Origin of the sequence: Duganella levis (genome assembly GCF_009857605.1) — a bacterium.
Lineage (GTDB): Bacteria > Pseudomonadota > Gammaproteobacteria > Burkholderiales > Burkholderiaceae_D > Rugamonas > Rugamonas levis.
The window spans coordinates 1-55,047 of sequence record NZ_WWCT01000027.1; the positions used below are offsets into that span (position 1 = coordinate 1).

The 55,047-nt window shown below is 62.5% G+C and carries 58 protein-coding genes (1 of these 58 only partly in view); 20 read left to right on the plus strand and 38 right to left on the minus strand.

The features are described from left to right. On the plus strand, positions 1-641 hold a 641-nt coding region (locus GTP69_RS25700), incomplete at its 5' end, for a GGDEF domain-containing protein (protein WP_161057550.1). Here GTP69_RS25700 and GTP69_RS25705 read toward each other — a convergent pair. Continuing rightward, positions 631-1,332 carry a hypothetical protein gene (locus tag GTP69_RS25705; RefSeq protein WP_161057551.1) on the minus strand — a complete coding sequence of 234 codons (702 nt, stop codon included), beginning with the start codon at positions 1,330-1,332 and terminating at the stop codon, positions 631-633. The two genes, GTP69_RS25700 and GTP69_RS25705, sit on opposite strands and share 11 nt — an antisense overlap. A 3-nt stretch (positions 1,333-1,335) precedes the next feature. Continuing rightward, positions 1,336-2,154 (minus strand): crotonase/enoyl-CoA hydratase family protein, encoded by an 819-nt coding sequence (locus tag GTP69_RS25710; RefSeq protein WP_202424572.1) that lies wholly within the window; start codon positions 2,152-2,154, stop codon positions 1,336-1,338. 81 nt (positions 2,155-2,235) lie between these two features. On the opposite strand from GTP69_RS25710, the gene GTP69_RS25715 reads away from it, so the two are divergent. Both GTP69_RS25715 and GTP69_RS25720 read left to right on the plus strand, forming a co-directional pair. Continuing rightward, positions 2,236-2,700: a (2Fe-2S)-binding protein gene (locus tag GTP69_RS25715; RefSeq protein ID WP_161057552.1), complete on the plus strand. Its 465-nt coding sequence runs from the start codon at positions 2,236-2,238 to the stop codon at positions 2,698-2,700. A gap of 10 nt (positions 2,701-2,710) precedes the next feature. Next, complete coding sequence (locus GTP69_RS25720) at positions 2,711-4,834, plus strand: xanthine dehydrogenase family protein molybdopterin-binding subunit (protein ID WP_161057553.1); 2,124 nt, start codon at positions 2,711-2,713, stop codon at positions 4,832-4,834. Positions 4,835-4,877: 43 nt separating this feature from the next. Here GTP69_RS25720 and GTP69_RS25725 read toward each other — a convergent pair whose 3' ends face one another. Continuing rightward, a complete protein-coding gene (locus GTP69_RS25725; RefSeq protein WP_161057554.1) occupies positions 4,878-5,153 on the minus strand; it encodes a type II toxin-antitoxin system RelE/ParE family toxin in 276 nt (91 codons plus the stop codon). After that, positions 5,153-5,389 carry a hypothetical protein gene (locus GTP69_RS25730; protein ID WP_161057555.1) on the minus strand — a complete coding sequence of 79 codons (237 nt, stop codon included), beginning with the start codon at positions 5,387-5,389 and terminating at the stop codon, positions 5,153-5,155. The genes GTP69_RS25725 and GTP69_RS25730 overlap by 1 nt, the downstream gene beginning before the upstream one ends. Positions 5,390-5,548: 159 nt before the next feature. Between GTP69_RS25730 and GTP69_RS25735 the strand changes: the two genes are divergently transcribed. Continuing rightward, positions 5,549-8,344 carry a valine--tRNA ligase gene (locus GTP69_RS25735; RefSeq protein WP_161057556.1) on the plus strand — a complete coding sequence of 932 codons (2,796 nt, stop codon included), beginning with the start codon at positions 5,549-5,551 and terminating at the stop codon, positions 8,342-8,344. Between the two features lie 34 nt (positions 8,345-8,378). On the opposite strand, the gene GTP69_RS25740 is transcribed toward GTP69_RS25735, so the two are convergent. Further along, complete coding sequence (locus GTP69_RS25740) at positions 8,379-9,347, minus strand: threo-3-hydroxy-L-aspartate ammonia-lyase (protein ID WP_161057557.1); 969 nt, start codon at positions 9,345-9,347, stop codon at positions 8,379-8,381. An 18-nt stretch (positions 9,348-9,365) separates the two neighbouring features. Continuing rightward, a complete protein-coding gene (locus tag GTP69_RS25745) occupies positions 9,366-9,992 on the minus strand; it encodes a helix-turn-helix transcriptional regulator (protein ID WP_161057558.1) in 627 nt (208 codons plus the stop codon). 125 nt (positions 9,993-10,117) lie between these two features. Here GTP69_RS25745 and GTP69_RS25750 point away from each other — a divergent pair, with 125 nt between their 5' ends. Further along, complete coding sequence (locus GTP69_RS25750) at positions 10,118-10,558, plus strand: DUF2147 domain-containing protein (protein ID WP_161057559.1); 441 nt, start codon at positions 10,118-10,120, stop codon at positions 10,556-10,558. On the opposite strand, the gene GTP69_RS25755 is transcribed toward GTP69_RS25750, so the two are convergent. Next, the gene (locus tag GTP69_RS25755) at positions 10,559-11,326 is read right to left on the minus strand and encodes a ThuA domain-containing protein (protein ID WP_161057560.1); all 768 of its coding nucleotides are present in this window, start codon (positions 11,324-11,326) and stop codon (positions 10,559-10,561) included. A gap of 67 nt (positions 11,327-11,393) precedes the next feature. Between GTP69_RS25755 and GTP69_RS25760 the strand changes: the two genes are divergently transcribed. After that, the gene (locus tag GTP69_RS25760) at positions 11,394-11,765 is read left to right on the plus strand and encodes a YbaN family protein (protein ID WP_161057561.1); all 372 of its coding nucleotides are present in this window, start codon (positions 11,394-11,396) and stop codon (positions 11,763-11,765) included. Here GTP69_RS25760 and GTP69_RS25765 read toward each other — a convergent pair whose 3' ends face one another. The 13 genes from GTP69_RS25765 to tyrS all read right to left on the minus strand — a co-directional run bounded on the left by GTP69_RS25765 (position 11,766) and on the right by tyrS (position 22,277). Beyond that, positions 11,766-12,515 (minus strand): SDR family oxidoreductase, encoded by a 750-nt coding sequence (locus GTP69_RS25765; protein WP_161057562.1) that lies wholly within the window; start codon positions 12,513-12,515, stop codon positions 11,766-11,768. Between the two features lie 76 nt (positions 12,516-12,591). After that, positions 12,592-13,518: a LysR family transcriptional regulator gene (locus GTP69_RS25770; RefSeq protein WP_161057563.1), complete on the minus strand. Its 927-nt coding sequence runs from the start codon at positions 13,516-13,518 to the stop codon at positions 12,592-12,594. Next, positions 13,511-13,972 carry a YaiI/YqxD family protein gene (locus GTP69_RS25775; protein ID WP_110847393.1) on the minus strand — a complete coding sequence of 154 codons (462 nt, stop codon included), beginning with the start codon at positions 13,970-13,972 and terminating at the stop codon, positions 13,511-13,513. The genes GTP69_RS25770 and GTP69_RS25775 overlap by 8 nt, the downstream gene beginning before the upstream one ends. Next, on the minus strand, positions 13,972-15,030 hold the full coding sequence (gene ruvB / locus GTP69_RS25780) for a Holliday junction branch migration DNA helicase RuvB (RefSeq protein WP_161043439.1): 1,059 nt from the start codon (positions 15,028-15,030) through the stop codon (positions 13,972-13,974). Before ruvB ends, GTP69_RS25775 begins: the two co-directional genes overlap by 1 nt. Positions 15,031-15,057: 27 nt before the next feature. After that, positions 15,058-15,636, minus strand: a complete 579-nt coding sequence (ruvA, locus tag GTP69_RS25785) for a Holliday junction branch migration protein RuvA (RefSeq protein ID WP_110847395.1) — start codon at positions 15,634-15,636, stop codon at positions 15,058-15,060. Positions 15,637-15,656: 20 nt separating this feature from the next. Further along, complete coding sequence (ruvC, locus tag GTP69_RS25790) at positions 15,657-16,208, minus strand: crossover junction endodeoxyribonuclease RuvC (protein WP_161057564.1); 552 nt, start codon at positions 16,206-16,208, stop codon at positions 15,657-15,659. Between the two features lie 71 nt (positions 16,209-16,279). Then, positions 16,280-17,866, minus strand: a complete 1,587-nt coding sequence (gene purH, locus GTP69_RS25795) for a bifunctional phosphoribosylaminoimidazolecarboxamide formyltransferase/IMP cyclohydrolase (RefSeq protein WP_161057565.1) — start codon at positions 17,864-17,866, stop codon at positions 16,280-16,282. 97 nt (positions 17,867-17,963) lie between these two features. Beyond that, positions 17,964-18,197, minus strand: coding sequence for a helix-turn-helix domain-containing protein (locus GTP69_RS25800; RefSeq protein ID WP_072788986.1), 234 nt, complete (start codon positions 18,195-18,197; stop codon positions 17,964-17,966). Positions 18,198-18,307: 110 nt separating this feature from the next. Beyond that, the gene (dusB, locus tag GTP69_RS25805) at positions 18,308-19,324 is read right to left on the minus strand and encodes a tRNA dihydrouridine synthase DusB (RefSeq protein WP_161057566.1); all 1,017 of its coding nucleotides are present in this window, start codon (positions 19,322-19,324) and stop codon (positions 18,308-18,310) included. Positions 19,325-19,444: 120 nt separating this feature from the next. Further along, on the minus strand, positions 19,445-20,095 hold the full coding sequence (locus GTP69_RS25810) for a histidine phosphatase family protein (RefSeq protein WP_161057567.1): 651 nt from the start codon (positions 20,093-20,095) through the stop codon (positions 19,445-19,447). An 8-nt stretch (positions 20,096-20,103) separates the two neighbouring features. After that, entirely contained in the window at positions 20,104-20,577 is a 474-nt protein-coding gene (locus GTP69_RS25815; protein ID WP_161057568.1) for a YbhB/YbcL family Raf kinase inhibitor-like protein, read from the minus strand. A gap of 3 nt (positions 20,578-20,580) precedes the next feature. After that, positions 20,581-21,027 carry a D-aminoacyl-tRNA deacylase gene (dtd, locus tag GTP69_RS25820; protein ID WP_161057569.1) on the minus strand — a complete coding sequence of 149 codons (447 nt, stop codon included), beginning with the start codon at positions 21,025-21,027 and terminating at the stop codon, positions 20,581-20,583. After that, positions 21,024-22,277 carry a tyrosine--tRNA ligase gene (gene tyrS, locus GTP69_RS25825; protein ID WP_161057570.1) on the minus strand — a complete coding sequence of 418 codons (1,254 nt, stop codon included), beginning with the start codon at positions 22,275-22,277 and terminating at the stop codon, positions 21,024-21,026. The genes dtd and tyrS overlap by 4 nt, the downstream gene beginning before the upstream one ends. 157 nt (positions 22,278-22,434) lie before the next feature. Here tyrS and GTP69_RS25830 point away from each other — a divergent pair, with 157 nt between their 5' ends. Both GTP69_RS25830 and GTP69_RS25835 read left to right on the plus strand, forming a co-directional pair. Then, positions 22,435-23,829: a M23 family metallopeptidase gene (locus GTP69_RS25830; RefSeq protein WP_161057571.1), complete on the plus strand. Its 1,395-nt coding sequence runs from the start codon at positions 22,435-22,437 to the stop codon at positions 23,827-23,829. 102 nt (positions 23,830-23,931) lie between these two features. Then, complete coding sequence (locus GTP69_RS25835; RefSeq protein ID WP_161057572.1) at positions 23,932-25,029, plus strand: anhydro-N-acetylmuramic acid kinase; 1,098 nt, start codon at positions 23,932-23,934, stop codon at positions 25,027-25,029. A gap of 3 nt (positions 25,030-25,032) precedes the next feature. Here GTP69_RS25835 and GTP69_RS25840 read toward each other — a convergent pair whose 3' ends face one another. Further along, positions 25,033-25,698, minus strand: a complete 666-nt coding sequence (locus tag GTP69_RS25840; protein WP_161057573.1) for a TetR/AcrR family transcriptional regulator — start codon at positions 25,696-25,698, stop codon at positions 25,033-25,035. Between the two features lie 72 nt (positions 25,699-25,770). Here GTP69_RS25840 and GTP69_RS25845 point away from each other — a divergent pair, with 72 nt between their 5' ends. Further along, entirely contained in the window at positions 25,771-26,889 is a 1,119-nt protein-coding gene (locus GTP69_RS25845) for an FAD-dependent oxidoreductase (protein ID WP_161057574.1), read from the plus strand. Between the two features lie 44 nt (positions 26,890-26,933). Here GTP69_RS25845 and erpA read toward each other — a convergent pair whose 3' ends face one another. From erpA to rplM, 4 genes are all read right to left on the minus strand, one after another. Beyond that, complete coding sequence (erpA, locus tag GTP69_RS25850; protein WP_110847420.1) at positions 26,934-27,284, minus strand: iron-sulfur cluster insertion protein ErpA; 351 nt, start codon at positions 27,282-27,284, stop codon at positions 26,934-26,936. Positions 27,285-27,369: 85 nt separating this feature from the next. Further along, a complete protein-coding gene (gene argC / locus GTP69_RS25855) occupies positions 27,370-28,407 on the minus strand; it encodes an N-acetyl-gamma-glutamyl-phosphate reductase (protein ID WP_161057575.1) in 1,038 nt (345 codons plus the stop codon). A gap of 150 nt (positions 28,408-28,557) precedes the next feature. Beyond that, positions 28,558-28,950: a 30S ribosomal protein S9 gene (rpsI, locus tag GTP69_RS25860; RefSeq protein ID WP_110847422.1), complete on the minus strand. Its 393-nt coding sequence runs from the start codon at positions 28,948-28,950 to the stop codon at positions 28,558-28,560. 9 nt (positions 28,951-28,959) lie between these two features. Next, on the minus strand, positions 28,960-29,388 hold the full coding sequence (rplM, locus tag GTP69_RS25865; protein WP_056157909.1) for a 50S ribosomal protein L13: 429 nt from the start codon (positions 29,386-29,388) through the stop codon (positions 28,960-28,962). Between the two features lie 222 nt (positions 29,389-29,610). Between rplM and GTP69_RS25870 the strand changes: the two genes are divergently transcribed. Further along, complete coding sequence (locus GTP69_RS25870) at positions 29,611-30,036, plus strand: OsmC family protein (protein WP_161057576.1); 426 nt, start codon at positions 29,611-29,613, stop codon at positions 30,034-30,036. Here the strand turns inward: GTP69_RS25870 and cysS are convergent. The 3 genes from cysS to GTP69_RS25885 form a co-directional block, all read right to left on the minus strand. Next, entirely contained in the window at positions 30,033-31,403 is a 1,371-nt protein-coding gene (gene cysS / locus GTP69_RS25875; RefSeq protein ID WP_161057577.1) for a cysteine--tRNA ligase, read from the minus strand. The genes GTP69_RS25870 and cysS overlap by 4 nt on opposite strands. A 151-nt stretch (positions 31,404-31,554) precedes the next feature. Beyond that, entirely contained in the window at positions 31,555-32,196 is a 642-nt protein-coding gene (gene coq7, locus GTP69_RS25880; protein ID WP_161057578.1) for a 2-polyprenyl-3-methyl-6-methoxy-1,4-benzoquinone monooxygenase, read from the minus strand. A 50-nt stretch (positions 32,197-32,246) separates the two neighbouring features. After that, positions 32,247-32,681, minus strand: coding sequence for a hypothetical protein (locus GTP69_RS25885; protein ID WP_161057579.1), 435 nt, complete (start codon positions 32,679-32,681; stop codon positions 32,247-32,249). A gap of 113 nt (positions 32,682-32,794) precedes the next feature. Between GTP69_RS25885 and GTP69_RS25890 the strand changes: the two genes are divergently transcribed. The 4 genes from GTP69_RS25890 to GTP69_RS25905 all read left to right on the plus strand — a co-directional run bounded on the left by GTP69_RS25890 (position 32,795) and on the right by GTP69_RS25905 (position 39,431). After that, positions 32,795-33,574: an ABC transporter ATP-binding protein gene (locus GTP69_RS25890; protein ID WP_161057580.1), complete on the plus strand. Its 780-nt coding sequence runs from the start codon at positions 32,795-32,797 to the stop codon at positions 33,572-33,574. A gap of 3 nt (positions 33,575-33,577) precedes the next feature. Then, complete coding sequence (locus tag GTP69_RS25895) at positions 33,578-34,774, plus strand: ABC transporter permease (RefSeq protein WP_161057581.1); 1,197 nt, start codon at positions 33,578-33,580, stop codon at positions 34,772-34,774. A gap of 168 nt (positions 34,775-34,942) precedes the next feature. Next, positions 34,943-35,836 carry an ABC transporter ATP-binding protein gene (locus GTP69_RS25900; protein ID WP_110847429.1) on the plus strand — a complete coding sequence of 298 codons (894 nt, stop codon included), beginning with the start codon at positions 34,943-34,945 and terminating at the stop codon, positions 35,834-35,836. A gap of 10 nt (positions 35,837-35,846) precedes the next feature. Then, complete coding sequence (locus GTP69_RS25905; protein WP_161057582.1) at positions 35,847-39,431, plus strand: ABC transporter permease/M1 family aminopeptidase; 3,585 nt, start codon at positions 35,847-35,849, stop codon at positions 39,429-39,431. 94 nt (positions 39,432-39,525) lie between these two features. On the opposite strand, the gene GTP69_RS25910 is transcribed toward GTP69_RS25905, so the two are convergent. From GTP69_RS25910 to GTP69_RS25940, 7 genes are all read right to left on the minus strand, one after another. Beyond that, the gene (locus tag GTP69_RS25910; RefSeq protein WP_161057583.1) at positions 39,526-41,064 is read right to left on the minus strand and encodes a methyl-accepting chemotaxis protein; all 1,539 of its coding nucleotides are present in this window, start codon (positions 41,062-41,064) and stop codon (positions 39,526-39,528) included. Positions 41,065-41,201: 137 nt separating this feature from the next. Continuing rightward, complete coding sequence (locus tag GTP69_RS25915) at positions 41,202-41,690, minus strand: hypothetical protein (protein ID WP_161057584.1); 489 nt, start codon at positions 41,688-41,690, stop codon at positions 41,202-41,204. Positions 41,691-41,780: 90 nt separating this feature from the next. Further along, complete coding sequence (locus GTP69_RS25920) at positions 41,781-42,263, minus strand: hypothetical protein (protein WP_161057585.1); 483 nt, start codon at positions 42,261-42,263, stop codon at positions 41,781-41,783. A 167-nt stretch (positions 42,264-42,430) separates the two neighbouring features. Continuing rightward, a complete protein-coding gene (locus tag GTP69_RS25925) occupies positions 42,431-45,085 on the minus strand; it encodes a DNA topoisomerase III (protein WP_161057586.1) in 2,655 nt (884 codons plus the stop codon). A 187-nt stretch (positions 45,086-45,272) separates the two neighbouring features. Continuing rightward, positions 45,273-45,737: a Smg family protein gene (locus tag GTP69_RS25930; RefSeq protein WP_161057587.1), complete on the minus strand. Its 465-nt coding sequence runs from the start codon at positions 45,735-45,737 to the stop codon at positions 45,273-45,275. Positions 45,738-45,780: 43 nt separating this feature from the next. Beyond that, on the minus strand, positions 45,781-46,899 hold the full coding sequence (gene dprA / locus GTP69_RS25935; protein WP_161057588.1) for a DNA-processing protein DprA: 1,119 nt from the start codon (positions 46,897-46,899) through the stop codon (positions 45,781-45,783). An 8-nt stretch (positions 46,900-46,907) separates the two neighbouring features. Next, complete coding sequence (locus GTP69_RS25940) at positions 46,908-48,011, minus strand: LysM peptidoglycan-binding domain-containing protein (protein ID WP_161057589.1); 1,104 nt, start codon at positions 48,009-48,011, stop codon at positions 46,908-46,910. Positions 48,012-48,184: 173 nt separating this feature from the next. Here GTP69_RS25940 and def point away from each other — a divergent pair, with 173 nt between their 5' ends. Continuing rightward, positions 48,185-48,727, plus strand: coding sequence for a peptide deformylase (gene def, locus GTP69_RS25945; RefSeq protein ID WP_161057590.1), 543 nt, complete (start codon positions 48,185-48,187; stop codon positions 48,725-48,727). Positions 48,728-48,730: 3 nt separating this feature from the next. Continuing rightward, positions 48,731-49,681, plus strand: coding sequence for a methionyl-tRNA formyltransferase (gene fmt, locus GTP69_RS25950; protein WP_161057591.1), 951 nt, complete (start codon positions 48,731-48,733; stop codon positions 49,679-49,681). Here fmt and GTP69_RS25955 read toward each other — a convergent pair whose 3' ends face one another. Then, positions 49,682-50,062, minus strand: coding sequence for a MerR family transcriptional regulator (locus GTP69_RS25955; RefSeq protein ID WP_161047823.1), 381 nt, complete (start codon positions 50,060-50,062; stop codon positions 49,682-49,684). 94 nt (positions 50,063-50,156) lie between these two features. Between GTP69_RS25955 and GTP69_RS25960 the strand changes: the two genes are divergently transcribed. The 4 genes from GTP69_RS25960 (at position 50,157) to GTP69_RS25975 (ending at position 53,863) form a co-directional block, all read left to right on the plus strand. Then, complete coding sequence (locus GTP69_RS25960) at positions 50,157-50,795, plus strand: NAD(P)H-dependent oxidoreductase (protein WP_161057592.1); 639 nt, start codon at positions 50,157-50,159, stop codon at positions 50,793-50,795. A gap of 131 nt (positions 50,796-50,926) precedes the next feature. Then, a complete protein-coding gene (locus GTP69_RS25965; protein WP_161057593.1) occupies positions 50,927-51,883 on the plus strand; it encodes a hypothetical protein in 957 nt (318 codons plus the stop codon). Beyond that, a complete protein-coding gene (locus GTP69_RS25970) occupies positions 51,880-53,178 on the plus strand; it encodes a hypothetical protein (RefSeq protein WP_202424573.1) in 1,299 nt (432 codons plus the stop codon). Before GTP69_RS25965 ends, GTP69_RS25970 begins: the two co-directional genes overlap by 4 nt. A 10-nt stretch (positions 53,179-53,188) precedes the next feature. Further along, on the plus strand, positions 53,189-53,863 hold the full coding sequence (locus tag GTP69_RS25975) for an FkbM family methyltransferase (RefSeq protein ID WP_161057594.1): 675 nt from the start codon (positions 53,189-53,191) through the stop codon (positions 53,861-53,863). On the opposite strand, the gene GTP69_RS25980 is transcribed toward GTP69_RS25975, so the two are convergent. Together GTP69_RS25980 and GTP69_RS25985 are read right to left on the minus strand one after the other, a co-directional pair. Then, positions 53,860-54,765, minus strand: a complete 906-nt coding sequence (locus tag GTP69_RS25980; protein WP_371868124.1) for a DUF2145 domain-containing protein — start codon at positions 54,763-54,765, stop codon at positions 53,860-53,862. The two genes, GTP69_RS25975 and GTP69_RS25980, sit on opposite strands and share 4 nt — an antisense overlap. Next, positions 54,762-55,047 carry the 3' portion of a hypothetical protein gene (locus GTP69_RS25985; RefSeq protein ID WP_161057595.1) on the minus strand. It continues 173 nt past the right edge of the window, so the window shows 286 of its 459 coding nt (coding positions 174-459); the start codon falls outside the window, past its right edge; it ends in the stop codon at positions 54,762-54,764. Before GTP69_RS25985 ends, GTP69_RS25980 begins: the two co-directional genes overlap by 4 nt.

Below are 55,047 nucleotides of genomic sequence, written 5' to 3' on the forward strand. Positions count from 1 at the left end.
ATGGCTTCCAGCTCGCGCTGGCGCTGCTGGCGGGGGCCGGCCTGGTGCAGACCCGCACCGCCTACCTGCGGCGTCGCCAGCGCGAGCTGGAAGCCATGGTCGAGACGCGCACCGCCGAACTGCGCGCCACCCAGGCGCAGCTGGAAACGCTGGCCTACGGCGATCCGCTGACCGGCCTGGCCAACCGCCGCCTGTTCAATGACGAATTGCGGCACCTGGTGGCGCAGGCCGAACGCGGCGGCGGCGCCTTCACACTGCTGCTGGTCGACCTCGACCGCTTCAAGCCGGTCAACGACACCCACGGCCACGACGCCGGCGACGCCTTGCTGGCCGCCGCCGCCGACCGCCTGTGCGCGGCCGTGCGCGAAGCCGACCGGCCGTTCCGCCTGGGCGGCGACGAATTCGCCGTGCTGCTGGCCCACACCGGCGACGGCGCCACGCTGGAACCGGTGTGCGCGCGCATCCTCGCCAACCTGGCCCTGCCGCTGTCGTATGGCGAGGCCAGCATCGAAATCAGCGCCAGCATCGGCGCCGCGATCTACCGCGACGGCGAAAGCCACGAACAACTCTACAAGCGCGCCGACCTCGCCCTGTACCAGGCCAAGGCGGCCGGCCGCAACACCTGGCGCCTCAGTCCTTGAAGGCCGGTGCGGCGGATGTCTCGGCGAGGAACTGCCGCATCACCACACCCCATTCATCCCAGCGGAAGAACGCGCTGGGATGGCGGATGAAGAGAATGTCCAGCGGCCGGTCACCGATCTTGACGGTCAGCCGCAGCGGGCGATTCCTGCCTACCGCCGGCAAGCGACGCTCGACCAGCAGTGCGCCCGGCGGCAGCGCAGCGCTCAGCGCCGCAATCTTCGCCCCTTCCAGCCCATAGACGATGCAGCGGCGCGCGGCGATCAGGCCGGCGATTGTCAGCAAGATTTTCCAGCCGTCCCGATAGTCCTGTTCGCCCGGCCGTTCGCGCAGGCTGGCCATCATGCGCGGCACCAGGTTCAGATAAGCCACCTGCTGCCACAACAACTCCCGTTCCGTCCTGCTGACTTTCCTTTTGATGAAAAAAGCCCGCGCGAAATTGCGCAGATAGCGGCTCTTGTACTGCTCATGGATGCCGTGCGAAAGATGCCGCCGCCGCAGGCTGTCCTTCTGGAGGATCGCCTGGCGTTTGGCGGCATCGCCGTTGCTGTAGTCGTAAATGCTCTCGCCCAGCACAATCGTGCGGCTTGCCGAGGCGCGAAAACCGCTGCCGATCCATGGCAGCCAGGCCATGCCGGCAGCTTCAAAGCCGGCATCGAAGTGTGTATCGAAGTAGGTGCTGTCGTCTTGCATCTTTTAGTTTTTAAAGACCGGTGTGGATTTGCTCATGCCAGCCGTCATGGCGGCTTGCAGGTCGGATGACATCAGCATGGCGGCATTCCATGTGGCGACGTAGTTGAGGCCATCGGCGACGGTGTGGTCGCGGGCGTAGCTGATCATCTCCTTGACGCCGCGCACCGACAGCGGCGACTTGGCGGCGATGGCGTCGGCGATCTCCCGCACGCCGGCCCGCAACGCTTCCGGCGACTCGAACACCCGGTTGACCAGCCGCATCTCCCTGGCTTCGGCGGCGTCGAACTTGCGCGCGGTGTAGGCCAGTTCGCGCGCCATGCCCTCGCCGACCAGACGCGGCAGGCGTTGCAGCGTGCCCACATCGGCCACCATGCCGATATCGATTTCCTTGATGGTGAACCAGGCGTCGGCCGCGCAGTAGCGCATGTCGGCGCAGCAGATCAGGTCGATGCCGCCGCCGACGCAAGCGCCGTGCACGGCCGCCAGCACCGGCTTGCGGCAGCGCTCCAGGCTGGTCAGCGTGTCCTGCAAGTCGAGAATCACGCGGCGCAGGTTTTCGCGGGTGCGGCCGTCGCACTCGTCGCGCACCTGGGCGCCGACGCCCATCATCATCTGCAAATCGATGCCGGCGGTGAAGGCCTTGCCCTCGCCTTCCAGAATGGCGACGCGGATCGCCGGCGTCTCGTCGACATAGCGGAAGGCCGCGCGAATGTCATGCCACATGGCAAGGTTCATCGCGTTCAGCTTGTCCGGACGGTTGAGGCGGATGGTGGCGACGGGACCGTCCACGGTCAGGCTGACGGCTTCTAGTACTGGGATCATGCAAGTCTCCTTTTTGTAGTTGAAATACGTTATATTGATCTTCGCGGCATGAATATTCCTAATGATAACGAGGAGATAGACATGGCAACACAGTTCAAGCTTAACGGCAAAGAAGTCAGTGTGCAGGCCGAAGCAGATACCCCACTGCTGTGGGTGATCCGCGACGAAATCGGCCTGACCGGCACCAAGTTCGGATGTGGCCTGGCGCTGTGCGGGGCCTGCACCGTCCACCTCGATGGCCAACCGATCCGCTCCTGCCAGACGCCGGTCTCGGTAGTCGCCGGCAAAAAAGTCGCCACCATCGAATCGCTGTCCAAAGATAACTCCCACCCGCTGCAAAAAGCCTGGATCGCGCACGACGTGCCGCAATGCGGCTACTGTCAGTCCGGCCAACTGATGAGCGCCGCCGCGCTGCTCAGCACCAACCAGCATCCCAGCGATACCGACATCGACAACGCCATGAGCGGCAATATCTGCCGATGTGGCACCTATAACCGCATCCGCGCCGCCATCCACACCGCCGCCGCTGAAATGCGCAAGGCATAAGGAGACGGCCATGACCACCAATCGCAGGGAATTCCTGAAAACCACCGCCGTGGTCGGCGGCGGACTGACGCTGGGCGTATTCCTGCCCGCGCAACTGGACCAGGCCGTGGCGGCCGGCACGCTGCACACGCCCAACGCCTGGGTCCACATCGCCGACGACAATACCATCACGCTGCTGTCGGCCCGTTCGGAAATGGGCCAGGGCGTGTACACCTCGATGCCGATGCTGATCGCCGAGGAACTGGGCGTGGACATCCGCAAGATCAAGGTGGAGATTGCGCCGGTGGCGCCGGTCTACACCAACGCCCTGCTCGGCGCGCAGATCACCGGCGGCTCGACCTCGGTGCGTGACGGCTGGGACAAGCTGCGCATCGCTGGCGCCCAGGTGCGCACCATGCTGGTCAACGCGGCGGCCGCCAAGTGGAAGCTCGACGCCGCGCAACTGCACGCGGCCGACGGCAAGGTCACCGGCCCCGGCGGCCGCAGCGCCACATATGGCGAGCTGGCCGAGGCGGCTTCCAAACTGCCGGTGCCGGAGAAAGTGACGTTGAAGGAAGCCAAGGATTTCAAGGTCATCGGCAAGCCCACCAAGCGGCTGGACACGGCGCACAAGGTCAACGGCACGGCCGAGTACGGCATCGACGTCAAGCTGCCCGGCATGGTGTACGCGTCGCTGGAGCAGTGCCCCGTGATCGGCGGCAAGCCGACCAGCTTCGACGCCGCCAAAGCCAAGGCCATGCCCGGCGTGATTGCCGTGGTGCAGATCCGCGACGGCGTGGCAGTGGTGGCCGATACCTGGTGGCATGCGAAGAAAGCGCGTGAAGCGCTGGCGGTGCAATGGGACGAAGGCGCGGTGGCGCGCATCGACAACGCCTCGATGCAGGACGGCATCCGCAACGCCAGGGACGCCACCATCCCGATCAAGAAAACCGGCGACGCCAAGGCTGCGCTGGGCAGCGCCAGCAAAAAGCTCAGCGCCGAATACTGGTCGCCGCTGCTGGCGCACGCCACCATGGAGCCGCAGAACTTCACCGCCTCGTACAAGGATGGCAAATGCCTGGTGATCGGGCCGGCCCAATACCAGCAAGGCACGCAGGGCAATGTCGCCACCGCCATCGGCCTCAAGCCGGAGGACGTGACGGTGAAAACCACCTTCCTCGGCGGCGGTTTCGGCCGCCGGCTTGAATACGACTTCGCGGTGCAGGCGGCCGAGATTTCCAAGGCGGTCGGCAAGCCGGTCAAGCTGCTGTGGACGCGCGAGGACGACACCACGCACGACTTCTACCGGCCCATGGCGCTGCACCGCATGGCCGGCGGCCTCGACGCCAGCGGCAAGCCGGTGGCGCTGACCTTGCAGCTGACCTCGCAATCGGTGACGCAGCGCGCCTTCGGCCTACCCAAGGGCACGCTGGACCCGTTCATGGCCGAAGCGGCGGTGGTCGGCTACGACATTCCCAATATGACGCAGGAACTGATCGAGCACGACAGCGGCCTGCGTGTGGGCTACTGGCGCTCGGTCAGCCATGCGTTGAATGCGTTTGCCAACGAGAGCTTCATCGACGAGATGGCGGCGGCGGCCGGCAAAGACCCCTACCAGTTCCGCCTGGCGCTGCTGGGCAAGCAGCCGCGCTTTGCCAAGGTGCTGAAGCTGGCGGCGGAGAAATCCGGCTGGGGCAAGCCGCTGCCCAAGGGCCACTATCGCGGCATCGCGCTGATGGAAGGTTACGACACGTATATGGCGCAGGTAGCCGAGATTTCGGTCGACAAGGACCACGCCATCAAGGTGCACCACGTGTGGGTGGCGGCCGACCTGGGTCAGATGGTCAATCCGGACACGGTGGAGGCGCAGATCCAGTCCAGCATCGCATTCGGGCTATCGTCGGCGCTGGGGGCGGAAATCACGCTGGACAAGGGACGCGTACAGCAGACCAACTTCCACGACTACCCGGTGCTGCGCATGAACGAGATGCCGAAGATCGACATCACGCTGGTGCCGAGCAGCGAGAAGCCGGGCGGCATCGGCGAACCGGCGACGGCCCTGATCGGTCCCGCCGTCGCCAACGCCCTGTTCGCCGCCGCCGGCAAACGCGTGCGCCAGTTGCCGTTATCCGCACAACACATCCAGTCCGCCTGACGAGCCAGCCGCCTCAACGAAGCCTTTGCTGAGGCGGCATCAATTAGCGTGATTCTCTGTTGTGCCAAATTCTCAGGATGTAGATATCGCCAGCAGCAATCTCATAGCGCAGCTCATACTGGCCGACGATAATGCGACGAACTTCTCTTGGAAGAAACGTGTCAAGCTGATGTCCTATACGGGGATTGGATTGCAAGATATCTGGCGCAGCGGCCAAGGAGCGCACCAGACCCGTTGCGGCCCTGGCGTCGCTCCGGGCTAAAAACTCGTGGAGCCTGCGCAGGTCTGATAACGCTTTGCTGGTCCACTGAGTTTGCATTAACGAGGTAGAGGACGTGGATGATCGGTTTCGAGGCTATCGGCCCAGGTTTTGACGTCGTCGTGCGCAATGAGCCGGCCTGCGGTCACATCATCTAACGCCTCTTGGGTTAATTTAGCTTTGAGCGCCTCATCATCCCCGGCCAGGTCGTTCAGCAATAAAGCCAGCACACGCTGCTTTTCCTCTATGCTGAGCAGTTTGAGACCAGCCTGGATATCTGCGATTGTCATCATCATGCACCTCCTATCCCGGCATTTTACGCTGTCGGCGTGGACTGAGTTGTGACTAAGACCAAACTAAATCATTGAACTAAAGACAATTTTCCAGCAGACCCGGCTCAATGCTGTGCCGCGTCATTTATAATGGTTGTTTCGCCCAATTTAATTAGCCATATCATGGAATTAGCCAAGTCTTTCGAGCCTGCCGACATTGAACAGTTCTGGCGCAACGAGTGGGAAGCGCGCGGTTACTACACCGCCACCCTCGACGCCGGCAAACCTTCTTTCAGCATCCAGCTGCCGCCGCCGAACGTCACCGGCACCTTGCACATGGGCCATGCATTCAATCAGACCATCATGGATGGCCTGACCCGCTACCATCGCATGCTCGGCCATAACACCGCCTGGATTCCGGGCACCGACCACGCCGGGATCGCCACCCAGATCGTGGTGGAACGCCAGCTGGACGCGCAGAAAATCTCGCGCCACGACCTCGGCCGCGAAGAGTTCATCAAGAAGGTCTGGGAGTGGAAAGAGAAATCCGGCTCCACCATCACCGGCCAGATGCGCCGCCTGGGCGCCTCGCCGGACTGGAAGCGCGAATACTTCACCATGGACGAGACCCGTTCGAAAGTGGTGACCGACGTCTTCGTGCGCCTGCACGAGCAAGGCCTGATCTACCGCGGCAAGCGCCTGGTCAACTGGGACCCGGTGCTGGGCACCGCCGTCTCCGACCTGGAAGTGGTGTCGGAAGAGGAAGACGGCTCGATGTGGTACATCCAGTACCCGCTGGCCGATGGCAGCGGTCACCTGACCGTGGCCACCACCCGTCCTGAAACCATGCTGGGCGACGTCGCCGTGGCGGTCGATCCAACCGACGAACGCTATCAGGCGCTGGTCGGCAAGATGCTGACGCTGCCGCTGGTCGGCCGCGAAATCCCGATCATCGCCGACGAATACGTCGACAAGGCCTTCGGCACCGGTTGCGTGAAGATCACCCCGGCGCACGACTTCAACGACTACGCCGTCGGCCAACGCCACAAGCTGGCGATGCCGTCGATCCTGACGCTGGAAGCCAAGATCGTCGACGACGCGCCGGAAGCCTATCGTGGCCTGGATCGCTTCGCGGCCCGCAAACAAATCGTCGCCGACCTGGAAGCGCAAGGTCTGCTGGAACAAGTCAAACCGCACAAGCTGATGGTGCCGCGCGGCGACCGTACCGGCGTGGTTATCGAGCCGATGCTGACCGACCAGTGGTTCGTCGCCATGAGCAAGCCGGCGCCGGAAGGCACGTTCTTCCCGGGCAAATCGATCGCCGAAACGGCGCTGGAAAAAGTCGCCAGCGGCGACATCAAGTTCGTCCCTGAAAACTGGAGCAACACCTACAACCAGTGGCTCAACAACATCCAGGACTGGTGCATCTCGCGTCAACTGTGGTGGGGCCACCAGATCCCGGCCTGGTACGACGACAACGGCAACATCTATGTCGCCAAGACCGAAGCGGAAGCCATCGCCAAGGCCGCCGCGCAAGGCGTCACCACGCCGCTGCGCCGCGACAACGATGTGCTGGACACCTGGTTCTCGTCCGCGCTGGTGCCGTTCTCGACCCTGGGCTGGCCGGAAGAAACCCCGGACCTGAAAGCCTTCCTGCCATCGTCGGTGCTGGTGACCGGCTTCGACATCATCTTCTTCTGGGTGGCGCGCATGGTGATGTTCACCCTGCACTTCACCGGCAAGGTGCCGTTCGAGACCGTCTACGTGCACGGCCTGGTACGCGACTCGCAGGGCCAGAAAATGTCCAAGTCCAAGGGCAACACGCTGGACCCGATCGACCTGATCGACGGCATCGGCATCGACGCGCTGGTGGAGAAACGCACCACCGGCCTGATGAACCCGAAAGCGGCCGAGAAGATCGCCAAGGCCACCCGCAAGGAATTCCCGGAAGGCATCGCCGCCTACGGTACCGACGCCGTGCGCTTCACGATGGCCTCGTACGCCTCGCTGGGCCGCAACATCAACTTCGACCTGGGCCGTGCCGAAGGCTACCGCAACTTCTGCAACAAGCTGTGGAACGCCACCCGTTTCGTGATGATGAACACGGAAGAGAAGGATTGCAGCGCCAGCGACGCCGACCTGTCGAACGCCGACAAGTGGATCATCTCGCTGCTGCAAAAAGCCGAGCTGGACGTGGCCAAGGGCTTTGCCGACTACCGCTTCGACAACATCGCCTCGACCATCTACAAGTTCGTCTGGGACGAGTATTGCGACTGGTATCTGGAAGTCGCCAAGGTGCAGGTGCAAAACGGCACCGAAGGCCAGCAACGCGCCACCCGTCACACGCTGCTGCGCGTGCTGGAAGTGGTGCTGCGCCTGGCCCATCCGGTGATTCCGTTCGTGACCGAAGCGCTGTGGCAAGCCGTTGCGCCGCTGGCCGGCAAGACCGGTGATTCGATCATGATGCAACCGTACCCGATCGCCAACACCGCCAATATCGACGAATCGGCCGAAGCGTGGATGCAACAGCTGAAAGCGCTGATCGATGCGACCCGCAACCTGCGCGGCGAAATGCAGCTGGCGCCGTCGCTGCGCGTGCCGCTGATCGTCGAGCCGGGCAATGCCGCCGACAAGGAAGCGCTGGCGCTGTGCGCACCGTACATCCAGGCGCTGGGCAAGCTGGCCGAAGTGCAGATCGTCGACGCGCTGCCGGATTCGCCGGCCGCCGTGGCCGTGGTCGGCACGACCAAGCTGATGCTGAAAGTCGAGATCGACGTCAAAGCCGAGCGTGAGCGCCTGAGCAAGGAGATCACCCGTCTGGAAGGCGAGATCAACAAGGCCAACGGCAAGCTGTCGAACGAAAGCTTCGTGGCCCGCGCGCCGGCCGAAGTGGTGGCGCAAGAGAAGGAACGCGTCGCCAACTTCACCGCCACGCTGGACAAGATGCGTGAACAGATCGCCAAGCTGCCCGCAGCTTGATGAATCAAAAGGCCGCTCAGTGAGCGGCCTTTTTTTATTGCGCCAGCAGTTCGGCGTAGCGGGCGATATCGACGTTGCCGCCGCTGATGATGATACCGACGCGCTTGCCTTGCAGTTGCGCCTTCATCGCGCGCGCAGCGGCCAGGCCCAGCGCCCCGGTCGGCTCCACCACCATCTTCATGCGCTCGGCGAAGAAGCGCATTTCGGCGCGCAGCTGTTCGTCGCTGGCGGTCAGGATGTCATCGACGTCACGCTTGATGATCGGGAAAGTCAGGTTGCCCAGGTGCTGCGTCTGCGCGCCATCGGCAATCGTCTTCGGCGTCTCGATGTGCACAATGCTGCCGCTGCGGAACGATTGCTGGCCGTCGTTGCCAGCCTCCGGTTCCACGCCAAACAGCTTGGCCGAAGGCGACAAGGCCCGCGTCGACAGCGCCGTGCCGCTCAGCAGGCCGCCACCGCCGAGCGGCGCGAACACATAATCCAGCCGTCCCACTTCTTCAAACAACTCCTTGGCCGCCGTGCCCTGACCGGCAATCACGTCAGCATGGTCATACGGCGGAATCAGGGTCAGCCCGTGCTTGGCCGCCAGGTCGCGGCCGATCTGTTCGCGGTCTTCCGTGTAGCGATCGTAGATCACCACTTGCGCGCCATAGCCGCGCGTGGCGGCCACCTTGGCGGCCGGTGCATCATGCGGCATGACGATGGTGGCGGGAATCCCCAGCAGCCTGGCCGACAGCGCAATCGCCTGCGCGTGATTGCCCGACGAGAACGCCACCACGCCAGCCTTGCGCTGCTCCGGCGTGAACTTGGCCAGCGAGTTGTAGCCGCCGCGGAATTTGAACGCGCCCATGCGCTGGAAGTTTTCGCACTTGAAGAAAATCTCCGCACCCAGCTCGGCATTGGCGGTGCTGGAGGTCAGCACCGGCGTGCGGTGCACGACGCCGGCAATGCGCTCGGACGCGGCAACCACGTCTTCAAAAGTAGGCAGTTTCTGTTCGCTCATGATGGTTCCTGTGGTGATTTAGCGCGCGTCGTTGTAGACGGTGGCGCGGGAGACGTTGAGATAGGCGGCGACGATGTCCATCGCCCGCCGTACATCGCTGAGACCGGCTTCTTTCAGCTCGCGCATCAGCGCCTTGCGCTCCTCGGCTTTCAGCGCGCGCGGCGTGGTGCCCAGACGGGCGGCAAACTGGTCGATGCGCTGGCGGATGGCGTCGGCGCCGGCCGGCGCCATGGTTTCGCTGACGGCCACCGCCGTGTCGACGCTGCCGAATTGCGTCAGCATGCTGTTGAGGCTGCGGAACACGGTCAGGTCCACATTCAGACACAGCGCGGCGATGTACTGGCCTTCGCTGTCCTTGATGCCAACCGAGGTGCTCTTGGCCAGCCGGCCGTCGGGGAAGGTGTTGGGATAGTTGGCAATCACCTGCTCGAAGGCCGGATCGGCCGCGCGCGCCAGGCCGAGCTCGGTAGCCGGCGCGCCGACCTCGCGGCCGGACAGGTTGTTGTGGATGGCCAGAATGGCGTGCTCCGGCTGGGTCAGGTCGTGCAGCACCACTTCGCAAAACGGCGCCAGCGTCTTGCCCAAGCCCTCGGCCACCTGTTTCATCTGCGCCAGCAGGTTTTGATGTTCAGCTGTTTTTTTCATCTGAACATATTATCTCATTTTAGACTTTTCGTGTAATTTCAGATATTTTGGATGAGAGCCTCTAATTAGCACGGTCGGTCAGTTCGTATAATGGTCCCACACAAATAACAATCTGGAGACCCAAAATGAAATTCCTCGCCTTCATCGCCGCAGCCGCCCTGAGCATCTCACCGGCCTTCGCCGACAACACCTCGCCGGTCGGCCTGTGGAAGAATATTGACGATGTCAGCGGCAAACCAAAGGCGCTGATCCGCATCACCGAAGCCAATGGCGTGCTGCAAGGCAAGATCGAACAACTGTTCCGTGAGCCGAACGAAGACCCGTCGCCGAAATGCGATAAATGCGACGACGCCCGCAAAGACCAGCCGGTGCTGGGCATGACCATCCTGTCCGGCCTGAAGAAAGACGGCGACGAATACGCCGGCGGCGAGATCCTCGACCCGAACAACGGCAAGGTCTACAAGAGCAAAATGCACCTGACCGAAGGCGGCAAGAAACTCAGCGTGCGCGGCTACATCGGCGTACCGATGCTGGGCCGCTCGCAAGTCTGGGTGCGCCAGGAGTAATTACGGTTTGACGCCCTTGCCGGTGGCAGTCCACCAGATGCCGCCCATCAAGTGTGCCAGGTACTGCGGGTCCTTGTACATATTGCCGTCGTGCCCCAGCGCCGTGACGAACACGCGGCTCTTGTCGACGTAGTGATACCAGCTCACCGGATGGTCCTTGCCCATGCCGTGTGACACCTGCCCCGGCCAGATCTTGGTCGGGTCGTAGCTGGTCTCGTCGACATTCAGCACCGGGTTGATCTTGATCTGGTACGGATCATCAAACACATACCATTCGTCGCTCCAGATCCAGTGATCCGGCAGCCCGAAGGTGGCGGGAAATTTTTTATCAACCACATCGGCCACGCCAGTTTGCAGCATCGGATGGGTGCCGACATGGCGGCCGATCAGCTTTTCAAACCACGGCCAGGTGTTGGGCGGAATGATCAGCGAGCGGTGCACCAGCATGGCGTTGCCGCCGTGCTGCATATACTCCTCAAACTTCTTGCGGCGCGCCTCGTTCAGCTCTTCCGGCGGCGTGTTGAGGAACATCACGGCGGCGTACTGGCTCAGGTCGCCATCGAAGACTTCCGGCTTGTTGGTGTAGGTCATCTCGAAGGCATGCAGCTTGCCCAGCTTTTCCAGACTGTCGCGCGCTACCGGAATGTATTCGTAGTGGTACTTGCTCGGCATGGCCAGCACCAGGATTTTGTACTGGGTGTCGGCTTGGGCGCCGGCCATCATCATCGTCATCAGACCGGCCACCAAGGCCAGCAAGCGTTGCTTCATCGTCCCCTCCTTAAGTTAGCGCTACCATTTTGTCATAGTCTAACGCAAGGTGATACGATTTAGCCAAATGAAAATAATTCTCAACTTCGTCGGCATCCTGGCGGTGATCCTGGGCGTGCTCGGCATCTTCTTGCCCTTGCTGCCGACCACGCCGTTCCTGCTACTGGCCTCGGCCTGCTTCGTCCGGGCCTCGCCGCGCATGCACCACTGGCTGCAAACCAATCCCGTGTTCGGCAAGTATCTGCGCGATTATGAAAACGGCCGCGGCATTCCGCTGCGCGGCAAGATCTGGGTGCTGATCTTCATGTGGGGCTCGATGAGCTATTCGATCTGGCGCACCGACATGCTGTGGGTGCGCCTGCTGATCGTGCTGATCGGCGCTTGCGTGACCATCTACCTGACCCGCTTCGTGCCGACCATGCGCATCGACAAAAAGTGATTACGTAGCCTGCTTGGTCGGCATGACAACCACCTGCTGCAGGTTCACATGCTTAGGCTGCGCCGCCAGGAAAGCGACCACTTCCGCCACGTCCTGCGGCTGCAGGAATTCCATGTTCTGCGCCGCACCGGCGATCCACTCCTTGGCGCCCTGGAAGGTCCAGTGGCCTTGCAGCTCGGTCTCGGTAATGCCCGGTTCGATCAGCGACACGCGGATATCCTTGGGGCCCAGTTCCGCGCGCAGGTGGCGGCTCAGGTGGCTGACATAGGCCTTGGTGCCGCTGTAGACCGCGAAGTACGGATAGATATTCTGCGCGGCGATCGACGAGGTGTTGATCAGATCCACCGTGGCGCCCTGCTCCGCGCTCTTGACCAGTTGCGGCACGAAGGCCGAGATCACGCGCATCACGCCGGTCACGTTCAGGTCGATCTGGTGCTCCCACACCTCCGTTTCACGCGCCTCGATGGCGCCCGGCAGCATCACGCCGGCATTATTGAAGACCAGGTTGGCCGGGCCGTAAGCGCGCTCCACGGCGGCGGCGGCGGCATCGACCGATGCCTGATCGGTCACATCGACCGCCAGTGCCAGCGCCTCGCCGCCGGCGGCGCGGATGTCGCTCACGACTTGGTCCAGCACTTCCTTGCGACGCGCCAGCAAGGCGACTTTGGCGCCGCGTGCGGCCAGAAGTTTGGCGGTGGAAAGGCCGATGCCGCTCGAAGCACCGGTAATAACAGCAACGCGATTGTTCATGGTAGTTCTCCTGTTGGGTTAAAAGACAGGTGAACTATAGGCGCGCTATCACAACCAAAGTAGTAGCAATAAGCCGTTACAGTGACAACTTAAAGTTGATATAAAACTCCTGGCTATCGAGCAGGCGTTCGACGATGAAGTCAACAAAGCGCCGCACCCGGCCCGGCATGTCGGACCGCTGCGGGAAGTACAGGTAAAAACCCATGCGCTCGCTAAGGTATTCGGTCAGCAGCGGTTGCAACTGGCCGGCGCGGATGGCGGCGCTGGCGTTGATGCTGTCGATCTGGCCGATGCCGATGCCGGCCAGTACCGCATGCATTTCGGTATCGGGATCGTTGCTGAGCAGGACAGGCTGCACGTGGTGGAACACCGTCTCGCCATCGATCTCGAATTCCCACGCCATGGCGCGTCCACTGCCCGGCTGGCGATAGGCGGTGCAGCGGTGCGCCGCCAATTCCTCCAGGCTGTGCGGCGCGCCGTGGCGTTGCAAGTAGTCCGGTGAAGCACAGACGATTTGCTGGACCGGAAACAGCCGCCGGCTGACAATCTGCGCCTCCGGTGCATTGCCGCCACGGAAGCCGACGTCGATGCGGTCATGCACCAGATCACTGAACGCGTCGTCCTGGATCAGGTCGATCTGGATGCCCGGATAGGCTAGCTGAAACTCGGCCAGCAGCGGCATCAACACGCGCCGCGCAATCGACCCAGACGCGGCCACGCGAATCGGTCCCTCGTCCTCGCGCGCGGCGCTGCGGGCCCGCGCCAGCGCGCCGACCACGCCATCCAGGCTGGGCTTGATCGACTCCAGCAACCGCTGGCCTTCTTCGGTCAGCGTGCTGTTACGCGTGGTGCGGTGAAACAGGCGCACGCCGAGGTGCTGCTCAAACTGGCGGATGGTTTTGCTGACGGCTTGCGGCGTGGTGCCCTGCGCTTCGGCGACCTTGTTGAAGCTGCCCAGTTCGGCAGCGCGAATAAAGGTCGAGATGGCGCGCAGTTCATCCATTGCTGCTGCGTTTGTGCTTGGCCAGATGGCGGTCGAGGCTGTTGGCGAAACTCTGCCGGTCGGCCTGGCTGAAGGCGGCCGGGCCGCCGGTATCGACGCCGCTGCCGCGCAGCTCGTCCATGAAGGCGCGCATGGTCAGCATCTGCGCGATGTTGTCGTTGGTGTAGAACTCGCCGCGCGGATTGAGCGCGTAGCCGCCCTTCTTCAGCACGTCCGAAGCCAGCGGGATATCGCCGGTAACCACCAGGTCGCCGGGCTCCAGCAAGCGCACGATTTCCTGGTCCGCCACATCGGCGCCGGACGGCACCTGCACCGAGCGAATGAAACGCGACGGCGGCACCCGCAGCAACTGGTTGGCCACCAGCGTCACCTGCATCTGCATGCGGTCGGCCACGCGGTACAGGATTTCCTTGATGACGGCGGGACAGGCGTCGGCGTCAACCCAGATCTGCATCATAGATCGCTCCACAGCTCGCCATTCGGATTGGTGCGAGGCGGGCTCATGCCGAAGTGCTTGTAGGCGGCCGGCGTGGCCACCCGGCCGCGCGGCGTGCGCTGCAGGAAGCCTTGCTGGATCAGGTACGGTTCCAGCACGTCTTCGATGGTGTCGGCCGCTTCGCCGATAGCGGCCGCCAGGTTGCCGATGCCGACCGGGCCGCCGCCGAATTTGTACAGCACCGCTTCCAGCAGCTTGCGGTCCATGACGTCGAAGCCGACAGTGTCAACGTCCAGCATCACCAGCGCAGCGTCGGCCACGGTCTTGGTGATCTCGCCGTTGCCCTTGACCTCGGCATAGTCGCGCACGCGGCGCAGCAGGCGGTTGGCGATACGCGGCGTGCCGCGCGCGCGGCGGGCGATCTCGCGGGCGCCATCTTCATCGATGTGGGCTTTCAACAGCGCGGCGCTGCGGCTGACGATCTTGGTCAGTTCGTCGGTGGTGTAGAACTCCAGCCGGGCGACGATGCCGAAGCGGTCGCGCAGCGGGTTGGTCAGCATGCCGGCGCGGGTGGTGGCGCCGACCAGCGTGAACGGTTGCAGGTCGAGCTTGACCGAACGCGCGGCCGGGCCTTCGCCGATCATGATGTCGATCTGGTAGTCTTCCAGCGCCGGGTACAGGATCTCTTCCACCACCGGCGACAGGCGGTGGATTTCGTCGATGAACAGGACGTCGTTGGCTTCCAGGTTGGTCAGGATGGCGGCCAGGTCGCCAGGGCGTTCCAGCACCGGGCCGGAAGTCTGGCGCAGGTTGACGCCCATCTCGCGGGCGATGATGTTGGCCAGCGTGGTTTTACCCAGGCCTGGCGGGCCAAACAGCAAAGTGTGGTCGAGCGCTTCCTTGCGCTTACGGGCGGCGGAGATGAAGATTTCCAGCTGGTCGCGGATCTTGGACTGCCCGACATATTCATCGAGATGCTTGGGCCGCAACGCGCGTTCGATCGCCTCTTCATTCGGCGATGATGGGGCGGCGTCGATGATGCGCTGCTCGGTAAAACTGTCGGTCTGTATGCTCATACAGGTATTTTACCCTGCATTGAGCGATCAGCCCTTCGACAGCGCCTTCAACGCCTGCTTAATGCCGTCGGAGACGGTGGCGCCGGCGGGGACGGTTTTGAGTGCCAGCAAGGCTTCCTTGTCGGAGTAGCCCAGCGCCAGCAGGGCGTTGAGGATGTCGGATTTCGCGTCCGGCACGGCGGCGACGCCACCGGCGCCGATGTCCGCACCCAGCTTGCCCTTCAGCTCCAGCAGCAGGCGTTCGGCGGTTTTCTTGCCGATGCCAGGCACTTTCACAAGACGGCCCGCTTCCTGCAAAGTCACCGCCTGCGACAGGTCGGCGATCGACATGCCGGACAAAATCGACAGCGCCGTGCGCGCGCCGACGCCGGTGATCTTGATCAGCTGGCGGAACACCGCGCGCTCCTCGGCATTACCAAAACCGAACAGCAAATGCGCATCCTCGCGGATCGCCTGGTGCGTGAACAGCACCACTTTCTCGCCCACGCCAGGCAGGTTGTAGAAGGTGCTCATCGGCACATCGACTTCATAGCCGACGCCACCTACATCCACCAGCAATTGCGGCGGATTTTTTTCGAGCAGAATACCGGAGAGACGACCAATCATGTGTGAAACCTTAGGAAAATTTAACCGACCAGCCGGCCGCGCCGCATGCGCAGCCCGGCCAGCGGGCCGTTGGCGGTAGTGTTGGTGGCGCCGGCAATCAGCGTCAGCGTTTCGCGGCTGTGGGCGTGGCAGATGGCGATGCCGAGTGCATCGGCGGCATCGGTGCCCGGCAGGCCGGGCAGTTTCAGCAGGCGCGCGACCATGTCCTGCATCTGCGCCTTGACCGCGCGGCCGGTGCCCACCACTGCTTGTTTGATTTGCGTCGGCGAATACTCGGCCACGCTCAGGTCCGCCGACACCAGAGCGCAGATGGCCGCACCACGCGCCTGGCCCAGCAGCAGCGTCGATTGCGGATTGACGTTGACGAACACCTGTTCGATGGCGGCGCAGTCTGGCGAATAAGTGCGCGCGACTTCGCCCACGCCGTCCAGGATCACCTTGAGCCGCGCCGGCAAACCGCCCTCGCCGCTCTTGATGGTGCCGGAGGCAATGTAGAGCAACTTGCTGCCCTGCCTTTGGATGACGCCAAAGCCGGTGGTGCGCAAGCCGGGGTCGATGCCGAGAATTATCATTAGGGGATTGTATGCAGTAAAGAAAAAGCCCGCAAGCAATGCGGGCTTTTCAGGCCGGGGCCGAGGTCAGATTAATGACGGAAGTGGCGGGTACCCGTGTACACCATCACCACGCCGCGCTCGTCGGCGGCGTCGATCACTTCCTGGTCGCGCATCGAACCACCTGGGTGGATCACGCAGGTCGCGCCGGCGTCAACCACCACATCCAGACCGTCGCGGAACGGGAAGAAGGCGTCCGACGCCACCACCGAACCAGCCAGCGACAAGCCAGCATTCTGCGCCTTGATCGAGGCGATGCGGGCCGAGTCGATACGGCTCATCTGGCCAGCGCCCACGCCCAGCGTCATGTTATTGCCGCAGAAGACGATAGCGTTCGATTTCACGTATTTCGCCACACGCCATGCAAACATCATGTCCTGCAGTTCTTGCTGGGTAGGCTGCTTCTTGCTGACCACTTTGACGTCGGCCAGCAGCACGTTCTTCGAATCCGCCGACTGCACCAGCAGGCCGCCGCCGACGCGTTTGAAGTCCATGGCGTTGACGCCATTGCCCAGCGGGATTTCCAGCAGACGCACATTCTGCTTGGCCGACAGGATCTGCTTGGCTTCGTCGGTGAACGACGGCGCGATCAGCACTTCCACGAACAGCTTGGCCAGCTCGGTCGCGGCGGCCGCGTCCACATCAACGTTGAAGGCGATGATGCCGCCAAACGCCGAAGTCGGATCGGTCTGCAGCGCGCGCTTGTAAGCCTCAACAGCATTGCTGCCCAGCGCCACGCCGCACGGATTGGCGTGTTTAACGATGACGCAAGCGGCCGACTGGTCGAAACCGCCCATGCTCTTCACGCATTCCCACGCGGCATCCGCGTCGGCGATGTTGTTGAACGACAGTTCCTTGCCTTGCAGCTGCTTGTAGTTGGCCAGCGCGCCGTCGGTCTTGGTGACGTCGCGGTAGAACGCCGCCGACTGGTGCGGATTTTCGCCGTAGCGCATGTCCTGCACTTTTTCAAACGCCACGTTCAGCTTGGCTGGATAGGCGCTGCGGCTGCCGTGCGCACGGGTCGCGTCCAGGCTGATCAGGTAGTTGGCGATGGCGCCGTCGTACTGCGCGGTGTGCGAGTAGACCTTGGTGGCCAGCGTGAAGCGGGTCTCGTAGCTGACGTAGCCTGGGGCGTTGTCGGTGGTCTTCATTTCCGCCAGCACCACGCCGTAGTCGGCCGGATCGCAGATCACCACCACGTCCTTGTGGTTCTTGGCGGCGGAACGCAGCATCGCCGGGCCGCCGATGTCGATGTTCTCGATGGCGTCGTCCAGCGTGCAGTCATCCTTGGCGACCGTGGCCTGGAACGGGTACAGGTTGACCACCACCATGTCGATGGTCGGAATGCTGTGCTCTTCCAGCTTGGCCACGTGGTCCGGGAAATCGCGACGGGCCAGGATGCCGCCGTGCACTTTCGGGTGCAGCGTCTTGACGCGGCCGTCCAGCATCTCCGGGAAACCGGTGTAATCGGCAACTTCGGTCACGGCCACGCCGTTATCGGCCAGCAGTTTGGCGGTGCCGCCGGTCGACAGGATGTTGACACCCATGGCGGACAGCGCGCGGGCGAAGTCCAGCACACCGGTTTTGTCGGAAACGGAGATGAGAGCTTGTTTGATCATGGCAATGAAGAGGTGGTTTAATAAATTCGGTAGCGAACCGGCAGGACAACTGCGGCGGCCGTTCCCAGCCACCTCCATGCCGGCGAGAACGGGCGCTTTACAGCAGGCCGTGTTCCTGTAATTTCTTGCGCAAGGTGTTGCGGTTGATGCCCAGCATCTGCGCGGCATGCGACTGATTGCCGTCGGCCCGCGTCATGACCACTTCCAGTATCGGTTTCTCAACGGTCAGCACGACCATGTCGTAGATGTTCGAAGCCTGTTGCTCGCCCAGGTCGGCGAAGTATTCTTCGAGACTCTTCTGGACTACTTCCTGGATACTTTCTTTGCTCATTTTCTTGTCGTTCGGCTAATTAATCTATAACGCTGGCAAATCGTCCGGCTTATGGCTGGAAACGTTTGCCCTTCTGATGATGTGACTTTTTTGTACTCTCTCGCCGCCGTTCAGGCGGCCTGCAAATCTTCAGCGAGGCGGTATTGTAACCGTTCGCCGTACCGCCATTGCGATTCGAAGAATTGGTCGACGGCAAGTAACTGTTCGTCGACGGATTCCAGCAGGTTCATTTTCTGGCGGAATTCCTCGCCGCCCTGCAGGTCGCGTACATACCAGCCGATGTGCTTGCGCGCGGTGCGCACGCCGAGGTAGTCGCCATAGAAGGCGTAATGGCCGCGCAGGTGCTCGTCCATCAGCGCCCGCACTTCGTCCACCAGTGGCGCCGGCAGATGCTGGCCGGTGCGCAGGTAATAATCGATCTCGCGGAAAATCCACGGCCGGCCCTGCGCCGCGCGGCCGACCATGATGGCGTCGGCGCCGGTGTAGTCCAGCACAAATTTGGCCTTCTCCGGCGAGGTGATGTCGCCATTCGCCACCACCGGGATTGAAACCGATTTCTTGACAGCGGCAATGGTGTCGTACTCGGCGTCACCCTTGTAGCCGTCGGCGCGGGTGCGGCCATGCAAGGTCAGCATGGCGATACCGGCGTCCTCGGCGATGCGCGCGATGTTCAGCGCGTTCTTGTTGTCGCGGTCCCAGCCGGTGCGGAACTTCAGCGTGACCGGCACGTCCACCGCGCCAACCACTGCATCGACGATGCGCTTGACCAGTTCTTCGTCCTGCAACAGGGCCGAGCCGCACCAGGCGTTGCAGACCTTTTTGACCGGGCAGCCCATATTGATATCGATGATCTGCGCGCCGCGTTCGACGTTGAAGCGCGCGCAATCGGCCAGGTCCTTGGGATCGGCGCCGGCAATCTGCACCGCCTTCGGCTCCATCTCGCCGGTGTGGTCGGTGCGGCGCGAACTCTTTTCCGTCGCCCACAGGCGCGGATTGGACGCCGCCATTTCAGACACTGCATAGCCCGCGCCCAGCTCTTTGCACAGCTGGCGGAAAGGACGATCCGTCACGCCCGCCATGGGAGCGACAAAAACGTTGTTACGCAGTAAATGAGGGCCGATTTGCACTGACGATACCTGAATGTCGGGAGAGGGAACCGTCTATTTTAACCGAAGCCCTGCTCAAATAATAAGCACTATTTTTTATGTATTCGGCAAATGTGCAGCCTGGCCGTTATGAAGCATGAACTAAATGACATCGTCCATGGCGGCCGGCGCAAGGTGGTCCACCTCGCCCCAGCTAGTGAGCACCAACTTGCCGTCGGTGACGTCGAAGCGGTTAATGCTGGCGTTTTTGACCTGGAAGTCGCGCGGACTGTCGAGCTGGATGCCGCGCGCTTCGCGGTAGGCGCACTCCAACACGCCGCCGTGCGCCACCACCGCCACCGTCTGGCCCGGATGGCGCGCGGCCACCTCGCGCAGCGCGGCGATCACGCGGTCGTAGAACTGGCGGAAGCTTTCCGCCATGCGGTCGCCGTGCGGCATCATGGCGTCGATATCGCGCGACTGCCATAGCTGGAAGTCGGCCGGGTATTCGTCCTGGATGTCCTGGTACAGCATGCCTTCGAAGACGCCATATGCGCGTTCACGCAGCTGCGCATCGGTGCTCGGCGTCAGGCCGGCATGATGCGCGGCCACCGCCTGGGCGGTCTGCATGGCGCGCTGCAAGTCGCTGCTGAGTACGGCGTCCAGCTTTTCTGCCGCCAGCGCGCGGCCCAGCGCGGCAGCCTGGCGTTCGCCCTCCTCGTTCAACGGGATGTCGATATGGCCTTGCAGGCGGCGCACGGCGTTCCAGGCCGTCTCGCCGTGGCGGATCAGCAGAATGGTGGTTTGAGTCATGGGTAGGCTTATTTGTTGGGATATGCGCCGATCAGCTGCGCTTCGTCGATGATATGGCCGTAAATGGCGCGCAACACGTCGGCGCAAGAGAAGCTGGCCGGCAGTTCCAGCCGGGGCACGTCCAACGCGTAAATGCGGAAAATATAGTGGCGGGCGGCGTCCGGCAACGGCCCGGGACCGTCATAGCCGGCACGGCCGTTGTCGCTCAGCCCCTGGCGCAGTGGCACGCCGTTCAGCACGACATCGGCATCCCCGGACAGCGCGCCGGCGGCCAGCGACGACAGCGTCGGCGGCAGATCCACCACGCTCCAGTGACAGAAATCGCCGTCCGGCCTGTCCGCTGCCAGGCACAGCACCACAAACGAGGCGGTGCCGGCCGGCACGTCGCGCCAGCGCAGTTGCGGGTGGCGGTTGCCGCCCTCGGCTGCATGCACCGTCGGCATCGCGGCGCGGTTGCGGAAACTGTCGCTGGAAAGCTTCATCGCTTATTTCGCGTTGGTTTGCAGCCAGAAGGTCACCGGGCCATCGTTGGTCAGCGACACTTTCATGTCGGCGCCGAATTGGCCGGTTTCCACCGTGGCGTGCTTCAGGCGCGCCTGTTCGACAAAGTAACTAAATAGACGCAGGCCATCGGCCGGCGCCGCCGCCGGCGTGAACGACGGCCGCGTGCCGGACTTGGTGTCGGCCGCCAGCGTGAATTGCGGCACCAGCAGCAAACCGCCGGCGATATCGGTCACGCTGCGGTTCATCTTGCCGGCATCGTCGCCGAACACGCGGTAAGCCAGCAGCTTGGTCAGCAAGGCGTCCGCGTCCTTTTCGGTGTCGTTGCGCTCGGCACAGACGAGCACCAGCAAGCCGGCGTCGATGGCGCCGATGGTTGCGCCATCGACCACCACGCTGGCGCTGCTGACGCGTTGCAGCAGCGCGATCATGCCGACAAGGTCACGCGCGCAAACTTGCGCTTGCCGACTTGCAGCACGAAGGTGCCGGCTTCCAGTTGCAAGGCTTTGTCGCTGATGACGGTGCCGTCGACCCGCACGCCGCCCTGCTCGACCATGCGCATCGCTTCGGAGGTCGACGCACACAGGTTGGCCTGCTTCAGCAACTGCGCCACGCCCAGCGGCGCGCCGCCCAGCGCCACTTCCGGAATGTCGTCCGGGATGCCGCCTTTCGAGCGGTTGACGAAGTCGGCCAGCGCATCTTCGGCGGCCTGCTGCGAGTGGAAGCGCGCGACGATTTCTTGCGCGATGGCGACTTTGGCGTCGCGCGGGTTGCCGCCGGCGGCCACGGCCGCCTTCAATGCAGCCACATCGGCGATCGAGCGGAACGACAGCAGATTGAAGTATTTCCACATCATTTCGTCGGAGATGCTCATGATCTTGGCGAACATGGTGTTACCCGGCTCGGTGATGCCGATGTAGTTGTTCTTCGACTTCGACATTTTTTCAACGCCGTCCAAACCTTCCAGCAGAGGCATGGTCAAAATACATTGAGGCTCCTGACCGTAGTCCTTTTGCAGTTCGCGGCCGACCAGCAGGTTGAACTTCTGGTCTGTGCCGCCCAGTTCCAGGTCGGACTTCAGCGCCACCGAGTCGTAGCCTTGCATCAGCGGGTACAGGAATTCGTGCACGGCAATCGGTGTGCCATTTTTAAAGCGTTTGGTGAAATCGTCGCGCTCCATCATGCGCGCCACCGTATAGCGCGAGGCCAGCTGGATCATGCCGCGCGCGCCCAGCGGGTCGCACCATTCGGAGTTGTAGCGGATTTCGGTCTTGGCCGGGTCCAGCACCAGCGAGGCTTGCTTAAAGTAAGTCATCGCGTTTTGCTCGACCTGCTCCTTGGTCAGCGGCGGACGGGTGGCGTTGCGGCCGGACGGGTCGCCGATCATCGAGGTGAAGTCGCCGATCAGGAAGATGACCTGATGGCCGAGGTCTTGCAGCTGGCGCATTTTGTTCAGCACCACGGTGTGGCCCAGATGCAGGTCGGGCGCGGTTGGATCCAGGCCCAGCTTGATGCGCAGCGGCACACCACTTTGTTCGGAGCGCGCCAGCTTTTGGGCGAACTCACTTTCAATCAGCAACTCGTCGACACCGCGTTTGGTGATGGCGAGCGCCTCCAGTACGTTGTCAGTCAAAGGCAACGCTTTAGAGGGAGCCGACGGTATCGAAGAAGAAGTAGTCATGATTTTTTTACGGTTTTTTCAGAAAAAGGTAGTCAGGCGCAGGAGTTTGTTATAATCCCCGATCCATCAATCTTGCCGCACGAAAACGAACAAAATAGATAATTAGAAGAAATAAAACGTTCCTGAATAGTTCAAGCGGCAAATTTTAACTGATTGCATGAACCAAATACATAAATTCACAAGCTCACGCTTGTTCAGTCTGCTAGGTTCTACGCGCAAGGCGCGCATCATCAGCGCGTCTGCATTGTTTCTTGCAGTATGTGCTTTTGGTGCGGCAGGCGTAGCGCCGCTTGCGCCTGACGCATCGGATCTGCCCGTGAAAACTGTCCAGGAAGCGGTTGTGGTTCCGGACCTGAGCGCGCAGATCAATAGCCTGGAACAACAGTCTTCTAACGCGCACTTCGTGCACGAAGAGAAAATTCGCGCCGGCGACACGCTGGCCACCTTGTTGACGCGCCTGGGCGTGGACGACGATGCGGCCGAGAACTTTATCAAAAAAGATAAGGTTGCGAAAGGCGTGATGCAGCTCAAGACCGGCAAGCGCGTACAAGCGCAGACCGACGACGAGGGCAACCTGCAGTGGCTGCGCGCCACCGTGGTCGACGGCAAAGACGATCCCGTCACCAACATCAAGATCACCCGCCAGGGCAACGGCTTCGTTGCCAGCGCCGAGCCAGCCAAGCTGGAACGCCGCGTCGAAATGCACGCGCGTAACATTACCTCGACCCTGTACGCGGCAACCGACTCCAGCGAAGACGGCGCCAAGCTGCCGGACAATATCGTCAAGCAAATCATTGAGATGTTCTCGACCAACGTCGACTTCCGCGGCGATCTGAAGCGCGGCGACAGCTTTAACGTGGTGTACGAGACGTTCTGGCAGGATGGCGAGTTCGTACGCGCCGGCCGGGTGCTGGCGGGCGAACTGACCAATAAAGGCACGACCTATCAATCGGTGTGGTTTGAAGATCCGCAAAGCAAGCAAGGCGGCGGTTACTACAGCTACGACGGCAAATCCCTGAAAAAAGCGTTCCTGAAATCGCCAGTGGAATTCTCGCGTATTTCGTCCGGTTTCGCGATGCGCGTACATCCGCTGTCCGGCCAATGGAAACAGCACAAAGGCATCGACTTCCCGGCGCCGACTGGCACCCCGATCCGCGCAGCAGGCGACGGCGTGGTCGATTTCGCCGGCACCCAGAACGGCTACGGCAATTTCGTCGTGCTCAAGCACTGGAGCAACTACACCACCGCCTACGCCCACATGAGCCGCTTTGCACCTGGCCTGAAAAAAGGCGCGCGCGTCAGCCAGGGCGACATCATCGGCTACGTCGGCACCACCGGCTGGTCGACCGGCGCTCACCTGCACTACGAATTCCGCGTCGCTGGCGAAGCCAAAGACCCGGGCAAGATGAACGTGCAGGCCCAGGCGCCGCTGACGGCGTCCGAAATGAGCCGCTTCAAAGTCTACTCCAACGACATGATGCACCGCTTCGCACTGCTGCGCCCGGCCGGATCAGGCGGCGGTACTCGCATGGCGTCAGTCGCCTCCAAATAAGCTTTTCTGAAACAGGCCGCCTAGCGGCCTGTTTTTTTATTATCATGCGCTGTTGAGCACGTTTCTTCCGTGCGCTATACCACACAGATCGCGAGGCAGGTAATGACGTTGTATATCGGTTTAATGTCGGGCACCAGCCTGGATGGCGTGGACGGCGCGCTGGCGCAGTTTGAAGGCGATGCCACCACCACTGTGGCGGCGGCCTACATCGCCTTCCCACCCTTGCTGCGGGCCGAGCTGATGGCGCTGCAAGCCAGCGGCGACAACGAGATCGAACGCGAGGCGATGGCCGCCAACCAGCTGGCGCAGTATTACGCCCAATGCGTGGCCGAGCTGCTGCGCGTCTCGGGCCGCGCGCCGCAGGACGTGCGCGCGGTGGCGGTGCATGGCCAGACCATCCGCCATCGTCCCGAGCTGGGCTTTACGCGCCAGACCAACAACCCTGCCCTGCTGGCCGAGCTGTGCGGCATCGACGTGATTGCGGATTTCCGCAGCCGCGACGTCGCCGCCGGCGGCCAGGGCGCGCCACTGGTGCCGGCCTTCCACCAGGCCTTGTTCGGCAAGGAAGGCCAGCCGCGCGTGGTGGCGAATATCGGCGGCATTTCCAATATCAGCGTGCTGAGCGGCGATGGCCGCGTGGTCGGCTTCGATACCGGTCCCGGCAATGTGCTGATGGATGGCTGGATTCATCGCCATCGCCGCCAGGAATACGATGCCGACGGCGCGTGGGCGGCCAGCGGCAAGGTCGTGCCGGCCTTGCTGGACGAACTGCTGAAGGAACCGTACCTGTCCCGTCCGGCGCCGAAAAGCACCGGCCGCGAGCTGTTCCATCTGGCATGGCTGGATGCGCGCCTGGCAGCGCACACGGCGGCCGCGCCGGAAGACGTGCAGCGCACGCTGACTGAATACACGGCCGTCACGCTGGCGGACGCCATCAAGGCTTATGGCGGCGGCGCGGATGCGGTCTATATCTGCGGCGGCGGCGCCTACAACAGCGTGCTGATGCAGGCGCTGGGGGCGGCGTTGGGCAATCAGGTGATGGTGGCGTCGACGCAGGCGCTGGGCGTGGCGCCCAACTGCGTCGAAGCGCTGGCGTTTGCGTGGTTGGGCTACCGCTTCAACGAGCGGCTGGCCGGCAACCTGCCGGCCGTTACCGGCGCCAAGGGCGAACGCGTGCTGGGCGCACTCTACCCGCGCTAGGCCTTAGCCGGGTAAGGCAATACCACGCAGGATCAGGTCGATGCCGGCGAGGAAATCGGCACGGTCGTCGTGCTCGCGGAACTGCGCCGCGATGCTGCGCGTGAACGGATAAGCATCGGCATCCAGCGCCGACCACGCACCAGCCACCTGCGCCAGAATCGCATCGCGGTCGCCTCCCAGCTCCTTGCCGATTTGCGCGTTGGCCGCGTTCTGCCCGCTGACACCGAGTATGTAACTCAGCAGCGCCGACACGGCCGTAAACTGCCCAGCCGGCGCCATGCCCATCGCCCTTACCTGCTGGCCCAGACGCTCCAGCAAACGCACGATCGGCGACTGCCACGGCGCGCGCGCCAGCGCCGAACCGATCCACGGATGGGCGTCGATCGCGTCGAACATGCCGAGCGCCACGGCGCGGATGACGTCCTGCGGCGCTGCCTCAGCCACCGGCAGGTTCAGCGTGCGGGCGACCAGCGCATCGCAGGCGGCGGTCAGCAAATCGTTCTTGTTGGCGACGTGCCAGTAGATCGCGCCGGCGCCGGTGGACAACTCCTCGGCCAGCGCGCGGAACGTCAGGCCGCTTTCGCCACGGCTGTCCAGCAGACTGATCGATGCTTCAATAATGCGCTCGCGCGTCAACGCCTCTTCGCGGCGGGGGGTGTTTTTTGCCATGGCCGCTATCTTGACATATCTGGCTGACTGCCGCAAAATCCTTATGGAACGACGTTCCATTATCGAATAAATATGACAAATACCTCTATCGCCATCATCGGCGCCGGCCTCGGCGGATTAACGCTGGCCCGCGTACTGCACGTTCACGGCATCGCCGCGACCATCTACGAAGCAGAAGCCTCGGCCCAGGCGCGGTCGCAAGGCGGCATGCTCGACATTCACGATTTCAACGGCCAGCTGGCCATCAAGGCGGCCGGGCTGTTTGAGGAATTCCAGGCGCTGATCCATCCCGGCGGGCAAGCCACGCGCGTGCTGGGCCACGACGGTGCGGTATTATTTGAGCAATTGGACGACGGCAGCGGCGGCCGGCCGGAAGTGCAGCGCGGCGAACTGCGCCGCATTCTGCTGGAATCGCTGCCGCCCGGCGCGGTACAGTGGGGGCGCAAGCTGACACAGGTAACGCCGCTCGGTGACGGCCGCCATCAGCTGACGTTTGCCGACGGCACGCTGGTGAACTGCGGCCTGCTGGTGGGCGCGGACGGCGCTTGGTCCAAGGTCCGCCCGCTGCTGTCGGATGCCAAACCGGCCTACGCCGGTATCTCGCTGATCGAGACCTGGCTGCGCGACAGCGACCGCCACCACCCAGCCAGCGCAGCGGCGGTCGGCGATGGCGCGCTGTTTGCCGTCGCGCCAGGCAAAGGCATCCTCGCGCACCGCGAGCCGGACGGCGTCCTGCACGCCTATATCGCGCTCAACAAACCCGAGACATGGCTGGAAGACGCCTGCGCCGACCCAGCCACAGCCGCCGCCCACATCGCCGCCGAATTCGACGGCTGGGCGCCGGCATTGACCGCGCTGATCACCGACAGCGACACGCCACCAGTGCTGCGCGTGATCCGCGAACTGCCAGCCGACCACCGCTGGCAGCGCGTGCCCGGCGTCACCCTGGTCGGCGACGCCGCCCACCTGATGGCCCCGTCCGGCGAAGGCGCCAACCTCGCCATGCTGGACGGCGCCGAACTGGCCCAGTCTATCGCCACCCACGCCGGCAACCTCGAAACAGCCTTAACCGCCTACGAGCAAGCGCTCTTCCCCCGCAGCGCCCAAGCCGCCGCCGAAGCGGCCGACCTGCACGAGATCCTCTACGGCTCCGACGCCCCGCACAGCCTGGTCAAGATGTTCAGCCAATAAAAAAGGCAGCCCGCAGGCTGCCTTTTGGCGGGTAAAGCTAAAACTTATACCGAGAACGACGAACCGCAACCGCAGGTCGAGGTAGCGCTCGGGTTTTTGATGACGAACTGCGCGCCTTCCAGGTCATCCTTGTAATCGATTTCCGCACCGACCAGGTACTGGTAGCTCATCGAATCGATCAACAGCTGGACGCCGTTCTTGACCATGGTGGTGTCATCTTCATTCACAATTTCATCGAAGGTGAAGCCGTACTGGAAACCGGAGCAGCCGCCGCCCTGCACGAATACGCGCAGTTTCAAGTCGGGATTGCCTTCCTCTTCGATCAATTGGGCGACCTTATCAGCAGCGCTATCGGTGAAAACGATAGGTGCTGGCATTTCGGCAACAGCGTTCATTTCTAACTCCTACGAGAAAACAATTAGGGGCCATTATAGACCCTGAAGATAAGTTCTGCTGCGGACCCCGCAAAAACAGCGGGTTTTAAGGCAACAGGGCAATCTGCATCAAGCCGGTGGTCTCTTCCAGACCGAACATCAGGTTCATACACTGCACCGCCTGGCCGGACGCGCCCTTGACCAGATTGTCCTGCACCACCAGCACGATCACGGTGTTGCCGTTGTCCGGACGGTGCAAGGCCAGACGCAGCATGTTCGAGCCACGGGTCGAGCGGGTTTCAGGATGCGAGCCGAACGGCATCACGTCGACGAAGGCGCTGTCCTTATATTGGTCTTCAAACAGTTTCTGCAAGTCTTCGTTACTGATGTCCTTGGTCAGGCGCGCGTACAGCGTCGAGTGCATGCCGCGGATCATCGGCACCAAGTGCGGCGTGAAGATCAGGCTGACCTTGTCCGAGGTGAAACGTTGCAGCTGGGCCGAGGTTTCCGGCGTGTGGCGATGGCCAGCCACGCCGTAGGCCTTGAAGTTGTCCGACGATTCCGAGAACAGGGTGCCGATTTCCGCCTTGCGGCCGGCGCCCGACACGCCCGACTTGCAGTCGGCGATCAGCGAGCCGGCATCGACCAGACCGTTCTTCAGCAGCGGGTAGTAGCCCAGCTGCATGGTAGTCGGGTAGCAGCCTGGATTGGCGACCAGGTTGGCTTTTTTGATGTCTTCGCGGTTCAGTTCGGCCAAGCCGTAGGCTGCGTGTTCCAGCAGGTCCGGGCAGGTGTGCTCGATCTTGTACCATTTTTCAAACACGGCCTTTTCCTGGATGCGGAAGTCGGCCGCCAGGTCGATCACCTTGACGCCGGCTTTCAGCAGCGCCGGCGCCTGGGCCATGGCGACGCCGTGCGGGGTGGCGAAGAACACCACGTCGCACTTGGTCAGGTCGGCGTTTTCCGGCGACGAGAATTTGAGGTTCACGCGGCCGCGCAACGATGGGAACATATCAGCGACTGGCAAGCCGTCCTCTTTGCGCGAGGTGATTGCCGTCAGTTCCACATCCGGGTGGACTGCCAACAAACGCAGCAGTTCTACCCCGGTGTATCCGGTGCCGCCGACGATGCCAACTTTGATCATTGTTCTTCCTTAAATTAAGTGTGAGGTGCCATTTTATCAGGCAACGGCTACCACCGTATGACAGTAGCCCAGATGGAAAAAAAGCCGCCCGACACAAGGCCGGCGGCTTTTTCGGTGATGCGCCGCAAGCAGCGCACCAGAGCGTAAAAATTAACGCTTCGAGAATTGTTTTGCGCGACGTGCTTTGCGCAGACCAACTTTTTTACGTTCAACTTCACGTGCATCGCGGGTAACGAAGCCGGCGCGTGCCAGATCGCCCTTCAGCGTTGCATCGTAGTCGATCAGGGCGCGGGTGATACCGTGGCGCACTGCACCTGCCTGGCCGGACTCGCCGCCGCCGTGCACGTTGACTTTGATGTCAAAGCGCTCAACGTTGCCGGTCAGTTCCAGAGGTTGACGAATAACCATCAGGCCGGTTTCGCGCGAGAAGTATTCCGCTGCTGGCTTGCCGTTAACGATGATTTGGCCAGTGCCCGTTTTGATGAAAACGCGAGCCACTGCACTCTTGCGACGGCCGGTGCCGTAGTTGTAGTTACCGATCATGTCAGTTCCTTAGATTTCGAGTGCTTTAGGTTGCTGGGCAGCGTGCGGGTGCGAACCTTCGGCGTACACTTTCAGCTTCTTGATCATTGCGTAGCCCAGTGGGCCTTTTGGCAGCATGCCCTTGACGGCTTTTTCCAGAGCGCGACCTGGGAAACGCTGTTGCATTTTCAGGAAGTTGGTCTCGTAGATGCCACCTGGGTAGCCCGAGTGACGGTAGTAGGTCTTCTCGGTTGCTTTGGTGCCGGTCACGCGCAGTTTGCCTGCGTTGATGATGACGATGAAATCGCCGGTATCGACGTGAGGGGTGAACTCAGGTTTGTGCTTGCCGCGCAGTCGGAGTGCCACTTCGCTGGCAACACGTCCGAGGACTTTGTCCGTCGCGTCAATCACGAACCAGTCGCGCTGGACTTCATGTCCTTTAGCGGAAAAAGTTTTCATGTGATGACTTTCTGTATATAGAAATTACCGCTCATATGGTGGTTCCGCTATTGCTTCAGCGGACTCGGCCTTTTTATTTACTTTCCTGAGCGAATGGAAAGCCGACAACTATAACCGCTTGTGGGGTCGGCCGTCAAGCCCCATCGACGGCGCAAGCCGCACAAACACAGGGTTTGCGCGCTCCATTACAATGGGGACAAAGTTTTTCTTACGGAGAATGCAATGGAATGCAAAGTTAGCTGGAATGGCCCGTCGGGCATGAGTTTCCTGGCCCAGACCGGCTCCGGCCACCTGGTCACGATGGACGGCGCGCCCGAAGGCGGCGGCCACAACCTGGCGCCGCGGCCGATGGAAATGGTGCTGCTCGGCACCGGCGGCTGCACCGCCTATGATGTGGTGCTGATCCTGAAAAAAGGCCGCTCCGACATCCGCGGCTGCGAATGCGTGCTGAAAGCCGACCGCGCCGACACCGAGCCGAAGGTGTTCACCAAGATCAACTTCCACTTCATCGTCACCGGCAAGGGACTGAAACCCGAGCAGGTCGAACGCGCCATCACGCTGTCGCACGACAAATACTGCTCGGCTTCCATCATGCTGGGCAAGACCGCCGAAATCACCCACTCGTTCGAGATCGTCGAAGTCGCCTAACGCTGCACGCTGGTGCCGGCTGGCGTGTCGCGCACGGTGAAGCCGGCGGATTCGATCGCCTGGCGCAGCGTGTCGGCGTCGGCCCAGCGTTTTTCCTGGCGAGCCTGATCGCGGGCGGTGACCAAGGCCTGCACTGCGTCCGGCACTTCCAGCACTGCCGGCGTCCACTCCGCCAGCCCTAAGCCCAGTACCTGATCCAGCCAGCGCAGCGTGGCTTTTTGCGTTGCGGCTGGCAGGTCGGATTTCAGCAGCTCCCACAGCAAGGCCAGCGTGCGTGGCGTGTTCAGGTCTTGATTCAGTTCGGCCTGCATCGCTTGCTGGTAGCCGGCGTCCGGTTGGCCGCCTTCCGGCAAGCGGCGGCAGGCCAGGCGCAGGCGGCCGAGCGCGGTTTGGGCTGCGTCCAGCGCCATCCATGAAAACGTCAGCGGCGAGCGGTAGTGCGCCGACAGCACCAGGTAGCGATACGCCAGCGGATCGAAGCCGCGCTCCACCAGCGTGGCCAGCCGCAGGAATTCGCCGGCCGATTTCGACATCTTGTCGCCGCCGTCCACATTCAGGAAGGCGCCGTGCAGCCAGTAGCGCGCCGGCGGATGGGCGTGGCAAGCCTCGTGCTGGGCGATTTCGTTGCTGTGGTGGACCGGGATGTGGTCCTCGCCGCCGATGTGGATGTCGAACAGCGCGCCGAGATACTTGGTCGACATCGCCGAGCATTCGATGTGCCAGCCGGGGAAGCCGCGTCCCCACGGGCTGTCCCATTCCATCTGGCGCTGCTGTTCGCCGCTGAATTTCCACAGCGCGAAATCGGTGGCGGCGCGCTTGTCGCGCAGGTCGACGCGGTGGCCCGATTGCAGCCCGCCGATATCCAGCCGCGCCAGGTGGCCGTATCGCTCCAGCTTTTGCGTGTCGAAATAAATGCCGTCGGCGGTGCGGTAGGTAAAGCCGTTGCGCTCGATGTCGGCGATGAAGTCGATCTGTTCCTGAATGTGCTCGGTCGCGCGCGCCCACACGGCCGGCGCCAGGATGTGCAGCGCGGCGATGTCCTGCTGGAACGCGCGCGTGTAAAACGCGGCAATCTCCCACGCCGACTGGCTGGTGCGGCGGCTGCCCTTCTCCATCTTGTCCTCGCCGGTATCGGCGTCCGAGGTCAGGTGGCCGACGTCGGTCACGCAAATCACGTGGTTGACCGCATAGCCGTTCAGCGCCAGCACGCGCCGCAGCAGGTCGCCGAACAGATAGGTGCGCAGGTTGCCGATGTGGGCGTAGTCGTAGACCGTCGGGCCGCAGGCGTACAGGCCCGCCGCGCCGGCTTGCAAAGGATCGAAGGGACGCAAGCGCCGCTCGTAAGTATCGTAGAACATCAACTCCATGGCCGCTCCAAAAAAGAAAAAGGCCACAGGAGCAAACTCGCTGTGGCCTTTAGAAAACTGTAGATGTGTAAATACGATCAGCAGGCTTCTATGGCCTGCGGGAACACGCTCCGAATGGGGATGGTTGCTTGATCATGCTGCGATATTAGCATCAAACGTAGTAAGCGGTGGTGGTCATCACCTTGCCCATCACCGACATCACGCCCTGCACCGGCGCCGGCACATTGACCGCGCCGAGACGCTGTGCAGCTGCACCGTGTTCGATTTCGTCAAGGCGCATCTGGTCGACGATCGCTCGCGACTTGGCGTCCTGGGGCGGCAATTTATCCAGATGGCTGGCCAAGTGCGCTTCCACCTGGCGTTCGGTTTCCACCACAAAGCCCAGGCTGCGCGCATCGCCCAGCACCGCCGCCACCGTGCCCAGCGCGTAGGCGCCGCCGTAGAACAGCGGATTGAGCACGCTGATGTGCGAATTCAGCTCGCCCAGCCGCTGCGCGGTCCAGGCCAGATGGTCTTCTTCCTCGCGGCTGGAATGTTCGAACTGTTCGCGGATCGCCTCGGTACGGGCAAAGCGCGCCTGGGCGTTGTACAGCGCCTGCGCGCACACTTCGCCGACGTGGTTGACGCGCATCAGGCCGGCCGCATGGCGGCGTTCGGCCTCGCTCATTTCCGCATCCGCCGCGCGCGCTGCCGGGTTCGGTCGCGATGCCGAGGCAACGCCGGCAATGACGCGCAGCGCCTTGTCGGCGCCGGCAATGAATCGGTCCAGGGGATTGTGGTGATAGGCGGCCATAAACGAACTCGTGTCTTCGATGGAAAATCCCATTATAAGGGAGCCCCCCGTTATTTTGCGTCTGTCGCCTCACGCAGCTGACGCTGGCGCTCGATGTAGTCGGCCACCGGCCCGCGCACGTCGATCTTCGAGATGTCCTTGGCCACGCCCAGGTTCAGCCCCAGCAGGAAGGGAATATTTTCTACCGGCACCTCATCGCAATGCTCGGCAAAGGCTTTCAGGAAGCGCTTGGACTCGACCACCCGCACCACTTTCTCGCCGCTCATGTATTGCAGCACGCTGGTGATGCTGTGACCGCGGCCGATGGCGTGGTAGATGAAGCGGTTGAAATCGGCATCGAGTTCGGCGAAGTCCAGCGTTTCCTTGGTCATCAGGCCGGCCAGGTAATACAGGCCCAGCGCCACGCGGAAGAAACCGGTGGACTCGTCGCGGTCGACGCCGTACTGCATCACCGCCAGGATTTTTTCCTTCAGTTGAGGACTCATTTTTCGCTCCGCTCCTGTGTGCGACTATAGCAAGAGTTTTCTACAATCAGTAGCTTGCGTGCCAGAATTTTTACATGCTACTCTTGAAACTTTTCAATCCTGGGACAAGTCCGATGATCGAGGTAAGCAACCTGGCCAAACGCTTTCGCCTGCCGTCACGCGGCAGCAAGTCACAGGCCGCGCGCGATCCGCGTGATCACGACGGCTGGTTCCACGCGGTGCGCGACGTTAGCTTCCGCTGCGCGCCGGGCGAGGTGCTGGGCCTGCTCGGACCGAACGGCGCCGGCAAGACCACCACGCTGCGCATGCTGTCGAGCGCGCTCAAGCCGGACGGCGGCAGCATCCACGCCAACGGCATCGACCTGCTGGCCGATCCGCTGGCGGCGCGCCAGCACATCGGCTTCCTGTCCGGCTCGACCGGCCTGTACGGCCGCCTGACCGCGCGCGAAAACGTCGAATACTTCGGCCGCCTGCACGGCATGAGCCCGGCCCACCTGAAGCGCCGCTGCGACCACCTGTTCGAGCTGCTGCAAATGCACGAGTTCGGCAACAAGCGGGCCGACCAGCTGTCCACCGGGATGAAACAGAAATGCGCCATCGCCCGCACCGTGGTGCACGAGCCGCAGATCGTCATCCTCGACGAACCGACCACCGGACTGGACGTGATGTCGGCCAAGATCCTGCTGGATTTTATCGCCAGCTACAAGGCGCTGCGCGTCCCGCTGATTTTCTCCACCCACCAGCTGCACGAAGTGGACAAGCTGTGCGACCGGGTATGCATCATCAACCATGGCCAGACCGCCTTCCACGGCAGCATGGACGAGCTGCGTCAGCAAGGCGGCAGCGCCGATCTGTACGATGCCTTTGTCGGCGTCGTCAACCAGGGAGCCTGAGCCATGTGGACCATCTACCTCAAGGAATTGCTGGAACTGGTGCGCGACCGCCGCACCTTCATCTTCACCGTGTTCATTCCGGTGTTCGGCATGCCGCTGATTTTTTCCGGTTTCGGCTACCTGTCGTCGACGCTGTTCAAGCAGGCCAGCACGGCCGAGATGACGTATGCCGTGTTCGGCAAAGAACACGCGCCGCAGCTGGCGGAACGCTTCGCCCGCGAAAAAGGCTTCCATGAAATCGTGCTGGCCAGCCAGGACCAGATCAAGCCCGCCATCGGCGCCGAGCGCATCAAGTTTGCGCTGGTGATCCCGGCCGGCCTGGGCGACCGGCTGACGGCCCAGCAGCAAGGCAAGATCGAGCTGCATTACAACAGCGCCGCCACGGTCGATCTCACCCGCAAGCGCGTGCTGGCAGTGCTGGGCGCCGAGAACGGCGCGTTGCGCGAGCAGGCGATGGCGCGCTTCCAGCTCAGCAAGGAACAACTGGCGTACGCGCTCGATCCGATCCAGCTGGAAGACCACTCCACCGCCGGCAAGCGCGAACAGATGGGCGCGGTGATCGGCGGCATGCTGCCCTACATCCTGCTGATGGTGTGCCTGATGGCGGCGATGTACCCGGCGATCGACACCGGCGCCGGCGAGAAGGAACGCGGCACGCTGGAAACCCTGCTGCTGGCGCCGGTCTCGCGCAGCGCCATCGTGCTGGCCAAGTTTTTGATGCTGTTCACCGTCGGCCTGACCTCGGCGCTGCTGATGATCGTCAGCGTGGCCGTGCTGATCCACTTCTTCGGCGGCCTGGTCGGCAGCGACCTGGTGCAGATGCTGCACGCCATCGGCCCGCTCGACCTGGCGATGGTGGCGCTGATGCTGGTGCCGACCGCCGCCATCTTCGCCGCCATCCTGCTGTCGATCTCGATCTATGCCAAAAGCTACAAGGAAGCGGCCGGCATGATCTCGCCGCTGATCATCGTTACCATCCTGCCAACCCTGGTGGCGCTGCTGCCCGGTGTCGAACTGAACTGGCGCTGGGCCATGGTGCCGCTGACCAATGTGGCGCTGGCGATGAAGGAACTGGTCAAGGGCACCATGGACTACCGCATGTTCTCGGTGATCCTGCTGTCCACCGCACTGACCGCCGGCCTGCTGCTGGCCCTGTGCCGCTGGTGGTTCAACCGGGAGCAGGTTTTGTTCAGGAATTGACTAAGTTGTCTATTCAACCACCGAACTCAGCCTGCGGTCTGTGCCGCCAATTTTGCACTCTGGCGCAGCATAATGCGGCCCATCGCAATGGCGCCCCCCTGTGTGGATCAAATTCAATACAATGCCATCATGTGAAAAGTGGTTGTTCGCGCAGAATCAGGAGTTAGTATGGAATTAAGCATCAGCAATTTGTCCAAGACCTACGCCAATGGCGTGGTGGCGCTGGACAAGATCTCGCTCACCATCCCGACCGGGATGTTCGGCTTGCTCGGCCCGAATGGCGCCGGCAAGTCGACGCTGATGCGCACCCTGGCCACCTTGCAGGAATGCGATTCCGGCTCGGTGTTCTTCGGCGACCTCGACGTGCTGGACGAGAAAGACGAACTGCGCCGCCAGCTGGGCTACCTGCCGCAGGACTTCGGCGTCTACCCGAAAGTCACCGCCTACGAAATGCTGGACCACTTCGCCGTGCTGAAAGGCCTGAGCAACCGCCACCGCCGGCGCGAGGTGGTCGACGGACTGTTGCAACAAACCAATCTTTTTGAAGTGCGCCACCAGCGCCTCGGCGGCTTCTCGGGCGGCATGCGGCAGCGCTTCGGCATCGCCCAGGCGCTGCTGGGCGACCCGAAACTGATCATCGTCGACGAGCCGACCGCCGGCCTCGACCCGCAGGAACGGGTGCGCTTCCACAACCTGCTGTCCGATATCGGCGAAGACAAGACCGTGATCCTGTCGACCCACATCGTGTCCGACGTGGCCGACCTGTGCGCCAACATGGCCATCATCAACAAGGGCCATCTGCTGCTGTGCGGCCCGACCCAGGAACTGATCCACGAAGTCAGCGACAAGATCTGGGCCCGCTTCATCAACAAGAGCGACCTGCAATCGTTCCAGCTGCGCCATCCGGTGATTTCGTCGCGCCTGCTGTCGGGCCGCACGCTGATCCACGTCTACAGCGACGACGATCCGGGCGACGGCTTCGAGGAAGCCATCGGCGACCTGGAAGATGTCTATTTCGCCACCATCGCCGGCCGCCACCGCGCCGCGAACAGCTGCGATTAAGGACTGCCCCATGCTTGCCATCGCCCTCTTCGAAGCGCGCCAGCGCCTCAAGCTGCCATCGACCTGGGTCTACTTCCTCGGCTTCCTGGCCTTGTCCACGTTATGGATGATGGCTGCCGGCGGCTTCTTCAAAGGCGCCTCGATCACCTTCGGCAGCCAGCTGATCGACTCGCCGCGCTCGCTGATGTTCACCACCAGCTTCCTCGGCTCGCTCGGCGTGGTGGTGATCGCCGCCATGATGGGCCGTTCGGTGCAGCAGGATTTCGAATACGGCATGCAGCACTTCTTCTTCAGCGCGCCGATCCGCAAGCACCAGTACATCTTCGGCCGCTTCCTCGGCGCCTACCTGACGCTGGCGGTGATCTTCACCAGCATACTGCTGGGCGCCTGGCTGGGCAGTTTCATTCCCGGCATCGATCCCGAGCGGCTGGCCCATCCGCCGGCGCTGGCGTATCTGATCCCCTACCTGATCGTCATCCTGCCCAATATCTTCATCTTCGGCGCGGTGTTCTTCATCATCGCCGCGCTGACGCGGCGCATGCTGCCGGTCTACATCGCCAGCGTGGTGATGCTGGTCGGCTACATGGTGGCGCCCGGCCTGGCGCGCGACCTCGACTACAAAACCTTCGCCGCCCTGATCGACCCGTTCGGTACCACCGCCGTGATTCGCCTGACCGAATACTGGCCCATCATCGAGCGCAACGCGCGCATGGTGTGGCCGGAAGGTGTCTATCTGCTGAACCGCGTGATCTGGGCCTCGGCCGCGCTGCTGGGCCTGCTGATGGGCTACTGGCGCTTCCACTTCGTCGCCACCAGCGATAGCGGCCACAGCCGCAGCAGCAGTACCGGCGAAGGCGAAATCCCGCAACAGCTGTCGCAGACCTCGGCCAACACGCAGGAGGCGCCGGACTTCCAGGCCCGCAGCCTGGGCTGGCTGCTGCTCAAGAGCAGCTGGCTCAACCTGCGCGAAACCACCAAGAACATCTACTTCCTGGTGATCGTGCTGGCCGGCGTGCTGATGATGCTGGCGTCGTCGCTGGACCTCGGCTCGATGTACGGTACCAACACCTACCCGGTCACCTACCAGGTTCTGGAAGTGGTCAGCGAAACCTTTGCGCTGTTCATGATGGTGATCACCACCTTCTACGCGGGCGAACTGATCTGGCGCGAACGCGAAGCCCACATGGCGCAGATGCTGGACGCGCTGCCGGTGCCGAGCTGGCTGCCGCTGCTGTCCAAGCTGTTCGCGCTGATCGGCCTGCAGGCGCTGCTGCTGTTCATCGTCATGCTGAGCGGCATGGCGGTGCAGATCTGCCAGGGCTACTTCCTGCTGGAGCCGGGGCTGTACCTGCGCCATTTGTTCCTGATCCTGCTGCCCGGCTACGCGCTGACGGCGGTGCTGGCGATCGCGCTGCAAGTGATCATCAACCAGCGCTACATCGCCTACTTCGCGATGATCGTCTACTACATCATCAGCGTCACGGCCGGCACGGTCGGGCTGGACAATCCGCTGCTCATCTACGGCAATATGCCGAGCCTGACCTACTCGGCCATGAACGGCTACGGCCACTTCCTGCTGCGCGAGCGCTGGTACGAAGCCTACTGGGCCGGCGCCGCGCTGCTGCTGGTGGTGGCCTCGCTGCTGTTCTGGGCGCGCGGCACCAACGACGGCTGGCGCCAGCGCCTGCAACTGGCGCGCCATGCGCTGAGCATGCCGGTGCTGGCCAGCATCACCATCGGCGTGCTGATCTTCGGCGGCGCCGGCGGCGTGCTGTTCTACAACCAGAACATCGCCAACCATTACAAATCGGCCTTCCGCAAGGAAACCGACAAGGCCGACTACGAACGCCAGTACAAGCAATACGCCGTGATCCCGCAGCCGCGCATCAACGACGTCAAGCTGAACGTCGACATCTGGCCGGCGCAGCGCACGCTCAACGTCAAGGGCCGCTACGTGTTGCAGAACAAAGGCACGCAGCCGGTCAGCGACATCATCGTCTCGCAGGACAACGCCACCACGCTGTACCGGGTGCGTTTCGACCAGCCGGTGCGCAACGGCCTGCAGGACCGCGCGCTGGGCTTCTACACCTACAAGCTAAGCAAGCCGCTGGCGCCGGGCGCGCTGCTGGCGATGGAATTCGAGCTGAGCTACGAACCGCGCGGCATCCTCGGCCTCGGCCAGGACACCCCGGTGATCGCCAACGGCACCTTCTTCAACAACGGCATCATGCCGCACATCGGCTACCAGCAGGACTGGGAACTGAACGACGCGCGCGACCGCAAGAAACACCAGCTGGCGGCGCGCGAACGCATGCTGCCGCGCGACGATGCGGCCGGACTGGCCAACAACTTCGCCGGCAACGACGCCGACTGGATCAACTTCGACGCCACCGTCAGCACCAGCGCCGACCAGACTGCGATTGCGCCGGGCACGCTGGTCAAGGATTGGGGCAGCAAGGGCCGCCGCTACTTCCACTACAAAATGGAACAGCCGATCCTGAATATGTACGCGTTCCAGTCGGCGCGCTACCTGGTCAAGCGCGACTGGTGGCAGGACGTCGGCATCGAGCTGTACTACCATCCGGGCCACGAGTACAACCTGGAGCGCATGGACAAGGGCATCAAGGAATCGCTCGACTACTACACCAGGAACTTCGGACCATACCAGCACAAACTGGTGCGCATCGTCGAATTCCCGCGCTACGCGCAGTTTGCGCAATCGTATCCGAACACCATCCCGTATTCGGAATCGGTGGGCTTCATCGCCAAGGTCAACGACAAGAATCCGAAGGATATCGACTACCCGTTCTACATCACCGCGCATGAAGTGGCGCACCAGTGGTGGGGCCACCAGCTAGTGGCCGGCAACACCCGCGGCAGCACCGTGCTGAGCGAAACGCTGGCCGAATACTCGGCGCTGATGGTGATGAAGAAAAACTTCGGCGCCAGCAAGATGCGGCGCTTCCTGCACTACGACCTGGAGCAGTACCTGCTCGGCCGCGCGCTGGAGCGCAAGAAAGAACTGCCGCTGGCGGAGAATGAAAACCAGAACTACATCCAGTACCGCAAAGGCAGCCTGGCGATGTACCAGTTGCAGGACATCCTGGGCGAAGCCAAGGTCAACGCCGCGCTGAAGGAGATGCTGGCGCAATACGGCCACAAGACGGGGCCGTATCCGGGCGTCGACGTGCTGGTGGCTGCGCTGCGGCAGATCACGCCGCCCGACCAGGCTTACCTGATCGACGACCTGTTCAATCATATCGTGCTGTATGAAAACCACGCCGTGTCCGCCACCGCGCGCAAGCTCAGCGATGGCAAATACGAAGTCAGCTTCACCGTCAACGCGGCCAAGGTGCGGGCCGGCGAACAGGGCGAGGAAAAAGACGTGGCGTTGAAAGACTGGATCGACATCGGCGTCGACGACAAGGATGGCAACAGCCTGCTGCGCGAGCGCAAGCTGATCGACCAGAAAGAGAACCGCTACACGGTAATCGTCAGCGGCCGGCCGGCCAAAGCCGGCATCGACCCCGACAACAAACTAATCGACCGCAAGCCCGACGACAACATGATCAACGTCGAGCTGCAAGCGCAATAGACTCCGGGGTCAGGTCCGGCATTCGGACACGAGCACAACCGTAGCGAAGACTACGGTTGTGCTCGTGTCCGAATGCCGGACCTGACCCCGGATTTCAACGCAGCTTGAAGACGGCGACCACGGCGGTCAGCGCGTCGGCCTGGTCGTGCAGCGAGGCTGCTGCTGCCGCTGCCTCTTCCACCAGCGCGGCGTTTTGCTGCGTGACCTGGTCCATCTGGCCGATCGCCTGATTGACCTGCTCAATGCCGCTGCTCTGCTCCAGCGTGGCCGAGGTGATCTCGCCCATGATGTCGGTCACGCGTTGGATGCTGTCCACCACATCGGTCATGGTGCTGCCGGCCTGCGACACCAGCATGCTGCCGGCATCCACCTTGTCCAGCGAATCGTCGATCAGCGTCTTGATTTCCTTCGCCGCCGCCGCACTGCGCTGCGCCAGGTTGCGCACTTCCGACGCCACCACCGCGAAGCCGCGGCCCTGCTCGCCCGCGCGCGCCGCTTCCACCGCCGCGTTCAAAGCCAAAATATTAGTCTGGAAGGCGATGCCGTCGATCACGCTGATGATGTCGGCAATCTTGCGCGAGGAACCGTTGATCGCATCCATGGTGCTGACCACCTGCGCCACCACGCCGCCGCCGCGCTGCGCCACTTCCGACGCTTTCACGGCCAGCTGGTTGGCCTGGCGCGCGTTGTCGGCATTTTGCTTGACGGTCGCAGTCAGTTCTTCCATCGACGAAGCCGTCTCTTCCAGGCTGGAGGCCTGCTCTTCGGTACGGCCCGACAAGTCCAGGTTGCCGGCGGCGATCTGGTTGGAGGCGGTCGAGATGCTCTCGGTGCCGTTGCGCACTTCGGTAACGATGCTGATCAAGCCATCATTCATCTTCTGCAACGATTGCAGCAGGCGGCCGGTTTCGTCGCTGCTGTTGACTTCAATATGCGAGGTCAGGTCGCGGTGCGCCACTGCTTCGGCGATCTCAACCGCCTGGCCCAGCGGCACGGTGATGCCGCGCGTCAAACGCCAGGCGCAGAAGACACCCAGCGCCAGCACCACCAGCCCGAAGATGGCCATGAAGGTGCGGTTGGTTTCATACAACGCCTCGATCCGCTCGGCCTCGCCGTCCATGCTCTTGCGCTGATGCTCCAGCAAGCCACCCAGCGACCCCAGGTAGGCTTTGCCGGCCGGCGTGAAGCGCTGGTCCAGTTCTTCGGCCGCTTCCTCCAGCTTGCCGTCTTTCTTCAGCGCGACGATCTTGTCGCGCGATTCGCCGTACACCTTGCGATAGTCCTTGAGCTTGTCGTACAGCGCCTTTTCCTCGTCACCCTCCAGCAGCCCTTCTACGCTTTTCTGCAACTTGTTAATTTCGGCAACCGACTGCTTGGTGTCGTCGGCAAAGAACGGGCCCAGCGACGGGTCCGTGCTCTTCGAGATGGCCGAGGTGCGGCGCACGCTGGTGTGGATCAAACGATACCAGTCGCTGATCATGCGCTCCTTCGCCAGCGGCTGCTGCATCATGTCGCGCGTGGCGGTGGCCACCGAATGCATATGGCGAATGCCGATCACCGTCATCAGGATCATCATCGCCAATACCAAGCCAAAGCCCGCCGCCAGGCGCGTGCCAATTTTTAAATTATTCATGAGTACCGTGCCGCAATGGCAATGTTGAAAAACAAAGAAGATTGCTACTATTGAAACCGCGATTCAGGCAGCAGAAAATAGATTGCCCTAAAGAATCAATAGTTTAGCACGGCAATTATTTTAATGCCCAGGTGTGACTAGGCTGTGACGTGTAGCGTACTGACAATGCCCATGTCGAACGAACTGGAGATGACGGTGCCGGCCAGATTGGGATTGGTTTTGAGCAGGTCCGCCCAGTTGGCGGAGGCTTGATCGGACAGACCGTCGCTGGCCGTGCCGCTGCCGGTGTAGACACCGGCGCCGGTGGAGCTGGTGGCCAGCGTCGACACGATGCCCTGATCTTGCGCGAACTGGGCGCTGTCGGAGGTGTCTACCTTGCTGCCGTCGACCGGCACGCTGACCGCTTCTTCCTGCGTGCCCGCTTGTTTCAGACTGCTCAGCAAACCGCTGGCTGAATACACCGTCGCGCCAGTCGAGCCGCCCAGCGACGCCACCACTGCCGACTGCGCCGACAAGCTGACCGCTTGCGAGGACAAGGCCGCAGCCGCCGTCGAATTCTGGCCGACCGTCGGCACATACGGCTGATAAGCCGCATTGGAGGTGACGGTGTTGAGAGCGAGGGTCATGATGGGTTCAATATAGTAGCTTGTGCGGCCGCGCGCAAGCGTTAAAAAGCCGGAGCGCCTGGCGGCGTCCGGCTTTGATCACAATGACAATCAGATCTTGTTGGCGTCGTGATCACGTTTGGCGGTGTCGAGGTGGCGGTCGACTTTGTCCTCCTGGCGCGCCACCTGGGTCGCGTGCTTGTCCACGGCGTGATGCGCGATCACCTTCTGGTCATGGCGGATTTCCTGCTTTTGCTGCTTGATCGCCACCTGCTCGTTGCGGCGCGCCTGGTCCAGCTGCGCGGCGCCGGCCAGATTGCCCTGCTTCAGGTCCTGATGCTCGGCGTGCGCCAGCGCCTTGCTCTCCTGCTTCTCGGCATGCAGCTGCTGCTTGCCGGCGACCACTTCGTCCTTCTTCACCGCGATCACGGCGTTGTCGTGTTTGATCTCGCGGGTGTCCTGATGAATTTGTTTGGAATCCTGGCGGATCTGCACATTGTCGTGCTGGACCTGGGCCACAGGCGTCTGCGCGAAGGCGGCTGCGCTGATCATCGAAAACAGGCCGGCGGTGATCATCAGGGTGTTGGTTTTCATGGCGTGATTCCTTTACTGTGGGTTGGCAGACCGCTGTTGATCAGCGCTCTTGTACCTTCAACGGACCCGCCCCAGCCGAAGACGACCACACTTCAGTAAGAAAAGTTACCAGTTGTATCCAGTCTCACGCCATAAAAAAACGGGACACTTGCGTGTCCCGTTCTGTTTTACTCCGCAGTCGCAGCGGCTTTTTTAGGCGCTGCTTTTTTTGCGGCTGGTTTCTTCGCCGCCGGCTTCTTGACTGCCGCAGCCTTCTTGACCGCCGCCGCCTTTTTCACCGGCGCTTTTTTCTCTTCCGCCGCACCATCTTCGGTAGCAGCCGCCTTGCCTTTGGCCGGCGCTTTCGCTTTGCGCTCTTCGAACTCGAAGCTGATCTTGCCGTCCTTGCCCTTCACCAGGAAAGCCTTGAACGGACGACGGGTGCGCTGCGAGATAAAGCCCGGCAGCAGATCGGTCTTGCCGTCGTTGAGCAACTTGGCCATCTGTTCCGGCAGGATTTCCTGTTGCAGAATGATGCGGCCGCTGCGGAAATCGCACGCCTTCGGCTTGGCGACGGTGGCTTCGCACACATAGGCCAGGCCCATCTCGTACACATTGCCGTTGCACTTGGGGCACGGGCCCAGCGGCGTCTGGCCGGTGAAGTCGACCGGTTCCGAATCTTCCGAATCGTCGTTCTGGCCGAAGTCGAACTCCAGCTTGTAGTTCTTGATGTCCTCGTCCTTGACGATGCGCAGGATGGCGGCGAACGGACGGCCCATCTTCGAGCGGAAACCTTGCAGCGGGCCGATGGTGCGGTCGCGCAGCAGTTGTTCCACTTCGGCGATTTCAAACTGACGGCCGCCCGGCGTTTTGCTCATCGAGAATTCGCAATGGGTGCAGGCGAAGCGGCGATAGTTTTCCTTGACCACGTGACCGCAGTTCGGGCACGGCGCGGTCAGCGTGGCGTAGTCGCCCGGAATCGTATCGTTGTTGTATTCCTTGGCGCGCTTGACGATCACTTGCGTCATCTGCGCAATCTCGCGCATGAATTCTTCGCGCGAGATCTTGCCCTTCTCCATCTGCGACAGCTTGTATTCCCACTCGCCGGTCAGCTCCGGCGCGGTCAGCTCGTTGACGCCCAGGCCACGCAGCAGCGTCATCAGCTGGAATGCCTTGGCGGTCGGCATCAGCTCGCGGCCTTCGCGCAGCAGATACTTCTCGGAGATCAGACCTTCAATGGTGGCGGCGCGCGTGGCTGGCGTGCCCAGGCCCTTGCCGGCCATCGCATCGCGCAACTCGTCGTCTTCCACCAGCTTGCCGGCGCCTTCCATGGCGGACAGCAGCGTCGCCTCGGTGTAGCGCGCAGGCGGCTTGGTCACCAGGCCGTTGGCGTCGACCTTGTCGGTCAACACCTTCTCGCCCTTGGCCACCGCCACCAGCGTTTTGTTGTTGGCGGCTTCCTTGTCGTCGCCGTCGGCTTCCTTGCCGTAGATCGCCAGCCAGCCCGGATTGGTCATGACCTTGCCTTCAGTCTTGAACTGATGGCCGGACACTTCGGTGTAGCGGGTGGTGACCTGGAACTCGGCTGCCGGGAAGAACACCGCCATGAAGCGGCGCGTCACCAGGTCGTACAGCTTCTGTTCCGGCTCGGACAAATTCTTCGGCGCGATCGTGGTCGGGATGATCGCAAAGTGATCCGAGATCTTGGTGTTGTCGAAGATACGCTTGTTCGGCTTGACCCAGCCCTTGTCCAGGATCTGCTTGGCGAACTGGTGGTAGTTATTGTTGTCCTTGACCGAGTCCAGCGTCTGCTTGACGGTGTCCAGATAATCTTCCGGCAGGTGGCGCGAATCGGTACGCGGGTAAGTCAGCACCTTGTGCTTTTCGTACAGCGCCTGGGCCAGGCCCAGCGTGTTCTTGGCCGAGAAGCCGAAGCGCGAGTTGGCCTCACGCTGCAGGCTGGTCAGGTCGAACAGGCCCGGCGCCATCGAGGTGGTCGGCTTGGATTCTTCGGTGACATTGCCCTGCTTGCCGCGCACGGCGACCGCGATGGAGTCGGCCGCAGCCTTGCTCCACAGGCGCTCGGCGCGCTTCTCCGGATCGTTCTCGTCCTTCTTGAACTTGGTGTCCAGCCAGCGGCCTTCGTAGACGCCGGCGGCGCAGACGAATTCCGCGCGCACTTCCCAGAAGTCGCGCGAGACGAATTTCTTGATCTTCTCTTCGCGCTCGACCACGATCGACAAGGTCGGCGTCTGCACGCGGCCAACGGTGGTCAGGTAGAAGCCGCCCTCTTTCGAGTTGAACGCAGTCATGGCGCGGGTGCCGTTGATGCCGATCAGCCAGTCCGCTTCCGAACGGCAGCGGGCGGCGTCGGCCAGCGGCAGCATGTCTTCGTCGCTGCGCAGATGGGTGAAACCGTCGCGGATCGCGCCTGGCGTCATCGATTGCAGCCACAGCCGCTTGACCGGCTGCTTGGCCTTGGCGTTCTGGGCAATCAGGCGGAAGATCAGTTCACCTTCGCGGCCCGCGTCACATGCGTTAATCAGGGTGGTGACGTCTTTACGCTTGATCAGCTTGTTCAGCACCTTGAGGCGCGCCTCCGTCTTGGCGATCGGGTTCAGCGCGAAATACGGCGGAATCATCGGCAGATGGGCGAAGCTCCACTTGCCGCGCTTGACGTCGTGTTCTTCCGGGACGGCAATTTCCAGCAGGTGACCGACGGCGGAGGACAACACGTACTCGTCGGATTCAAAGTACTCATCGTGCTTGGTGAAGCCGCCCAGCGTCTTCGCGATGTCATTCGCGACAGACGGTTTCTCGGCGATGATGAGGGTTTTGCTCATATTTAGTATCTCGTTTGTAACACTTGAGGGGAGGACAGATGCGCATCATACATGGATCGCGCAGCAATCTGCACGTTTGCGTCACAGTCTTATCAAAGCGCAAATAATAAGCGGATTGCCGTGCGCACCGCAAGCATGCCGCGTCGACACGGCCAATTGTTGCACGAAAGTAATTTTCGAGGGGAATTTAATGCAGCAGGCGCGGCGCCTGGTCTTCGTCGGAGCCGAACAGGTCGTCGAACATCAGCGCGTCCGGTTCCTTGCCCTGGCTCCAGAGCAACATCAGCACGATGACCTTGAGCTTGCCCAGCGAGACCGGCATCTCTTCCAGCGCCAAAGCGCGCTCGATGACGATTTCGCGTTGCAGCGGCGACAATACCTTGGCCGATTCGAGGAACTGGATGAAACCGATGGCGGCGCCGCCCAGTGCGTCCTGCTCTTCTTCGACGTAGAAACGGGTGCCGGTGGAGGCCGCCGTGAGCGCCTGCTCGACGCCGGCCATGGCGTTGAGGTCGGTCAGCCACACCAGCGCCTCGGAAATCTCGACATCATCGAAACCGACGGCCGACAGCTTCTTGGCCAATGCAGCCGGCTCCGGGCACGCATCGGGCCGGTAATAGGTTTCGTAGAGATATACAAGGACGTCGAACATGGCTCTACTCTATCAGTTAACACGAATCGGAGACAAGTGCTGTTCAGCCACGCAGCCTTTGAAACATGCCGCCCGGCAAGCGTTCCAGCAACCCGGCCAACTCCAGCGCCAGCAACTGCCCCTGCAATTCGCCGGCCGGCTGGCCCAGATGCAGCGCCAGCACCTCGGCCTGGACCGGACCGTCACCCATCGCCAGCAACACCCGGTCGACGAAACTGTCGTCCAGCGCGGGCCGGGCGCCGGCCTCGCCGTCGGCCAGCATCTGCATCGCCTGCAACACATCGGCGGCGGTTTCGACCAGCTTGGCGCCCTCGCGGATCAGTTGGTGGCAGCCTTTGGACAGTGTCGCATGGATCGAACCGGGCACCGCGTACACATCGCGGCCCTGCCCGACCGCCAGCCCGGCCGTGATCAGCGAGCCCGACCTGGCAGCCGCCTCCACCACCAGCACGCCGCGCGCCAGCCCGCTGATGATGCGGTTGCGGCGCGGGAAGCTGTCGCGCGACGGCGGCGTGCCGAGCGCATATTCGCTGACGAGGCAGCCCTCCTCGGCGATGCGCCGCGCCAGCGCACTGTTGCGGGCCGGATAGATGCGGTCGGCGCCGGTGCCGAGCACGGCGATGGTGCTGCCGGGGCCGTTCAAGCCGCCGACATGGGCCGCCGCATCGATGCCCAGCGCCAGGCCGGAGACGATGGTCAGGCCGGCCTCGGACAGCGCCTGCGCCATGTGTTCGGCGTTCAGCAGTCCCTGGCGGCTGGCGTTGCGCGAGCCCACCACCGCCACCGAACGCTGCGGCAATAGCTCAACGCGGCCCTTGACGAACAGCAGCAGCGGCGCGCCGACGATGTTGCGCAGATATTCAGGATAGGCGGGATGGTCGAACGGCAGCAGATAGTTGCCCGGCAGCGCCTGCCACGACAGCATGGCGTCCAGCTGGGCGTCGAGATCAGCCGGCGGCGATGCCAGCAAGGCGTCGGCCTGGTGCGGCTTGACGATCTCCAGCAGCCTGGCCCGGCTGGCGGCAAAAATGGCGGCGGGCGTGTCGAAGTATTCCAGCAGGCTATGCGCGGTCAGCAGGCCGACGCTGTCGGTCTGTTGCAGACGCAGCCAGTCGGCCAGCGCTGGCGGCGTCGTTTCGGCGGGGGAATCCGTGGCTTGCACGGCGCAGCTTACTCCGGCGACTTGGCGATGTCGCCGATCTGCACCGGCGCCGTCACCTGCATGATCAAGCCGTAGGAAATATGCTTGAACGTGCGGAAGATAAACAAGCTGCCCACTTCCTCATCCGGCAGCTTGACCTGCTGCTCGCGCCCGAACCAGCCCTTCTTGGCCGTGGAATCGCTGACAGTTGCTCCCGCATGGTACAGCTGCAGCACGGCGCCGACATCGAGTCCGTCAAGCTTTCCGCGATTAATGCTGACAATCTGGTTCTGGCCGGCGTGGGTGACGCCACCGTACACCGACACCACGCGCGACTCGACCGGCTGGGCCGGCGGATGCGGCACGTAATTACGCACCGGCATCGGCGGCACCGCGCGCAACTGGTCGCCCTTGCCGATTTCCTGGGTGGCGGTGGTGACCGTGAAAGTGTGCACATCGCTGCCGGCGCCCGGCTTGGCCTCGGTCTGCAACTTGACCGTGCCTAGATAAAAGGCCTCGTAGGCGATGATTTGCCTGGTGACCGGATCTTTCAGCGGCGCGCCCGGGCGGAATACCTGGAACGCGCTGTTGCCGCCCAGTTCGCCGCGCACATAAGCCTTGTCGTCCTTGCCAAGGAACACATGGCCCTCCTGCGTGGCGACGATGCGCGGTGCGCCTTTCAATTCGTCATCTTCGATAATCAGCGGCTGGGTCAGGAACGGTTCGATCACGCCCGGCGGAATCGACGGCACGGCGTCCACGCCCAGGCCGTCGGTACGCACGCGCGGGCGCAGGCGTTCGGCGGCCGGGTCGTTGACGCCGCTGTTGGCGGCAATCGGCTGCCCCAGCCGCAAGCGGCCGGCGGCGCGGTCGAACCAGATGATCTGGCCCGGATAAATCCAGTGCGGATTGGCGATATCCTCGCGGTTCATGTCCCAGACCGTGGGCCAGCACCAGGGCTTTTGCAGGAAAGTACCGGAAATATCCCACAGGGTGTCACCCTTGACCACTACGTGCTGGTCCGGGGCGTCGGCGCGGAATTCGCAGACCAACGGCGCTGCCGAAGCGGTGGCGGCGGCAAAAACCAGCACCGCAACCACAAGGCGGCTACCGACTGTGCTAAAATTTTTCATTAATAGATCCAGTAAGTGCGCCACAGGTGCACGGCAGCAAAGCAGTAAAGCTTGCTAAATTGAATCAAATTCTGCCCATAAAACCCTGAACTAGCAAGCGAAACCGCGCTCCCATCATCCGTCGCGCGCTTGCTGCATTAGCAGGGAAATCACATAGTTTTCACTTCGTTATCATGGCTATTTTAAATATTCTGCGTTACCCCGATCCACGCCTGCACAAAGTTGCAGTGCCGGTTACCGTTTTTGACGAACGTCTGGCCAAGCTGGTCGCCGACATGGCCGAAACCATGTACGACGCGCCGGGCATCGGCCTGGCCTCGTCGCAGGTCGACGTCCACGAGCAAGTGGTGGTGATCGACATCAGCGAAGAAAAGAACGCGCTGACCGCCTTCATCAACCCGGAAATTCTGTGGGCCAGCGACGACAAGGAAGTCTACGAAGAAGGCTGCCTGTCGGTGCCGGGCGTGTACGACGGCGTGGAGCGTCCAACCAAGGTCAAGGTGCGCGCCTTCGACGTCAAGGGCCAGCCGTTTGAAGTCGACGCCGATGGCCTGCTGGCCGTCTGCATCCAGCACGAGATGGACCACCTGCTGGGCAAGGTCTTCGTCGAATACCTGTCGCCGCTGAAGCGCAACCGCATCAAGGCCAAGCTGCAGAAGGAAGAACGCGGCATGCAGCGTGAAGCCCAGCTGCGCGCCCAGGGCCGTCGCTACTAAGCCATGAAAGTCATCTTCGCCGGTACGCCCGAATTTGCCGCCACGGCCCTGCAAGCGCTGCACGAGGCCGGCTTTGAAATCCCGCTGGTGCTGACCCAGCCGGACCGCCCTGCCGGCCGCGGCATGCAATTGCAGCCATCGGCCGTCAAGCAATACGCAGTCACGCACGGCATCGAAGTGTTGCAGCCGCTGTCGCTGCGCATGGACAGCAAGGACCCGCAGCGCGCCGAGGAAGCCCTGGCCGCGCACCAGCGCCTGCTGTCGACGCCGTATGACGTGATGGTGGTGGCCGCCTACGGCCTGATCCTGCCGCGCAGCACGCTGGACATCAAGCCTTGCCTCAACATCCACGGTTCGCTGCTGCCGCGCTGGCGCGGCGCCGCGCCTATCCATCGCGCCATCGAAGCGGGCGACACGGAAACCGGCATCACCATCATGGAAATGGAAGAAGGCCTGGATACCGGCCCGATGCTACTGATTGAAAAAGTGGCCATCGAAGACAGCGACACCACCGGCAGCCTGCACGACAAGCTGGCGGCGCTGGGCGGCAAGATGATTGTCGAGGCGCTCCACAAATACCAGCACCAGCAGCTGGAAGCGGTGGTGCAGCCGGAACAAGGCGTCAACTACGCCAGCAAGATCAGCAAGGAAGAAGCGGCGCTGGACTTCTCGCAATCCGCCGTGGAGATCGGCCGCAAGATCCGCGCCTTCAATCCCTTCCCGGGTGCGCATGGCACGGTCAACGGCGTGGTGGTCAAGCTGTGGGGCGCGGAAGTGGTGGAAGGCAGCGGCGCCGCCGGCACGCTGCTGTCGGCCGATGCCCAGCATGGCATCGTGGTCGCTTGCGGCCAGGGTGCGCTGCGCCTGACCTCGCTGCAAAAACCGGGCGGCAAGCGCCTGCCTGCCGCCGAGTTCATCAAGGGATTCCCGCTGGAAGGCCTGCGCTTCAGCTAGTCAGTTCACCGTCTGATTGCCAGGGCACGGATTGTCGCCCTGGTAGTTGTCCAGATTGGCGCGCAGGATCAGCAGCGATTGCCGCCGCCGTTCCAGCGCCGCCTGCTGTTCCTCAATCTCCCGCAACAGAATGGCCGATTGCTGCATGGTCTTTTCGATCGAGCATTTGCCGTTTTCATCCAGCATGTCGCGGATCACATCCAGCGAAAAACCCAGCTTCTTCGCGCCCTGGATCAGCTTCAGCCGGTCTGGTGCGTTGCTGGCATACTGGCGGTAGCCGGACGCCGTGCGCGAGATCGGCGCCAGCAATCCCTGCTCTTCATAAAACCGTATCGCCGAGGCAGCCATGCCTGACATTCGGGAAAGTTCACCGATTTTCATTTTTCGCTTGACCCTCAAGTTGACTTGAAACTTATTATAAGGTGGTCCGCCTCAGCCTGCTTAGGCAGGCCATATAACATCTAGGAGTATCGATATGACCGACGTAATCAAACACCTCAACTGGCGCTACGCCACCAAGAGCTTCGACGCCGCCCAGAAGCTGGACGACGCAAAACTGAACCACATCCTGGAAGCGATCCGCCTGGCGCCGACCTCCAGCGGCCTGCAACCGTTTGAAGTGTTCGTAGTGAAAAACCCGGACCTGCGCGCCAAGATCCGCGAAGTGGCATGGGGACAGGCGCAAGTGACCGACGCCTCGCACCTGCTGGTGTTCGCGGCCTGGGACAACATCACCCCTGAGCGCATCGACGCCGCCTTCGACTACACCAACGAAGTGCGCGGTTTCGTCAACGAAGGCTGGGAAGCCTATCGCAAGCAGCTGCACGCCATCATTGCCGCGCGCACCGAACAGGCCAACTTTGACGCCGCCGCGCGCCAGGCGTACATCGGCCTGGGCGTAGCGCTGGTGGCTGCCGCCGAACAAGGCGTCGACAGCACGCCGATGGAAGGTTTCGATCCGGCCGCCGTCGACCAGATCCTGGGCCTGAAAGAACGTCACCTGCGCAGCGTGGTGATCCTGCCGGTGGGCTACCGCAAGGCCGATAGCGACTGGCTGGTCAACCTGAAAAAAGTGCGCCGTCCGCACGACAAGTTCGTCACCGAACTGAACTAAGCGATGGCCGACACGGCGGAAGAATATTCCGCCGTTGTTTGGCGCTCATCAAATCTTCACGCCATTTAAATAGACCCCCTTTATTTTCCTGCCTAGACTCGATCCTCAACCACTGGAATCGAGGAGGCATCATGGACAATTACAAAGGTGGCTCGCGGAAACAACTAGCGCTGCAACGGCGCCTTGATGCCTTGTTCCGCGCGCTGGCATCGGATTTTCTGCTGCGCGAACAATTCATCACCGACCCGGCCCAGATCGCATCGGAATACATCAGCGGCAAGCGCATCGCGCCCGACAAAGCCGCCGCGATGAACTACCTGATTTACTGCTGCCTGGCCAACAACTACCTGATCTCCTGGCTGCGCGATTACGCCATGCGCAGCGACGGCAAGGAACCCATCACGCAACAGCGTTTTGTGCGGGATTTTTCCGCCGCCGTGGTCGAGCAGCGCGCGCATCATGTGGTGTCCGCGCTGGCGCATTTTGCGCTGCACGACACCGCGCGCATTAAACTCGACGACAACTGGCTGCAAGTGATCTTCGGCCGCTGGCACCACTTCGGCGAAGAAGGAACGGACGATGCCACCGACAGCACCGGCACCGATAGTACAGACGCCACGGATAGCACCGATGCGACCGACACCACCGGCACCGACAGCACAGGTACGGATACCACGGGCACGGACAGTACCGGCACAGATACCACAGGCACTGATGCCACCGGCACCGGGACCGACGCCACAGACGCGACCGATGCCACCGACAGCACTGATAACACAGGAAACACTGGCATCACCGCCACCGACTCGACCGGCACCAATCCGGACGCCACGCTCACCGCCATCACGTGGAAAACCTACATCACCGACACCACCGACAAGACTCATCCAAGCACCACGCCGTTCACGCACACAGGCATGACACGTTCGCCGATCACCACTGCCACCACCTTGAACACCGAACGCTTCCTGGGCACCAGCCACGTCATCATCACCCTGGAGGCGCTGACCAGCTATGCCCGCCACCTGATCCGCTCCGGCGCACTGGACGACTTCCTGTCCGAGCAAGGCCCCGGCGAACGGCCATGAGCCTCGCCGACCTGCTCCCCGCCGCCGCCGCTCAGGCCGACAAGGCCGCGCCAGTGGACCGACGCCAGCGGCTACTCACACTGCTAAACTCCGGCGACACCAAAGCCGCGCTCGCGCTCTGGCAGCAGGAACTCGCCACCGGCGACCCAGCCTACCGCTGGGCCCAATCTGCACTGGAACGCGCCATGCAGCAAGGCGACTTCAACTTGATGGGCCAACTGGGCAAACTGCTGGCCTACCGCTGGCGCAGCCCCTGGCATCCCGAGCGCCTCCCCACCGGTCAAGCCCTGCCACGCGTCCCGCGCGACATCCTCACCCTCAGCAAACTGCGACACGACGCAGGCCAGTTCGCCTACCTGCGCCAACTGGGCCTGCTGGACGCCACATTCGACGCCACCATCGACATCTACCGCCACCTTGCAGACTGCATGGTCGCCACCGGCCAAACGGAAGCGCGCAAGGAAATGAGCGACGCCGAACGCACAGTGATCGGCAACACCTACAACCGCATCGTACACCTGCCGGAAGTGGGCCGCGTGGCACGCGCGCTATCGCCCAGTTGGAATCCGCGCGACATCGAAGCGCGCTTTGTTGAACATGGCGAAGGCCTGGTAGTAATCGATGATTTCTTAACGCCGCAAGCACTGCAAGACCTGCACCGCTTCGCCATGCAAGCAACAGTCTGGACCGGCATCCGCTACGCCTTCGGCCGCTTCGGCGCATTCTTCCAGGATGGCTTCAATTGCCCGCTACTGCTACAGGTCGCCGAAGAGTTGCAAGCGGCCCTGCCGCGCGTGATCACGCCGCGCTATCCACTGCGCCAGATCTGGGGCTTCAAGAACGCCGACGACCTGCCGGCCGACGTCAACCTGCATGCCGACTTCGCCGCCGTCAACGTCAACTTCTGGCTCACGCCGGAAGAGTACAACCTGTCGCCCGATACCGGCGGCATGAAGGTGTACGACGTCGACGCGCCGCTGGCCTGGGACTTCCACACCTACAACGGCCGCACCGACATCATCAAAGCCTTCCTGCGCGAAAACAAGGCGCAGGCGACCTACATCCCATATCGCCGCAATCGCTGCGTGCTGTTCAATTCCGACCTGTTCCACGGCACCCACGAAGTGCATTTCAAACCGGGCTTTGAACATCACCGCATCAACGTCACCATGCTGTACGGCCAGCGCGAAAACGACCAACTGCACCGCAGCCTCAGCAGCCGTCCCGACCTTGAAACGCGCTGGGGTCGGCACAACAGTGCATGGCGCTCCCCTGCCTTCGGCCGCCATCGTTGACAGGCGCGCCATGTCCTCCCAGTTCGGCCAGGACCGCCTGGTGCTGCAACTACTCAACGGTCAGCGCAACGGATTTTTCCTCGACACCGGTGCGGCCGACGGCATCCGCAGCAGCAACACGGTATTGCTGGAACGCGAATTCGGCTGGCGCGGCCTGTGCGTCGAACCCAACGACGCGTTTTACCAAAAGCTGATCCATACGCGCCGCTGCATGTGTCTGCATGCCTGCCTGTACGACCGCGAGACCGAACTGCCCTTCCTCGAAGCGGCCGGCACGTTGGGCGGCCTGATCAACGAATTCGGCCCCGGACAAATGGCGCACGCCGTCAAAACCCAGCGCCTGCCACTGGACGCCGCCGGCATGCCGCCACTGGTCAGAAAGCGCACCATGACCACCGCCACCGCGCTGGCGCTGGCCGAGGCGCCGCCAGTCATCGACTACTGGAGCCTGGACACCGAAGGCACCGAATTGCTGCTGCTGAAGAGTTTCCCGTTCGATCGCCACACGTTCAACGTCATCACCGTCGAACACAATCACCAGCCAGCGCGACAGGCGATTCGCCGCTTTCTGGAAGCGCGTGGCTTCATCCATCTGACGGCGTGGTTTATTGACGATTGCTACATCCGCGCGGCGGCGTTTCCCGGCCGGCATGCAAGCAGTGTGGTGTGGCGACGCCGGCTTTAGTCGGTGAGCGATATCACGCGGTCGCCGTCGCCGGCCTTGCAGCCATCAGCGATCGGCATCCAGCCGCGATGGATGACAATCTGCTTTTCGTCATGGCAAATCTCCACCCGTTCGCTTTGCGGAAAGCGGTCGCGCACAAACGCCTCTACCGTGCTGGGCAGGCTGATATGCAGTTGAAGTGCGGCGCGGTCCTCGTCCGGATGATCATCCAGATGCAGCAACGGCACGAAGTACGACGCCAGCATCAGCCAGCGTGAGCCGACCTCGACCGGCTGCGGTGCATAGTGCTGCTCACGCAACCACTGCTGCGCGCGTTCGCGTAAATCATCGCCATCCGGCAGATCGCCCCAGCCGGCGGCCAGCATTTCGATCAGCCATTGATTGCAGTTCTGGTATTGCAGGCCGTACGCGTAGGCATTGGCGCTGTACTGCGCGCCCAGCAGGTGCAAGGCACGCGAGGTATCGAGCAAGGCCGGCCTCAGCGCCAGCACCGCCTGCGGCGGCAGACGCACGATGCTGACGTAGCCCAGTTGCGGATCGTCGGTGCCCATGGCGAAACCGGCCAGGCCCTGATCGTAGATGCGCGGGCGGCCCTCATCGCAGGCGTAATACAGCTGACGCGCCGACCACGCGCCCTGCTCCGAACGCCACGCCACAGCGCCATGCGAATAGCGGATGTGAAAGCGCGACAGGTCGAGGCCGGAACGGCTGACCAGCGCCACGCCGTCGTCGGTGGCGGCCAGCTCGTCGCGCAGCACGGCGGCGAAGCGCAGCAGGCGATCCTGCTCGGCTGCGCTCAGTTCGTGCGAGCGGTCGCAGAAGCGGCCGGACGAGGCCTGCGCCTGGCCAGCCGTCGCGGCCCCCATCAGCAGGCCCAGCGCCAGCGTGCGGAAAAGTCTCAAAGGCTCAGCGGACGCGACGCCAGTTCGCCATACCACTCATCGGCCAGCACCAGATAGAACGGCTGGCGATTATCGGCGCGGCCGAATTCGATGCCGTAGACGCGGTTGTGCGCATACATCGTATCGCCGACGGCCAGCTGCTGCTTGTCGAAGGTGGTGTGCGGCAGGTCCAGCACGATGCGCTGGGCCGGATCGTCGGCCTGCATGGTGACGCGGATGCGCTCGGCGCGGTCCGGCGTGGCGGCGATGTCAATGATGCGGTAATCGGCATCCGCCGTGCGG

Excerpts from the sequence above, each read along its gene's own strand:
- GTP69_RS25705 (WP_161057551.1), bottom strand. The coding sequence starts at position 1,332 with ATGCAAGACGACAGCACCTACTTCGATACACACTTCGATGCCGGCTTT.
- GTP69_RS25710 (WP_202424572.1), bottom strand. The coding sequence starts at position 2,154 with ATGATCCCAGTACTAGAAGCCGTCAGCCTGACCGTGGACGGTCCCGTC.
- GTP69_RS25715 (WP_161057552.1), top strand. The coding sequence starts at position 2,236 with ATGGCAACACAGTTCAAGCTTAACGGCAAAGAAGTCAGTGTGCAGGCC.
- GTP69_RS25720 (WP_161057553.1), top strand. The coding sequence starts at position 2,711 with ATGACCACCAATCGCAGGGAATTCCTGAAAACCACCGCCGTGGTCGGC.
- GTP69_RS25725 (WP_161057554.1), bottom strand. The coding sequence starts at position 5,153 with ATGCAAACTCAGTGGACCAGCAAAGCGTTATCAGACCTGCGCAGGCTC.
- GTP69_RS25730 (WP_161057555.1), bottom strand. The coding sequence starts at position 5,389 with ATGATGATGACAATCGCAGATATCCAGGCTGGTCTCAAACTGCTCAGC.
- GTP69_RS25735 (WP_161057556.1), top strand. The coding sequence starts at position 5,549 with ATGGAATTAGCCAAGTCTTTCGAGCCTGCCGACATTGAACAGTTCTGG.
- GTP69_RS25740 (WP_161057557.1), bottom strand. The coding sequence starts at position 9,347 with ATGAGCGAACAGAAACTGCCTACTTTTGAAGACGTGGTTGCCGCGTCC.
- GTP69_RS25745 (WP_161057558.1), bottom strand. The coding sequence starts at position 9,992 with ATGAAAAAAACAGCTGAACATCAAAACCTGCTGGCGCAGATGAAACAG.
- GTP69_RS25750 (WP_161057559.1), top strand. The coding sequence starts at position 10,118 with ATGAAATTCCTCGCCTTCATCGCCGCAGCCGCCCTGAGCATCTCACCG.
- GTP69_RS25755 (WP_161057560.1), bottom strand. The coding sequence starts at position 11,326 with ATGAAGCAACGCTTGCTGGCCTTGGTGGCCGGTCTGATGACGATGATG.
- GTP69_RS25760 (WP_161057561.1), top strand. The coding sequence starts at position 11,394 with ATGAAAATAATTCTCAACTTCGTCGGCATCCTGGCGGTGATCCTGGGC.
- GTP69_RS25765 (WP_161057562.1), bottom strand. The coding sequence starts at position 12,515 with ATGAACAATCGCGTTGCTGTTATTACCGGTGCTTCGAGCGGCATCGGC.
- GTP69_RS25770 (WP_161057563.1), bottom strand. The coding sequence starts at position 13,518 with ATGGATGAACTGCGCGCCATCTCGACCTTTATTCGCGCTGCCGAACTG.
- GTP69_RS25775 (WP_110847393.1), bottom strand. The coding sequence starts at position 13,972 with ATGCAGATCTGGGTTGACGCCGACGCCTGTCCCGCCGTCATCAAGGAA.
- ruvB (WP_161043439.1), bottom strand. The coding sequence starts at position 15,030 with ATGAGCATACAGACCGACAGTTTTACCGAGCAGCGCATCATCGACGCC.
- ruvA (WP_110847395.1), bottom strand. The coding sequence starts at position 15,636 with ATGATTGGTCGTCTCTCCGGTATTCTGCTCGAAAAAAATCCGCCGCAA.
- ruvC (WP_161057564.1), bottom strand. The coding sequence starts at position 16,208 with ATGATAATTCTCGGCATCGACCCCGGCTTGCGCACCACCGGCTTTGGC.
- purH (WP_161057565.1), bottom strand. The coding sequence starts at position 17,866 with ATGATCAAACAAGCTCTCATCTCCGTTTCCGACAAAACCGGTGTGCTG.
- GTP69_RS25800 (WP_072788986.1), bottom strand. The coding sequence starts at position 18,197 with ATGAGCAAAGAAAGTATCCAGGAAGTAGTCCAGAAGAGTCTCGAAGAA.
- GTP69_RS25810 (WP_161057567.1), bottom strand. The coding sequence starts at position 20,095 with ATGACTCAAACCACCATTCTGCTGATCCGCCACGGCGAGACGGCCTGG.
- GTP69_RS25815 (WP_161057568.1), bottom strand. The coding sequence starts at position 20,577 with ATGAAGCTTTCCAGCGACAGTTTCCGCAACCGCGCCGCGATGCCGACG.
- dtd (WP_161057569.1), bottom strand. The coding sequence starts at position 21,027 with ATGATCGCGCTGCTGCAACGCGTCAGCAGCGCCAGCGTGGTGGTCGAT.
- tyrS (WP_161057570.1), bottom strand. The coding sequence starts at position 22,277 with ATGACTACTTCTTCTTCGATACCGTCGGCTCCCTCTAAAGCGTTGCCT.
- GTP69_RS25830 (WP_161057571.1), top strand. The coding sequence starts at position 22,435 with ATGAACCAAATACATAAATTCACAAGCTCACGCTTGTTCAGTCTGCTA.
- GTP69_RS25835 (WP_161057572.1), top strand. The coding sequence starts at position 23,932 with ATGACGTTGTATATCGGTTTAATGTCGGGCACCAGCCTGGATGGCGTG.
- GTP69_RS25840 (WP_161057573.1), bottom strand. The coding sequence starts at position 25,698 with ATGGCAAAAAACACCCCCCGCCGCGAAGAGGCGTTGACGCGCGAGCGC.
- GTP69_RS25845 (WP_161057574.1), top strand. The coding sequence starts at position 25,771 with ATGACAAATACCTCTATCGCCATCATCGGCGCCGGCCTCGGCGGATTA.
- erpA (WP_110847420.1), bottom strand. The coding sequence starts at position 27,284 with ATGAACGCTGTTGCCGAAATGCCAGCACCTATCGTTTTCACCGATAGC.
- argC (WP_161057575.1), bottom strand. The coding sequence starts at position 28,407 with ATGATCAAAGTTGGCATCGTCGGCGGCACCGGATACACCGGGGTAGAA.
- rpsI (WP_110847422.1), bottom strand. The coding sequence starts at position 28,950 with ATGATCGGTAACTACAACTACGGCACCGGCCGTCGCAAGAGTGCAGTG.
- rplM (WP_056157909.1), bottom strand. The coding sequence starts at position 29,388 with ATGAAAACTTTTTCCGCTAAAGGACATGAAGTCCAGCGCGACTGGTTC.
- GTP69_RS25870 (WP_161057576.1), top strand. The coding sequence starts at position 29,611 with ATGGAATGCAAAGTTAGCTGGAATGGCCCGTCGGGCATGAGTTTCCTG.
- cysS (WP_161057577.1), bottom strand. The coding sequence starts at position 31,403 with ATGGAGTTGATGTTCTACGATACTTACGAGCGGCGCTTGCGTCCCTTC.
- coq7 (WP_161057578.1), bottom strand. The coding sequence starts at position 32,196 with ATGGCCGCCTATCACCACAATCCCCTGGACCGATTCATTGCCGGCGCC.
- GTP69_RS25885 (WP_161057579.1), bottom strand. The coding sequence starts at position 32,681 with ATGAGTCCTCAACTGAAGGAAAAAATCCTGGCGGTGATGCAGTACGGC.
- GTP69_RS25890 (WP_161057580.1), top strand. The coding sequence starts at position 32,795 with ATGATCGAGGTAAGCAACCTGGCCAAACGCTTTCGCCTGCCGTCACGC.
- GTP69_RS25895 (WP_161057581.1), top strand. The coding sequence starts at position 33,578 with ATGTGGACCATCTACCTCAAGGAATTGCTGGAACTGGTGCGCGACCGC.
- GTP69_RS25900 (WP_110847429.1), top strand. The coding sequence starts at position 34,943 with ATGGAATTAAGCATCAGCAATTTGTCCAAGACCTACGCCAATGGCGTG.
- GTP69_RS25905 (WP_161057582.1), top strand. The coding sequence starts at position 35,847 with ATGCTTGCCATCGCCCTCTTCGAAGCGCGCCAGCGCCTCAAGCTGCCA.
- GTP69_RS25910 (WP_161057583.1), bottom strand. The coding sequence starts at position 41,064 with ATGAATAATTTAAAAATTGGCACGCGCCTGGCGGCGGGCTTTGGCTTG.
- GTP69_RS25915 (WP_161057584.1), bottom strand. The coding sequence starts at position 41,690 with ATGACCCTCGCTCTCAACACCGTCACCTCCAATGCGGCTTATCAGCCG.
- GTP69_RS25920 (WP_161057585.1), bottom strand. The coding sequence starts at position 42,263 with ATGAAAACCAACACCCTGATGATCACCGCCGGCCTGTTTTCGATGATC.
- GTP69_RS25925 (WP_161057586.1), bottom strand. The coding sequence starts at position 45,085 with ATGAGCAAAACCCTCATCATCGCCGAGAAACCGTCTGTCGCGAATGAC.
- GTP69_RS25930 (WP_161057587.1), bottom strand. The coding sequence starts at position 45,737 with ATGTTCGACGTCCTTGTATATCTCTACGAAACCTATTACCGGCCCGAT.
- GTP69_RS25940 (WP_161057589.1), bottom strand. The coding sequence starts at position 48,011 with ATGAAAAATTTTAGCACAGTCGGTAGCCGCCTTGTGGTTGCGGTGCTG.
- def (WP_161057590.1), top strand. The coding sequence starts at position 48,185 with ATGGCTATTTTAAATATTCTGCGTTACCCCGATCCACGCCTGCACAAA.
- fmt (WP_161057591.1), top strand. The coding sequence starts at position 48,731 with ATGAAAGTCATCTTCGCCGGTACGCCCGAATTTGCCGCCACGGCCCTG.
- GTP69_RS25955 (WP_161047823.1), bottom strand. The coding sequence starts at position 50,062 with ATGAAAATCGGTGAACTTTCCCGAATGTCAGGCATGGCTGCCTCGGCG.
- GTP69_RS25960 (WP_161057592.1), top strand. The coding sequence starts at position 50,157 with ATGACCGACGTAATCAAACACCTCAACTGGCGCTACGCCACCAAGAGC.
- GTP69_RS25965 (WP_161057593.1), top strand. The coding sequence starts at position 50,927 with ATGGACAATTACAAAGGTGGCTCGCGGAAACAACTAGCGCTGCAACGG.
- GTP69_RS25970 (WP_202424573.1), top strand. The coding sequence starts at position 51,880 with ATGAGCCTCGCCGACCTGCTCCCCGCCGCCGCCGCTCAGGCCGACAAG.
- GTP69_RS25975 (WP_161057594.1), top strand. The coding sequence starts at position 53,189 with ATGTCCTCCCAGTTCGGCCAGGACCGCCTGGTGCTGCAACTACTCAAC.